The organism is Stieleria tagensis, assembly GCF_024129865.1.
Taxonomy (GTDB): Bacteria; Planctomycetota; Planctomycetia; order Pirellulales; family Pirellulaceae; genus Stieleria; species Stieleria tagensis.
Genome location: NZ_JAMYFE010000027.1, coordinates 1 through 57671, shown reverse-complemented (window position 1 = coordinate 57671; position 57671 = coordinate 1). Strand labels below are relative to the sequence as shown.

At 56.2% G+C, this 57671-nt stretch carries 39 protein-coding genes, 1 tRNA gene and 1 riboswitch (1 of these 41 running past the window's edge); of the genes, 15 read left to right on the top strand and 25 right to left on the bottom strand.

Annotation, left to right across the window (positions count from 1 at the left end; all coding sequences use genetic code 11):
- The 12 genes from cobN to NHH03_RS04810 all read right to left on the bottom strand — a co-directional run.
- Positions 1 to 2637: the 5' portion of a cobaltochelatase subunit CobN gene (gene cobN / locus NHH03_RS04865; protein WP_253154626.1), read on the bottom strand. The gene continues 1629 nt to the left of window position 1, outside the view; 2637 of the gene's 4266 nt are visible here — the first part of the coding sequence; the start codon lies at positions 2635 to 2637; its stop codon lies beyond the left edge, outside the window.
- Entirely contained in the window at positions 2634 to 2969 is a 336-nt protein-coding gene (locus NHH03_RS04860) for a DUF2149 domain-containing protein (protein ID WP_253154625.1), read from the bottom strand. The genes cobN and NHH03_RS04860 overlap by 4 nt, the downstream gene beginning before the upstream one ends.
- Positions 2966 to 3493 (bottom strand): MotA/TolQ/ExbB proton channel family protein, encoded by a 528-nt coding sequence (locus NHH03_RS04855; RefSeq protein WP_253154624.1) that lies wholly within the window; start codon positions 3491 to 3493, stop codon positions 2966 to 2968. The genes NHH03_RS04860 and NHH03_RS04855 overlap by 4 nt, the downstream gene beginning before the upstream one ends.
- Positions 3490 to 5268, bottom strand: a complete 1779-nt coding sequence (gene bluB, locus NHH03_RS04850; RefSeq protein WP_253154623.1) for a 5,6-dimethylbenzimidazole synthase — start codon at positions 5266 to 5268, stop codon at positions 3490 to 3492. Before bluB ends, NHH03_RS04855 begins: the two co-directional genes overlap by 4 nt.
- Complete coding sequence (gene cbiB / locus NHH03_RS04845; RefSeq protein WP_253154622.1) at positions 5268 to 6263, bottom strand: adenosylcobinamide-phosphate synthase CbiB; 996 nt, start codon at positions 6261 to 6263, stop codon at positions 5268 to 5270. Before cbiB ends, bluB begins: the two co-directional genes overlap by 1 nt.
- Entirely contained in the window at positions 6263 to 7078 is an 816-nt protein-coding gene (locus tag NHH03_RS04840) for an ABC transporter ATP-binding protein (RefSeq protein WP_253154621.1), read from the bottom strand. Before NHH03_RS04840 ends, cbiB begins: the two co-directional genes overlap by 1 nt.
- Positions 7075 to 8097 carry a FecCD family ABC transporter permease gene (locus NHH03_RS04835; RefSeq protein WP_253154620.1) on the bottom strand — a complete coding sequence of 341 codons (1023 nt, stop codon included), beginning with the start codon at positions 8095 to 8097 and terminating at the stop codon, positions 7075 to 7077. Before NHH03_RS04835 ends, NHH03_RS04840 begins: the two co-directional genes overlap by 4 nt.
- The gene (locus NHH03_RS04830; protein WP_253154619.1) at positions 8094 to 9074 is read right to left on the bottom strand and encodes an ABC transporter substrate-binding protein; all 981 of its coding nucleotides are present in this window, start codon (positions 9072 to 9074) and stop codon (positions 8094 to 8096) included. The genes NHH03_RS04835 and NHH03_RS04830 overlap by 4 nt, the downstream gene beginning before the upstream one ends.
- Positions 9075 to 9210: 136 nt before the next feature.
- Complete coding sequence (gene cobU, locus NHH03_RS04825) at positions 9211 to 9879, bottom strand: bifunctional adenosylcobinamide kinase/adenosylcobinamide-phosphate guanylyltransferase (RefSeq protein ID WP_253154618.1); 669 nt, start codon at positions 9877 to 9879, stop codon at positions 9211 to 9213.
- Positions 9876 to 10490 (bottom strand): cob(I)yrinic acid a,c-diamide adenosyltransferase, encoded by a 615-nt coding sequence (gene cobO / locus NHH03_RS04820; protein ID WP_253154617.1) that lies wholly within the window; start codon positions 10488 to 10490, stop codon positions 9876 to 9878. Before cobO ends, cobU begins: the two co-directional genes overlap by 4 nt.
- Positions 10480 to 12036, bottom strand: a complete 1557-nt coding sequence (locus tag NHH03_RS04815) for a cobyric acid synthase (RefSeq protein ID WP_253154616.1) — start codon at positions 12034 to 12036, stop codon at positions 10480 to 10482. Before NHH03_RS04815 ends, cobO begins: the two co-directional genes overlap by 11 nt.
- A gap of 27 nt (positions 12037 to 12063) precedes the next feature.
- Positions 12064 to 13086, bottom strand: a complete 1023-nt coding sequence (locus NHH03_RS04810) for a DUF1559 family PulG-like putative transporter (protein ID WP_253154615.1) — start codon at positions 13084 to 13086, stop codon at positions 12064 to 12066.
- Positions 13087 to 13240: 154 nt separating this feature from the next.
- Positions 13241 to 13471, bottom strand: a riboswitch (cobalamin riboswitch).
- Positions 13472 to 13645: 174 nt separating this feature from the next.
- Between NHH03_RS04810 and NHH03_RS04805 the strand changes: the two genes are divergently transcribed.
- The 4 genes from NHH03_RS04805 to NHH03_RS04790 all read left to right on the top strand — a co-directional run bounded on the left by NHH03_RS04805 (position 13646) and on the right by NHH03_RS04790 (position 20968).
- Positions 13646 to 15514, top strand: coding sequence for a carbon starvation CstA family protein (locus NHH03_RS04805; RefSeq protein WP_253154614.1), 1869 nt, complete (start codon positions 13646 to 13648; stop codon positions 15512 to 15514).
- A 96-nt stretch (positions 15515 to 15610) separates the two neighbouring features.
- Positions 15611 to 17437 carry a sigma 54-interacting transcriptional regulator gene (locus NHH03_RS04800; protein WP_253154613.1) on the top strand — a complete coding sequence of 609 codons (1827 nt, stop codon included), beginning with the start codon at positions 15611 to 15613 and terminating at the stop codon, positions 17435 to 17437.
- A complete protein-coding gene (locus NHH03_RS04795) occupies positions 17421 to 18674 on the top strand; it encodes a glycosyltransferase (RefSeq protein ID WP_253154612.1) in 1254 nt (417 codons plus the stop codon). Before NHH03_RS04800 ends, NHH03_RS04795 begins: the two co-directional genes overlap by 17 nt.
- Positions 18675 to 18853: 179 nt before the next feature.
- On the top strand, positions 18854 to 20968 hold the full coding sequence (locus tag NHH03_RS04790) for a TolC family protein (protein ID WP_253154611.1): 2115 nt from the start codon (positions 18854 to 18856) through the stop codon (positions 20966 to 20968).
- A gap of 72 nt (positions 20969 to 21040) precedes the next feature.
- Here NHH03_RS04790 and NHH03_RS04785 read toward each other — a convergent pair.
- From NHH03_RS04785 to NHH03_RS04765, 5 genes are all read right to left on the bottom strand, one after another.
- Positions 21041 to 21112 (bottom strand) — tRNA-Gln (locus tag NHH03_RS04785).
- Between the two features lie 446 nt (positions 21113 to 21558).
- On the bottom strand, positions 21559 to 24870 hold the full coding sequence (locus NHH03_RS04780) for an efflux RND transporter permease subunit (protein WP_253154610.1): 3312 nt from the start codon (positions 24868 to 24870) through the stop codon (positions 21559 to 21561).
- 58 nt (positions 24871 to 24928) lie between these two features.
- The gene (locus NHH03_RS04775) at positions 24929 to 26680 is read right to left on the bottom strand and encodes an efflux RND transporter periplasmic adaptor subunit (RefSeq protein WP_253154609.1); all 1752 of its coding nucleotides are present in this window, start codon (positions 26678 to 26680) and stop codon (positions 24929 to 24931) included.
- 613 nt (positions 26681 to 27293) lie between these two features.
- Entirely contained in the window at positions 27294 to 28901 is a 1608-nt protein-coding gene (locus NHH03_RS04770; protein ID WP_253154608.1) for an arylsulfatase, read from the bottom strand.
- A gap of 99 nt (positions 28902 to 29000) precedes the next feature.
- The gene (locus tag NHH03_RS04765; protein WP_253154607.1) at positions 29001 to 31349 is read right to left on the bottom strand and encodes a GMC family oxidoreductase N-terminal domain-containing protein; all 2349 of its coding nucleotides are present in this window, start codon (positions 31347 to 31349) and stop codon (positions 29001 to 29003) included.
- 312 nt (positions 31350 to 31661) lie between these two features.
- Here NHH03_RS04765 and uvrB point away from each other — a divergent pair, with 312 nt between their 5' ends.
- The 5 genes from uvrB to NHH03_RS04740 all read left to right on the top strand — a co-directional run bounded on the left by uvrB (position 31662) and on the right by NHH03_RS04740 (position 42967).
- Positions 31662 to 33815 (top strand): excinuclease ABC subunit UvrB, encoded by a 2154-nt coding sequence (uvrB, locus tag NHH03_RS04760; protein WP_253154606.1) that lies wholly within the window; start codon positions 31662 to 31664, stop codon positions 33813 to 33815.
- 374 nt (positions 33816 to 34189) lie between these two features.
- Positions 34190 to 35227 (top strand): hypothetical protein, encoded by a 1038-nt coding sequence (locus NHH03_RS04755; protein ID WP_253154605.1) that lies wholly within the window; start codon positions 34190 to 34192, stop codon positions 35225 to 35227.
- Positions 35228 to 35423: 196 nt separating this feature from the next.
- Complete coding sequence (mutS, locus tag NHH03_RS04750; RefSeq protein ID WP_253154604.1) at positions 35424 to 38063, top strand: DNA mismatch repair protein MutS; 2640 nt, start codon at positions 35424 to 35426, stop codon at positions 38061 to 38063.
- Between the two features lie 744 nt (positions 38064 to 38807).
- Complete coding sequence (locus NHH03_RS04745; RefSeq protein WP_253154603.1) at positions 38808 to 39653, top strand: hypothetical protein; 846 nt, start codon at positions 38808 to 38810, stop codon at positions 39651 to 39653.
- Between the two features lie 410 nt (positions 39654 to 40063).
- Complete coding sequence (locus NHH03_RS04740; RefSeq protein ID WP_253154602.1) at positions 40064 to 42967, top strand: hypothetical protein; 2904 nt, start codon at positions 40064 to 40066, stop codon at positions 42965 to 42967.
- Between the two features lie 30 nt (positions 42968 to 42997).
- Here the strand turns inward: NHH03_RS04740 and NHH03_RS28110 are convergent, their stop codons facing one another.
- Positions 42998 to 44251, bottom strand: coding sequence for a DUF3754 domain-containing protein (locus NHH03_RS28110; RefSeq protein WP_253154601.1), 1254 nt, complete (start codon positions 44249 to 44251; stop codon positions 42998 to 43000).
- Between the two features lie 31 nt (positions 44252 to 44282).
- On the opposite strand from NHH03_RS28110, the gene NHH03_RS04730 reads away from it, so the two are divergent.
- The gene (locus tag NHH03_RS04730; RefSeq protein WP_253154600.1) at positions 44283 to 44993 is read left to right on the top strand and encodes an HAD family hydrolase; all 711 of its coding nucleotides are present in this window, start codon (positions 44283 to 44285) and stop codon (positions 44991 to 44993) included.
- A 68-nt stretch (positions 44994 to 45061) separates the two neighbouring features.
- Here the strand turns inward: NHH03_RS04730 and NHH03_RS04725 are convergent, their stop codons facing one another.
- The 7 genes from NHH03_RS04725 to NHH03_RS04695 form a co-directional block, all read right to left on the bottom strand.
- On the bottom strand, positions 45062 to 46396 hold the full coding sequence (locus tag NHH03_RS04725) for an FAD:protein FMN transferase (protein ID WP_253154599.1): 1335 nt from the start codon (positions 46394 to 46396) through the stop codon (positions 45062 to 45064).
- A gap of 28 nt (positions 46397 to 46424) precedes the next feature.
- On the bottom strand, positions 46425 to 47645 hold the full coding sequence (nqrF, locus tag NHH03_RS04720) for an NADH:ubiquinone reductase (Na(+)-transporting) subunit F (protein WP_253154598.1): 1221 nt from the start codon (positions 47643 to 47645) through the stop codon (positions 46425 to 46427).
- A gap of 77 nt (positions 47646 to 47722) precedes the next feature.
- A complete protein-coding gene (gene nqrE / locus NHH03_RS04715; protein WP_253154704.1) occupies positions 47723 to 48361 on the bottom strand; it encodes an NADH:ubiquinone reductase (Na(+)-transporting) subunit E in 639 nt (212 codons plus the stop codon).
- Between the two features lie 18 nt (positions 48362 to 48379).
- The gene (locus NHH03_RS04710) at positions 48380 to 49006 is read right to left on the bottom strand and encodes an NADH:ubiquinone reductase (Na(+)-transporting) subunit D (protein ID WP_253154597.1); all 627 of its coding nucleotides are present in this window, start codon (positions 49004 to 49006) and stop codon (positions 48380 to 48382) included.
- A gap of 2 nt (positions 49007 to 49008) precedes the next feature.
- The gene (locus NHH03_RS04705; protein WP_253154596.1) at positions 49009 to 49845 is read right to left on the bottom strand and encodes a Na(+)-translocating NADH-quinone reductase subunit C; all 837 of its coding nucleotides are present in this window, start codon (positions 49843 to 49845) and stop codon (positions 49009 to 49011) included.
- A complete protein-coding gene (locus NHH03_RS04700; RefSeq protein ID WP_253154595.1) occupies positions 49832 to 51136 on the bottom strand; it encodes an NADH:ubiquinone reductase (Na(+)-transporting) subunit B in 1305 nt (434 codons plus the stop codon). Before NHH03_RS04700 ends, NHH03_RS04705 begins: the two co-directional genes overlap by 14 nt.
- A 67-nt stretch (positions 51137 to 51203) precedes the next feature.
- Positions 51204 to 52553 carry a Na(+)-translocating NADH-quinone reductase subunit A gene (locus NHH03_RS04695; RefSeq protein WP_253154594.1) on the bottom strand — a complete coding sequence of 450 codons (1350 nt, stop codon included), beginning with the start codon at positions 52551 to 52553 and terminating at the stop codon, positions 51204 to 51206.
- A 504-nt stretch (positions 52554 to 53057) separates the two neighbouring features.
- On the opposite strand from NHH03_RS04695, the gene typA reads away from it, so the two are divergent.
- From typA to NHH03_RS04670, 5 genes are all read left to right on the top strand, one after another.
- Positions 53058 to 54881, top strand: a complete 1824-nt coding sequence (gene typA / locus NHH03_RS04690) for a translational GTPase TypA (protein ID WP_253154593.1) — start codon at positions 53058 to 53060, stop codon at positions 54879 to 54881.
- 460 nt (positions 54882 to 55341) lie between these two features.
- Complete coding sequence (locus NHH03_RS04685) at positions 55342 to 55920, top strand: hypothetical protein (RefSeq protein WP_253154592.1); 579 nt, start codon at positions 55342 to 55344, stop codon at positions 55918 to 55920.
- Positions 55920 to 56489 (top strand): hypothetical protein, encoded by a 570-nt coding sequence (locus NHH03_RS04680; RefSeq protein ID WP_253154591.1) that lies wholly within the window; start codon positions 55920 to 55922, stop codon positions 56487 to 56489. Before NHH03_RS04685 ends, NHH03_RS04680 begins: the two co-directional genes overlap by 1 nt.
- 126 nt (positions 56490 to 56615) lie before the next feature.
- The gene (locus tag NHH03_RS04675) at positions 56616 to 56981 is read left to right on the top strand and encodes an STAS domain-containing protein (RefSeq protein WP_253154590.1); all 366 of its coding nucleotides are present in this window, start codon (positions 56616 to 56618) and stop codon (positions 56979 to 56981) included.
- Entirely contained in the window at positions 56978 to 57607 is a 630-nt protein-coding gene (locus NHH03_RS04670) for a sensor histidine kinase (RefSeq protein ID WP_253154589.1), read from the top strand. Before NHH03_RS04675 ends, NHH03_RS04670 begins: the two co-directional genes overlap by 4 nt.
- Positions 57608 to 57671 lie beyond the last annotated feature (64 nt).

The following is a 57671-nucleotide window of genomic DNA, read 5'->3' as shown; positions in this document are numbered from 1 at the left end:
GCCGCCGTAGCTGGACGGAACATGTCGTCCATTGAGCGCCTGCAGAATTGCATCGATCTCGTTGTTTTCGGCGAGCATCGAATCCAGCTGCTGAGCCCGTTTGGCGAGCGCCAACAACCGTTTCGGATCCAACGTTTTGTCACGGGCACGGTTGGGAACCGACGTGTGCTTGTTGGTATCCAATTGATCGATCAGACGCAAATCCAATTGACTCGCGGATTCAGCGTCGACCAGCGCCATCCTCAGCCACCGAGCCGGGCGAGAGTTGGTGACCTTTTCGGCGTCCAGTAAAAACACTTCGTCGATGTCTTCACCCAAAGCGTCGATCAGCGGTTTGCGCAGCATCTGCATCACCATTCCAAAGCGGCGATCTGGGGTGGGAACTTGGCCAAGAACAGCCAGCCCCTGTGGTTGAGCCGCTTGCGCGATGTCATCCAAAAATGGGTGCAGGACTTCCATGAATCCTTCGAAATCGGATTCGATCTGTTCGGCGGTCCAATCCAGATCACGATCCAAATGGTGGCTGACAAAACTTTCGACCAGCTGCTTTTCCATCTGGCGGCGAACCGGGCCGGGGCTGACGGTTTCCCAATCGTGCATCAGATCATGCATGTCATGCAGGCCCGGACGGAAACCAGATGGGGTGAACATCGGTGTCAAGTGACTGATCATTGTCGCCCGACCACGACGTTTGGCCGTGGTCGCTTCACCCAAGTTATCCATGATGTAGGGATAGATGTTCGGCAGATCACCGAGTGCCATCAGTGGGTCATCGTAGATCGACAGAGCACGCTGTTTGCCCGGAGCCCATTCGAGCGTTCCATGCGTCCCGAAATGCACCACTGCATCCGCCTGCCACTGCTCTCGCAGATACAGATAGGTCGCCAAATACGTATGACTTAGTGGAACGGTCGATTGATGATTGATGCGTTTCTTTCTCAGGTCGTCGTCGGTCGCCGTGGTGATCTCGTGTCGCAGCGGTTGTGGCAGCACCAACACGTTACCGAGTTGCACGCCGGGAATCACAAATCCGATTCCGTCGGATTTCTTTCCGTCGATTTCGAGCGCCATCGATTCCGGCGTTCCCCAGTAGTCGACGATCCGGTTCTGAGTTTCTTCCGGCAGTTGATCAAACCAAGTTTGATAACGCTCTAACGACAGGAACTCGGCGGCGCCGGAACGCTGTTGCTCGATCAACGCCAATGAATCGTACAGCCCCCGCAAAGCAGTCTGTGTCTTGGTCGTGATCGCATCGGCACCAATCGGCTCGGTCGTATAACCGGATTCCTGGAGCGCGACGACCAAACGGTCCAGACTCTTGGGAACGTTCAAAAACGAGGCGCCAAAGTTGTTCTCGCCTTGCGGATAGTTGTAAACGACCATTGCGATCCGTCGCTGATCCACAGGTTTGCGCTGTAATTGACAAATCGCTTGTGCCCGCGCCGCAACGGCTTCGATTTGCGCGGTGATCGGCTGCAATAGCTGAGTCTTCTGGTCGCGGGCGGAAATCAGCATCGGATCAACCATGCCAGCCAGCTCGCTGGACGCGTAGTAGTACGAGATGTCTTCCACCGCCAGCCCCTCGCGACTCGATTGCCATTGCTGTGCATCGACATTCAGCGCGGGCAACGTTTGCAAGACCGGCACACCGATCTGGTCCAATTCCAGTTTGCGTTGCTGAGGCCTGAAGACGAGCGCGCCGTTGATCATCAAATTGACGACCGGCTTGATTTCCGCATCGTCGATGCGGCATGTCATTTCGGTGTAGAGCTGACTGTTTTGACGTGGGCCATAAAACGCATAGCTATCTAGATCTCGGTCGGCCAGGGCAGCGATCATCGCATCAACCCACTCGGTGTCATCCGAGGAGATCAACACACGGTTGATCGCAATCGCCACGATCGGCTTTCCGCGACTCGCAAAGTTCGCGGTCACCGCTGAGAGTTCCGTTTCGATCCTGGGCCAATCCGGGTGATAAAACCCCTGCTCGGGAAACAGCACCGGATCGGGCATTGCGGTCACCGTGTCGGTGTCGTCAGCGGCCGGGATCTCGCCAGCCAACGCCTGTGCAAGATTCAAAGTGTTCGTCTTGCCACCGTAGCGATAATACTGTCGGACGCGTGACGCCCAATCCGGGGCAATGCCGCGTTGGCTAAGTAGTTCAGCCGGCTTGACCACAATCCCTTGGCGGATTTCCTTTTGATCACCGATCCACAAATAGGGTGTTTCACTGGACTGTAGAGCTTGACCAGCTGTCTTGATGATCGCATCGGCAACGCTGTGGTGAGGCACATCGATCAACACCAGTTTTGAATCAGCAATCGCTGAATTCAAGGTATCTGCGGCGGTCGATTCCATCGCCAAAAATTCGATCGGCTGTCCCGTCTGTTCGGCAGCCCGACGCAGTTTTTCGACGCGGGCCGGTGCGATTAGATAACTGTGTACGACGACAACAGCACTTGATTTTGGCGGGCCATCGACGACTGGTGCTGCCAGGTCCGCTTGGGCCAGCACCGTCTGGACCGGCAGCCAGCAAACCAACCCCATCATGAATCGGAACATCACGGTACGTTGTTTAGAACCAGTGCCGGCGTCTGTTTTCAAATTCACCTGTCGGACCTGCTTGTTTCGAATCATGGTTGGACCTCTGCGTCGTGCGGGACGTAGACCATTGACCCATCGTTCAAACGATAGGCCGTACCGGCTTTCATGCCATTGCCTTCCGACGAGACACCGGTCGACTGGAACCGGCTGAGTTTCTTTCCTTCCTTGACAACGATCTCCATCGTCGGCTTGCCGGCATCGCGAACCATCGTAAAGTCGCCTTGGGAGAGTTCGTTCATGGGATGATTCATCATCGCGATCATCAGGATCGCCATGGCGACCAGAAAAACGTCCACCAAGTTGATCGAGGACAGCATCGGATCGCTGTCATCATCGTCAAGAATATTCAATTTGCCTGGCATCATCGGACTTCACTCTCTCCCGTGATTGGCTGCAACGCCAACCATTGGTTCAGTTCCTGTAACAGCCAACGCCGGCGCACGGTGTAAATCAAAAAACAGATTGATGCGGCGACCAACGCAACGATCACCGCTGCAAAGGCTGTCCCCAACGCCTGCATCGTCAACTGGGTTTCGCCACTGGACACAGCGACCAAAGCTGGACCGAGCGGGATCATGGTTGCCACCAGCCCCAGCATCGGAGCGATCCGACTGCACAATCGCAATCCTTCCAGTTCTCGCAGCACCAGCAATTGCATCGATTCGATCGTCAACGATCCATTTTGCGGCAAGACCAAGATTTGATTCGGTCGCCGCTGACGGCTGATCGCTTCGACAACGAACCCCCCCAGCTTTAGGATGGCGTACAAAAACACCAACAACACCAGCACCGTGATCGGCCACTGAAATGCTTGTGCCAAATCGAACAGCAACGGTTCGATGGATCCAAAACTTCCGCCGGTCCAAACCGGAAACTCATTCACACTCATCGTTCAATCCAATGTTGATTGTCTTGACTCCGCTGCTGCCAACCACGTCGTTCCAATTCCGGTACCGATTCGTTGGCATCCTGGGGATAGCCGACGCACAAATAGGCAATCAATTGCCAATCCGACGGAACCTGTAATAGCTGCCCGATCTGCTGCGGGCGCAAGATCGATACCCAGCCGACTCCGACACCATCACATCGCGCTGCCAACCAAAAATTCTGTATCGCGGCGACGACCGAATAGGCAACCGTTTCTGGCATCGTTTGACGTCCCAAGCCACGCCCCTGTTGGGGATCGGATTGGACAAACACCGCCAGATGCTCAGGGGCCTGACGCAAACCGGCCAACTTTAACTGCTGGTATTGATCACGGGCGGAATCCTCGTAAACCTCCGCCGCAAGCTGATTCTGTGCCTCAAACTCCGCCGCCACCCTTTGACGCACCGCCGGATCATTGACCGACACGAATCGCCAGGGTTCGGACAAACCCACCGACGGCGCCAAACAGGCGGCATCAATCCAACGGGCCAGATCCGCATGCTCGATGGCTTGACTGGAAAACTGGCGCACATCCCGTCTCATTCGAAACAGTTCGTACAACTGTTCCCGGAACGCATCACTCCAACTCGAAATGCCGACTGGATTCACGGGATCGACGTCCTGCGTCAACTCGGGCTCGCGTCCAATAGCGACTGACTGATTCGATGGTGCATCCAGTGCAGCCAACAATCGATCGTTGGCATTGGTATCACCGACCGCGATTCGGACATAGTTTTCCAGCCCGAACGATTCACAATCTCGCACCAGAACGCCAGACTGCAGCAATCGCTCTACCAGTGCCGCCGAATCCTCCACCGGCAGCAAAAAGAATCCGGTTTCGGTTGGCAATGGATTGAAACCGCGATCCGTGAACTCATTGATCAGCCGCGTTCGCTGGACAATCATTCGTTTCATCGCGTCGTCATAGTGCGACTGTGACTCTAGCGCCGCCACAGCCACCGATTGAACGACGGAGTTGACGGACCAGGGAACCCGTCTGGCTTTTAGCGTCTGTAGACGCGATTCGCTCGTCGTCAGATACCCTAGCCGCAATCCGGCCAAGGCGTAGGACTTGGTCATCGAACGCAGCGTGACCAAATTGTCTCGATCATCAGCGACCAGCGAATCCAGTCCCTGGCAAAAATCGAGGTAAGACTCATCAACCACAAACAGGGTTTCTGGATAGCTGTCCAACCAACGGCGAACCAAACCAGGACTCGTTGTCGATCCAGTCGGATTGTTGGGGTTGCAAATCCAAATGACTTGGTGCGATCGACGATGGAGCATTTCCTGGATGGGCTGAATCGGAACAGCAAAACCATCCTCGGCAACCGCTTCGACCCGGTCGACCACTGCGCCACACAGCAGCGACGCGCGCTCGTATTCAGAGAACGTCGGCCCTACAACCAAACAGCGTGACGGATGATTTTGCTGAGGTGATAAAAACGCACCGGCGACCAAATGAATCAATTCGCAGCAACCGTTACCAGCAAGAATGCGGTTTGCATCCACATTCACCCGCTTTGCCAACGCAGCACGCAAGGCGTGGCAGTCACGATCCGGGTACGGTGCAACCGCCGCGTCTAGGATTGCATCACGGACGGATTTCGGTTGGTCGACAGACAGCAGATTGGAACTCAGATCGATCACCTCTGATGGATCAATTCCACGCACTTGTAACAATCCCCAATCCAGACCGCCATGATGCGCCTCTGCCTGTCGCTTTCGATTCTGCATCAAATCGTACCTCGCAGGACCAGCCAACCGATCAACGCTTTTGACACACAGGCAAGCAACACCGCCAGGGTCACCGTTCTTGCGAACAGCGCCAACATTGACGCGATGTCCATCGACAAGGGCTCGCGTAAACGGGCCCCCAAGCGATAGTGATCCGATTTCTGTAAACAGACGCCCAACGCACCCGCGGCGGCGCTCATCGGATGTCCGGCGTTGGGACTGGTCGTTCGCCGCGAATCTTGCCACCAGGTCCGCCAAGCACAGAGGGCGCTGGTCGGGCTGGCGATCATGATCAATCCCGCGGTGATCCGTGCGGGAATCCAATTCAATAGGTCATCGCAGCGCGCCGCACACTTGCCCAGCCATTCCAATTCGGTAGTTCGATACCCCAACATCGCGTCACAGGTGTTGACGTAGCGGTAGATCAAAGCGGCGGGCAGACCACCCAGAACATAAAAAAACAGCGGTGCCACGACAGAATCCGACGTGTTCTCGGAAACGGATTCGATGGTCGCCGCAGAGATTTCGGCAGCGGACAACAGATCGACTTGGCGACTGACAAGGTGGTATCCCAATTGCTGCCGCGCCGCCGCGTCGTCCTGGCGTTGCAAACACGACAGCACAGACCGCGCCGCACGATCCAACGAGCGAATCCCAAAACAACATTTCAACACGACCGCCTGACCACCCACCACCGCGATCCAAGTCACGACTTGCGTCACCTGACCGCGATTTCCAACCCATTCGCCCAAGATCCATTCGCCCAATGCATCCAACGCCCACCCGATGCCACCGACGATCACACAGCCGACGCCGACAATCGTGCCCCCCCACAAAAAACGCATCCACTCACCGCGTTTTGGACACACCCGTCTTGCCCAACCAATCACAGATCCCATCCAGGCGACAGGATGAAATCGATTCGGCGGTTCACCGACGACCAGATCGATTCCCACCGCGACAATGATGACAACGATTGTTGTAAACAGCCCCATCACGACCGCTCCGGACTAGCAAAATCGGGAACGGTCGGGCCAACAGGAACGACCAGCGGTGTGCCATGCACGGGATGCTCGACGATCGTGGCTTGAATGCCATAGGCTTGTTCAATTCGTTCGGCAGTCAACACCTGCCAACAGTCGCCGATGGCCATCACCTTTTGACCGGACAACAACGCGATTCGATCGGCAAACATCGCTGTTTGGTTTAGATCATGTAGCGCCAAAACGGCGATCAAATTTTTCTGTTTGACCAGATCACGAATCTGGCTCAAACAATCGTATTGGTGTTTCAAATCCAATCCATTGGTCGGTTCATCGAGCAACAGAATCGATGCCTGCTGGGCCAATGACCTCGCTAAAATCGATCGTCGCCATTGTCCACCCGACAAGGTCGTCAGGTTGCGATCGGCCAGTTTCTGCATCCCGGTCGCCGCCAATGCTTCTTCTACCGCTTGTTCGTCCTCGTCCGTCAGCGGCATCCACCAACCACGATGCGCGGCACGCCCGAGCCGGACCATCTCGCGGACCGTGAACGCGGTTTCACAGAGTTCGGACTGGGGCATCATTGCCAGTCGTTTTGCAATCTCACGACGGGAGAGTTGATCAATCGGCACATCATCCAAGACAACGTTGCCTGAATCGGGCGACAACTGACCAGCCAACATTCGCAACAAAGTCGTCTTTCCCGATCCGTTGCCGCCCAACAGCACCAACACTTCACCACGCCGCAAACTGAGCGATAGGTCGCGGAGGACGACATGGTTCGAATCGAATCCGAACGTCAATGATTTTGCCGATAACGTACTCATTGGCTGGCCCCTAACGTGGAATCGCTGCGGCGGTCCCGCAGCAACAGCCACAGAAAAAACGGGCATCCTAGGATCGCGGTCACTATCCCCACCGGCAATTCGGCAGGTGCGATCACCGTCCGAGCGATCGCGTCGGCAATCAACATCAGTGAACCGCCCACAAACACACTCATCGGAATCAAAACCGCATGCCGCGAACCAACGAACATCCGGGCGATATGAGGTGAGATCAAACCGACAAATCCGATCACTCCAGATGCGGCAACAGCCCCAGCGGTCGCAACACTCGCCGCCGCAATGATCAACCAGCGAAATGTGGACAGGTCCAGCCCCAATGATTGTGATGCGGTGTCGCCGAGTGCAAATGCGTCCAACGGTCGCGCGCACAACCCGATCAAGATCACTCCGCTACCACCGACGACGGCGGCGACCGATGCCGTCCCCCAGTGACTGTTGGCCACCGACCCCATCAGCCATGACAGAATCACAACGGCTTTTTGATCGTACAGAAACATCAGCGCCGATACGATCGCATTGACCATGCTGCTCATCACCACACCAGCCAATAACAATGACATCGTCGACGGGGAACGGGCCAACGATCCGATCACCAACACCATCATCACCACCGCAATCGCGCCGATCATTGCCAACAAGGTCGTCGCACCGATCGAAAAAAACGAGGCTCGCAGACCGCTGATGATCACCAGTGCCACGCCCAACGATGCGCCGCTTGAGGCACCGATCACATAGGGTTCCGCCAAAGGGTTGCGAAACAAACCTTGAAACCCGACACCGGCTGCCGCTAGCGAACCGCCGACCAAACCGGCCACCACCAATCGCGGCAGTCGCAATTGAAACAGGATCGTTCGGTCCGTTTCATCCAGCACCGATTCACCCAGCATCGACCAGAACAGATCGCTTGCTGAAATGGTGGTCGCACCGACTAAACTGCTAAGCACCGCAATGACAAACATCACCACCGCAGCGATCAGGATCCGAACAGGCATCGCTTTCATGGACGCTCCGTCAAATCAGTTTCGGGCAATTTCTCGCGGATCTGATCTGCGTCGGCCTGGGGGTAGGCCGCCAAGATGACTTCGGCGAGCGCATCCAAAACACGCGGTCCACAGCGGGAGATTTCATCGCCAGAAATTAAATGAATATTTCCTTGCTGTACCGCGGTAACGGAATCCCAACCCGGCCGCGCTCGTATTTCATCGATATCAACATCCAGAAAATGAGTCGTCGGTGCCAAGATCAGGTCCGGATCGCCACGCAGGACCGTTTCGGCGCTGATCCGCGGAAAGCGAATCGTAGTGTCCTGGATGATGTTTTCTAGCCCAGCCATGGACATGATTTCGTCAATGAATGAATCCGGACCGGCGGTCATCAACGGATCGTCCCAAACTTCATAAAACACCTTGACGGCCGGATCGGGGCGCAGCCGCTGGGCAATGCCGGTCAATTTTTGTCTGCGCGCCGTCATCGCAGCGACCAATGCATCGGCTTGTGATTCTCGCCCGGTCAGCTGACCGATCCACCCGGCTTCCTCAAACAATTCGTCCAAACTTTGTGGTCCGATCGCCAGCGCGGGAATCTGCATCCGCTCCAACGACTGCAACAAGGGCTGATGGGTGTCCCATTTACAAAGTACCAAATCCGGCTTCGCAGCCACGATCGCTTCCAGATTGATACTCTCCAGTGTGCCGCTGCCGACCCGCGGAATCGTCAGTGCGGCGGCAGGGAAATTACAGTGTTTGGTGGCGCCCACAACGGCTGGTCCCAGATCCAACGCAAACAACAATTCTGTCGTCGCCGGCGACAAACTAATGATCCGCGTTGCCGGCGACGCAATCCGCACTTGGCGATCCAATCGATCCGTCAAGATGACAACGTTCTTGTCTGACAACAATTGGTTCGCACCGCTAACGTTGTCCCCTTGCAGCGAATCAGACCGTCCACAGCCACTGGCAAACGCCAACACGATGCACACCAAAACAACCAGCCGCCGTGCGCTAGCACACGGTCCCCACGCGCATTCGCGACTAGACCGCCGCAACAAACTAGAAACCAGGGACCAGACGCTCACGCGTTGCGGCGGATGGGAAACAGTGCTCGCTGACGAATCGTTAGCTTTCATGTTGGTGTTCCTGACGTGATGGCGTTTGGGCTGCGGCCTCGGCGACACTTGTTGCTAACGTGGTCGCATTGATCGCTAGTCCGGCAACCATCCAGTAGGTCGCATCGGCAGATGCTGCCAGTCGCTGATTGGCCAACCCCAATAGATCACGAAACCGTCGTCCCAGCGGATGTTCTGGGACCACCCCTGAACCGACTTCGCCAGAAACGATCACCACATCGGTTTCAAAACAGTTCGCCAAATGAATCAAGGCATCGGATTCCTCTAGCACTTGTGATTCCAGGACATCCATCGACAACGATTCTGATTCCGGGCGACACAACAGGTTGCTGACCAGCAAGGTCAAACAGTCGATGATGACAACACCAGGCTCATGTTTTGATTCGTTGATCCACTGGGCAATCGCAATCGCCGTCTCCAGCGGTTGCTCAAGCGTTTTCCAGGTGGATGGTCGCGATCGCTGATGATGTTCGATACGGTGCTGCATCTCCCCATCATGTGATTCAGCCGTCGCAACGAACAAGACATCATCACCGGCCAATTTGGCGGCCAGATCTTGCGCAAAACGGCTTTTCCCACTGCGGACTCCGCCCAACACCAGTGTCAGCGCGCCGACACGGTCCGATGAACTCGAGAGGTGGATTGTTTCAGCGTTCAAAATTCGACGCCTCGTTGAGGCTGAATGCCGCGTGCGTACGGATGTTTGATCACTTTCATTTCAGAAACCAAATCGGCGATCTCGATGATTTCGGGACTGGCGTTGCGTCCAGTCAACACAACATGCAACATCTCGCGTTTGGCCAACAACTCCTCCACCACTGTCGCGGCGGGGATGTAATCGTATTTAGTGGCAATGTTCAACTCGTCCAGCACGACCAAGTCGATCGACGGGTCGCGCATCAATTCGACCGCTTTTTGCCAGCCGCGCATTGCGGTGGCGATATCACGTTCGCGATCCTGTGTCTTCCAAGTGAAACCTTCGCCCATCGTGTGCATTTCGATCGGCATTCCCGTCGCTGCAATTTGATCAACAAACGTTGCCTCGCCGGTTTGAATCGCGCCCTTGATGAACTGCACGATCGCGACTTTCATGCCTTGGCCGAGAGCCCGAAATGCCATCCCAAACGCAGCGGTCGATTTGCCTTTCCCCGCACCGGTGTGAACGATGATCAAGCCCTTTTTTTCTGTCTTACTGGCAAGCTGACGATCCTTGACCTCATTGATCCGAACCATCTTTTTACGGTGTTCTTCGTTAATGTCATCCGGCATCGTTTGCGGCCTGTGTGCTGTTTGGTTCAAAAGTGAGTTTCATCAGTCGATCAAAATCGACGTATTGCTCGAATGCGTCAGCGAGACGATCGAGAGAGAGTTGTAATTCGTCTTGCGAACTGATCGTTGATCCGGCGGTTTCAGAGACGCCCAAGCGGTTAAGCCAGGCGGCGCGGAAGGAATCATTGTGGAACAACCCATGCAGATAACAGCCCCAAATCTGTCCTTCCGCAGAATAGGAACCGTCCGCCGGTGCGAGATCTGATCCCGCCTCGGTGATTCGCTTCATCCAGGGTGTCGACGAACGCGTTTGTCCATGATGGATTTCGTAACCCGAGACCGATTGTCCGCGCGCTCCCGGTGCAATCGTGTCATCGGTCATCTCGAACTCGACTTGGCACGTCTGCTTGGTGGGGTGAAAGACCGTTTCAATTTCCAACAGCCCCAACCCTGCGGCATTGTGGACGCCGGATTCCACTCGGTCGGGATTGATGATTTGACGTCCCAACATTTGGTAACCGCCACAGATTCCGACCACTTCGGTTTGTTGTTTCGACAACCGCTCGATTTGCGCCGCCAACCCGGACTGGCGCAGCCATTGTAGATCGCCAAACGTATTCTTTGTGCCCGGCAAAATCACGACATCAGGTCGCCCCAATTCACTCGTCATGCGGACATAGCGGAGCCTGACACCGGGGTGAGCGGCGAGCGGATCGAAGTCGTCAAAGTTGGCGATGTGCGGCAAACGAATCACGACGATTTCAAGCTCGGGCGGCGCCGCGCCGGCGGTCAGTCGATCCAAGTCAACATCCGCTGGCGAATCGAGTGCCACAGCGTCTTCCTCGGGCAATCGCAACGCATTGATCCACGGCAAAACGCCCAGAACCGGCACGCCGCCGCGCTGTTGCAAAATGTCGACACCCGAATCAAACAGCGACAGATCACCACGAAACTTGTTGACGATCAATCCAACCACTAACTCGCGGTCTTCCGCGGGCAACAACCACAATGTGCCCAGCAATTGTGCGAACACACCGCCGCGTTCAATGTCACCGACCAACAACACCGGCGATCGGCAGTAGCGGGCGACCGACATGTTGACCATTTCCAGTTCCGTCAGATTCAATTCAGCGGGACTACCGGCGCCTTCGATCACGATCACGTCGTATTGATCGCGGATCCGATCCAGTGCCGCGGTGACGTGTGGCCACAACTGCGTACGACGTTGGAAATAGTCGGTCGCCTCCAGCGTCTGCAATGGCCGTCCGTTGACGATCACTTGCGATCGCGTGTCGCCTTCGGGTTTCAACAGGATCGGATTCATGTCCGAGACCGGAGGCACACCGGCCGCGACGGCTTGCAGAGCCTGGGACCGTCCAATTTCAGCGCCACCGGCACAGACCGCGGCGTTATTCGACATGTTCTGTGCCTTGAACGGTGCGGTGCGAAAACCACGCCTTGCAAAACAACGACACAGTGCCGTCGTCAACAGACTCTTGCCCGCGGACGAACTGGTGCCCATCACCATGATCGTTTTTGCCGTCATACGCTTTCTCGAAGGTGCATCTGGCGGTTACTCGATGTGAGCGATTTCGTGACCATTGCGACTGACAAGTGCCACCAGTTGCTCAATCGGCATCGAAGCGGTAACGAAACGTACCGCACCATCCGCCATCAAGACGTACGCGCCACCGACATGAAACGAGTAGACCTCGTTGTCGTTACTGCAATTGATCGAGCACGTGCCGGGGCGCAGCAGCGTGTTTCCATCGGGCTGAGCACCGTCAATTAAAAAGCCTTTGTTGTGGCTGGCCCAAACCCCTCCGGTCGGAAAGGGACGCGTCACGCTGGAGGAACCACTCCACGTTTTTGGCGTTGTGCCGTCACCGACCAGTCGTCCGTTTTGATACAACTGTGGCCGTCCGGCAGATTCGACCAATAGGATCGTGTTGGACAATCCGTCCAGGACATCCGCCAATTTGACGGCGGTCGTCTTCAAGATGCCACAGTTTCGCGGATCTGCGATTTGCGACGACCGCGGCAACGACGCGTTGAGCTGCGTTCCGATCCCACCGACATTGGCATAGTCCGTGGTTGCACCGTAGTAAAAATCGCGTGGCACATAGGTTGGTGACGTGGCCGTCGGACTGGGGTAGTCCACCAACACCGTCCATTCAAACCCGGGACGATCGGGGACCGACGGACAGCGCAGCACCGGGACCTCCGTCATCACCGCCGCTTCGTTTTCCGGATCGTGCCAGTGTTTGCTAGGGTCAAACGACTGGAACAATCCATCCTGTTCGTAAAATGGCAAAATCGCGGTGAACCAACTTCCCCGTCGGGCACAAAACTGAGCCCCCGGGCCCGGACCGGTGGATTGAGCCGGCCAGACGCGGAATGCGGATTCATAGTTATGAAGTGCCAGCCCGATCTGTTTGAGATGGTTGCTGCATTGCATCCGCCGCGCCGCTTCGCGCGCCGCTTGCACCGCCGGCAGCGTCAGCCCGACCAAAATGCCAATGATGGCGATCACCACCAGCAACTCAACCAGCGTAAAACCACAACGCAGCGTAAAAGGGGAAGGGGGTCTTTTCATGATGATTTGTCCACAGTGCTTGATTGCAACACGTGCCAGCGGCCGAATCAGAATTGCAATCGACGTCGAATGAGCGACGGCAGAGAATGGGAACCCGATCAGGCAACCTCCATGGTCGCGTGATCGCAATGACCGCCCCAATCCGAGAGGGCACGAAGTCACCTTGTTCCAGGTAGGTCTTCTGACTCACCACCGTTTCCGTCACTCACAGCCTTCTCGCCGGTGGATCACCAGCAATGGCTCTTCAATAGAAGGAGCGACGGATGCAACCCGATTAAGGTTGCCAGCGGAATACAGCGGCCGGACCGTCCCGGAATTTCACCGGAGTTCCCTGTTCGCGAGCCATTGAGACCAATCGCTCGTCACCTAGAACGCTGCCAATATCGTCGAACCAGCGTCAATCGTCAACGACTCTTTCGGTGCGTCTGATCCCCAGTTCGCTCGTTGAAACGACAACCGTGCGACAATCGAGTAGACTTCCAGGGCGGACGGACATATTCGCCCGCGATTTTCGCTCCCCCGATCCTCCCCGCCGTTTTGCTGCCCTGCTGCACTGCCCATGAGCACTCTTATCGTTGCCGTCCTGTCGATGGTCGGATTTCTGGTCGCTTACCACACCTATGGCCGCTGGTTGGCGCGGCGTTTGTTCTCGCTGACCGACGATGCGGTGATGCCCAGCGAAGAATGCCGTGACGATGTGGATTTCATCCCGACCAAAAAGTCGATCGTTTTTGGTCACCATTTCACCAGCATCGCGGGAACCGGACCGATCGTCGGACCGGCCTTGGCCGTCTTTTGGGGCTGGTTGCCGGCATTGCTGTGGGTGGTGTTTGGATCGATTTTGATCGGCGGCGTTCACGACTTGTCCGCGTTGGTGATCTCGATTCGAAATAAAGGGCAAACCATTGGACAATCCGCCGGCAGGTTGATTTCCCCTCGCGCCAAGGTGTTGTTCCTGATCGTGCTGGCACTGGCATTGTCGGTGGTGCTGGCCGTGTTTGGTCTAGTGATCGCCAGCATCTTTGCGATCTATCCGGAATCGGTGCTGAGCGTTTGGATTGCGATGCCGATCGCGGTCATGATCGGAGTGCGTTATCGCTACGGCGGTGGATTGGTACTGCCCAGTCTGATTGGTTTGGGGGCGTTGTACGTCGCGGTCTATGTCGGTGCCTACTACCTGCCACTGGATTTGGCGCCGTATTTGCCGACCGGCAGTTGGCTTTGGACACCGACCGTGGTCTGGACCATCCTGCTGTTGATCTACGCGTTTATCGCATCGGTGTTGCCGGTGTGGTTACTGCTGCAACCGCGAGATTACATCAACAGTTTGCAATTGTTTGTGGCGTTGGCATTGTTAATTGGTGGACTGGGACTGGCATCCTTGACCGGCCAGGCGGACTTGGCGACATCGGCACCGATGATCGCCAGTGAAGTCCCCGCCGACGCACCGAGTATGTTCCCGTTTCTGTTCATTACGATCGCGTGTGGTGCCTGTAGCGGTTTTCATTGCTTGGTCAGTAGTGGCACGACTAGCAAACAACTGGAGAAAGCGAGTGACGCACAGGCCGTCGGCTATGGCAGCATGTTGCTCGAAGGCATGTTGGCGGTGCTGGTCATCCTTGCCTGTTCGGCGGGGGTCGGCATGGGAGCGCTCAGCCGAACGACCAACATCGTCGGCGAAGGTGCGGCGGCTCGATCGGTCGTCAATATCCAGCGCGGTGATGTCGTCGGCCGGGATGCCTGGCGCGAGTATTACCGCACGGGCGCCGATGGTGATCCCGATGCCGGGTGGAAGCAACAGAATTTGGCGAAAAAGCTGCGCGCGTTCGTCGACGGCGGGGCAAACTTTCTGACCACGTTGGGGATTCCACTACGTTTGGCGATTGCCACCATGGCTGTATTGGTTGCCTGTTTTGCCGCCACCACCTTGGACACAGCCACGCGGCTTCAGCGCTACGTGATCAGCGAGTTAGCATTGTCGGCCAACATGCGTCCATTGGCCAATAAGTACGTCGCCTCGGGGATCGCAGTCGTGATCGCGCTTGCGATTGCAATTTTTGCCGGCGACAGCCCCGGCAAAGGCGGACTGGTGTTGTGGCCCTTATTCGGCGCTACCAATCAATTGTTGGCCGGGTTGGCTCTGATGGTCGCCGTGATTTTCTTGGCCCGCCGCAGCAAGCCGCTGGCGGCCGTGATGCTGCCGATGTTTGTCATGCTGCTGATGCCGGCTTGGGCGATCACTTACGACCTGTTCGAAAACTGGATCCCCGAGAGAAACATTGTGCTGATCGTGTTTGGATTTTCGATTCTGGCACTGCAGGTCTGGATGGTGGTCGAAGGCGCAATGGTTTGGAATCAGTGCCGTGGCGTGTTGGAACCGCCAATCGAATCGGAACGGGACCGACCGGACGCTGTGACAGCAAACTGACTAGTCTTAAAATGAGATTCGGCCTATCATAGGTGTTCTCAGGGCGACGAGCGCCCTGCCACCGACCGGTCCTTATTCCATCGACGTGAATGACTCATGCTCGCCTATTTAGCGGTCCAAACAGGGCCTGAACAGGGTCGGCATTTTCCGCTTGACCCCGAACGACCGATGCATGTCGGCCGCGGGGCTCGCTGCGACATCCTGCTGTCGGATCCGGTTTGCAGTCGCTTTCATGCGGTGGTGTTCTACGACGAGGGCGCCTGGCAGGTGCGGGACACGGGCAGTCGCAACGGCACCCTGGTCAATGGCCAAAAAATTGACACAGCCCAATTGGTTGACCAGACACTGATCACGATCGGTGGCACCGAAATCCGTTTTGTGACGCCATCGACAGACGGCGTGGAGCCTGAGTCGGCGTTTCAAACCGTCATCCAAGACGTCTCGATGGCAACCGAAGCCTTTGCCGAAGACCCGATGCAGGAGATCGCGCATGCGGGTTATCTGGTCGATTTGTATCTGCTGAGTCTGTCGCTATTGCGATTGGAAAATCCAGAAGACGTGATCGATTCGGTGTTGCAACTGTTGCGCGATCGCACCAGCGCCGACGCGGTTGGATTGTCTCTGGATCTTGGTGACGGGCGACAGCGACCGCACAAGGTGATCCCACAAGAACACGTCGACAAAGTTCATGTCAGCAAAGCGCTGTTGCGGCGGGTGGTCGGTGAAGGGGAAGCGATTTGGGTGAACGATCATCGCCCGGGTGACCTTGAGGTGTCGGATAAATTGCCGGCAAAATCAAAGTGGTCCGACGCGATTTTTGTGCCGCTGGATACCAACGAAACAAACCTGGGGATCCTGCACCTGTACCGTGATCGTCCCTCGTTCAATAAATTTGATTTTGAATTAGCCATCGCAGCGGCGCGGTTGTTGGCGGTCGGGTTGGACCGCGCGATGCAGCATGACTCGCTGCGTGTCGAGGCGCAGCAAATCGCCAAACGCAACGCTGACACCGACGAACTGATCGGGGAAAGCCCGGTGATGATCAAATTGAAAGAGCGAATCGGTCGCATCGCCAAAGCCAACGGCAGTGTGTTGATTCGTGGTGAAAGCGGATGTGGCAAGGAACTGGTGGCCCGAGCGGTGCACCGTCACAGCGCTCGATCCAAACGTCCAATGTTGACCGTCAATTGCGCCGCGATTCCCGCCGAACTGATCGAAAGCCAGTTGTTCGGTCACAAGAAAGGCTCGTTCACCGGTGCTGACAAAGACCACGAAGGCTGGTTCCAACAGGCCCATACCGGAACTTTGTTCCTGGACGAAATCGGTGAACTCACCTTGGAGGGCCAAGCCAAATTGTTGCGAATTTTGGAAGGCCACCCGTTCTTGCCCGTCGGGGGGACTCAAGAGGTCGATGTGGACGTACGTGTGATCGCGGCGACAAATCGCGATCTGGCTGAATTTGTTCGTGCCAAACGATTTCGCGAGGATCTGTTCTATCGGCTCAGCGTGTTCGAATTGTTTTTGCCTCCGCTGCGTGAGCGCGGCGACGATCTGGATCTGTTGATCGATCACTTTTTGGACCATTTCCGATTGCAACATGGACGTGCCAAATTGCGACTGTCCGATTCGGCTCGCAAACGGATGCACGATTACATGTGGCCTGGCAATGTCCGCCAATTGCGAAATGTGATCGACAGTGCCATCGTGATGGCCGACAATGAACAGATCATGCCCGACGATTTAGGATTGCGTGACGCAGGCGTTAGTCAATTGGATACCTTTCGCATCGACGAGTGGGAAAAACGATTGATCAGCAAAGCGCTCAAACGCACCAAGGGCAGTGTTCCCGAGGCGGCAAAGCTGCTGGGGATTAGTCGGGCGACGGCCTATCGCAAGATCAGCGAATATGAAATCGACCGATAGCCGGCCTTTGGCAATTCTGTCCGCGCCGGGTTCGCGCGGTGATGTCAATCCGATGATTGCTGTCGGTCGCGAATTGAAAGCGATTGGCTACGACGTTGCGATTTCATTGGCGGCGCCCTACACGGCCATCGCGCAGGCGGCCGGATTGGATCCCTATGCTTTGATCGACCAAGAACAGTTTGATCAAGTGATGGCCGACCCGGCAGTTTGGAAACCGGTTCGCGGAATGGCCAAAGTACTGCGCGGGGTCGCCGCACATTTTTTGTTGCCACATTTCGACTTGATTCGCAGCTTGCACCGCCCAGGCCGCACGGTGTTGGTATCGCATCCACTGGATTTTGCGTCACGTGTTTACCGGGATCTTGATCCGTCGACGCCGCTGGTCGATGTGCATTTGTCGCCAGTAATGTTACGAACGCCCAGCGAACCGGCGCGATTAACACCCTGGCGTCTTGAACCCACAGCGAATCGGTACACGTTTAGTTTGGCCTATTGGTTGGGCGATGCTGTGGTGCTCGACCGGCTGTTAGGGGGTTCGATTAATCGGCTCCGTCGTTCGCATGGTTTGCCGGCGATTCGTCGCATTCTGGATCATTGGTGGTTGTCGCCTGATCGAGTACTGGCGATGTACCCGGCCTGGTTTGCGCCGGCGACGCAAACCTTGCTGCCACAGCTACGACACGTCGGATTCCCGCTGGATGATGGCAGTGATTTACCAGTTGCCGCCCCAGCAAATCGGCCGATCGTGTTTACCGGCGGAACCGCGAATCAACATAGCCGTGAATTCTTCACCCGCGCCGCTAACGTTTGCCATGATTTGGGTCGGGCCGGATTGTTATTGAGTGGCCATCCGGAATGTTTTCCCAAATCACTTCCGGCGGGAGTGCAAACGCTGGGCTACGTGCCACTCGGAAAACTATTGCCGGAATGTTCGGCAATCGTTCATCATGGTGGCGTCGGCACAACGTCCCAATCCTTGCGCTGTGGGATCCCTCAAGTGGTACGCCCAATGGCATTTGATCAATTCGACAATGCGGCCAGAGTCGAGCGGTTGGGATGCGGCATCTGGTTGCGAAAGGACCGCGAATTGGCCAACGCGCTCGAGCGAGTTTTAGGCGATCCGAACTTTGCCGTTTCCGCCGGCCAGGTAGCCCAACGATTTGGTGGTCCAGCAGCAGCCCGACTCGCCGCGTCAGAAGTGGATGCAGTCAGGACCGTCAGAACCGCGCCAGTTTGACTGCGGATGGTTGACTTTGCCGGTTAGGTCAACTTCCAGGCCAGGAATCGACGGCCGGTTGTTCCAGTTTTGCCGGGTTGATGGTCGATAGGACTTACACCAATTCGACCCAATGGCAGGCTCGTGCGTTTCTTAGGGAATGCACCAGATCGGCCGGCCACCCATCGCGGCAGAGACTGATGAAGAAGCTGAACGAATCTTCCAAACAGATCAAACGTGGACGACTACGCGCCTTCATTGCAACGCTAGCGTTTGCGTCCACCGTGCCCGCAACCCTGGGGTGCAGCATTTTGGACCGAATCGGTCCCGGTCCACACGACACCACGACCTCGTATCACCAATCGGAAGGATTGTCGATCGAGTATCCCGAGGTGGCCGAATGTGCAACGCCAGTGACGATCGCTGCCCAAGCGACGACTCAACCACTGTCGCTAGAGGATCCGTCCAAGTTGCCGACATTGGATTTGCCGCTCGAAGAGGCGGTGGCGATGGCGATGCGGAACAGTCCCGTCATTCGTTCGCTGAACACGAGTGTGACGACGCCCCTGGCCACGTCAACGGTCTATGACCCCGGTGATATCGCATCGTCTCAGCAGGGTACCGAAGCGGCGTTGTCGGCATTTGATGCTCAGTACACCCAGGCGCTCAACTGGTCGCGTACCGATCGACCAAACGTCTTTCGCCCGGCATTTTCCGGTTTGCCCAATGCGTTCCCGTCGGCTTCCGATAGCAACAACGCTGCATTCACTGGCGAATTACAAAAACGGACCGCGCTCGGTTCGACGTTCTCGTTGCGGCACATCGTGAACTACTCGCACTACAACGTGAACGCCGAAAACCAGATCTTCCCCAGTACCTTCACCGGATGGGTCGAAGCGGAATGGCGTCAACCGATTTTGCGTGGCGCCGGACTGCAATACAACCGAATCGTCGGCAACGCGATTATTCCCGGTCAATACAATGGGGTGCTGATCGCCAGAATCAACGAAGACGTTGCCCTGGCCGACTTCGAGAACTCCGTGATCGGATTGGTGGCGGATGTCGAACAAGCGTATTGGGATTTGTTCATCGCCTACCGAGAACTGGAAGTTTTCGTCAAAGGACGCGAAGCGGCGCTGAAAACCTATCAATACCAAAAAGCACGTCTCGACGTGGGAGCCGGGCGTCAAGACGAAGAGGCGCAAGCCCGGTCACAGTACTTCCAGTTCCAGGCCAATGTTCAAGCACAGTTGGCCGGTCCGACCGGATTGTATGCCCAGGAACAGCGACTGCGCTATCTGTTGGGAATGCCCGCGACCGATGGCAAACTGATCAAACCGATCACCAATCCGATCGATTCCAAGGTTGTTTTTGACTGGGCATCGGCGCTCTCCCAAGCACTCGATCGACGGGTCGAAGTGCGTCGTCAGCGGTTCCAGGTTAAACAGCGAGAACTGGAATTGTATGCCGCTCGCTTAAACAAACGCCCGCAACTGGACTTTGTCGGTCTGTACCGCTTCCAAGGCCTCGGAGATCACCTGATTGGTGATGACAGTAATTTTTCAACCGACGGCTTGTACACCTCGATCAAAGACAAGCAGTTTCAAGAATGGCAGGCCGGAGTGGAGTTTGTGTTGCCGGTGGGACTTCGCAGAGCCGCCGTGGCGGTCGCCAATGCAAAACTGGGAGTGCAGCGTGACCGCGCGATCCTGGCCGAAACCGAACTGAAAATCAGCCATGATCTTTCGGATGCTGCCAGAAACATCGATGTCACCTACCAGCTATTGGAAACAAACTACAACCGATATGAATCCGACCGCGATCAAGTCAATGTGCTACGCAGTCGGTATGTAGAGGGCGAAGACAATATCAACTTCTTTCTTCAAGCACAGCGAGCGGTGGTTGAAAGCGAGATTCAGTTTTATCGCTCGCTCGCCAACTACAACCTTTCGATCCGCGACTTGCATCGCCAGAAAGGATCGCTATTGGCCTACAACCAGATCCAACTGGCCGAAGGCCCCTGGGAAGCCGGTGCGACACGCGATGCCTATGAAAAAGGCCTGTTCCTAACACCTCGACGTGACCCCTCCGACGTACAAATGTCTGCGCCGATCACCCGCCAAGCATTTGACCCATCGGCCATTCAGTCGACCGGAACGGCCATGCCCAACCAGTCACTAATTCCGATGGAAAATGAAGTTCCCATGGAAAACGACGAACCAACGGGAAATGACGAACGGCTATTCAATCCAGCCGATCCGACGACGGAGTTCACGCCGCCGCTGACATCCGTCGACACCGAGAACGCAGGCTAAAACGGTGAACGCAGGCTAAACGGCCAATAAAAAAGCCCTCTGTGTCACTGACACAAAGGGCTTTTTTTAAAGCTACCCCGCTAGGACTTGAACCTAGAATGGCTGGACCAAAACCAGCTGTGTTGCCAATTACACCACGGGGTAGTGACTCTCGTCTGAGCGGGAGTTTAGCAAGTCCTTTCGTTCTGCTGAATAGGACTCGGCAAGTTCTAGGCAGGTTCGCCAAGGAAATTTTGTCGCAGCCCGAATTGATAACCTTTTAGGTGGTCCGCGGAGGCCTAAATGAGCGGCGTTTTGTAGCTGGCAAGCCACCGAAACCGAAAAATCCGAGTTTGACGCGGGCATCACCGGCCCAGTGCACGTGCGTGATGAAATTGCGCTTTTGCGAGAGGGTTTGGTTTTCCTAACCCGAGGCGTGAGTTCTGAAGCCAGCGCTTTCGTGATTCACTCGCCCGCCCCGCGGGAGAGTGAAGAGACCGAAGTCGCGATTTGCCGATCCATTTGAGATGTCGTGATCTGGCGAATGCTGAACAACCTAAAGGTTGAACTCCAACGGTGCGTAGGTAGCGCCGAGCGGCCAGGTGGGGCGGTTACGCTTGTGGCGTGTTTGCTTTGCCGGCGGTCGCTGAGAAATCGTAGTTTTCGACATGGTCGACATCGCTGATTTTCAATCGAGCGGCCAGGTGGACCAAAGCGTTGATCCCACGCAGGTACAACGCGTAGAACACGGGGACCAGAAACAGCACCAATCCGGTGGCCAACATCAGCCCAAAGGCCAAAGAGGCAGCCATCGGGATCAGCAATTGAGCCTGAAAGGATCGTTCCAGCATCAGCGGTACCAGCCCCGCGATGGTGGTCATACTGGTCAATAGAATCGGCCGGAAACGACGTTGCCCGGATTCGGCGAGTGCTTCCATCGCTGGGGCGCCCTCGCGTACCCGAACGTTAATAAAATCGATCAGCACGATCGAGTCGTTGATGACGACTCCGGACAGCGCCACCAGTCCGAACATGCTGAACAAGGTCAGTGGTAACCCCAAAATCGCGTGCCCCCAAACGGCACCGATCATTCCAAAGGGGACGATCATCAAAATCAAGATCGGTTGCACATAGGAACGGAACTGAAGCACGAGCAAGACGTACATCGTGACAATGGCGATGCCAAACCCGGTCATCAGGCTGCCCACCGATTCACGACTCTGCTCCGCCTGGCCTTCCCAGCGGACATCGACACCCGGATACCTTTGTGCCAAATCTGGCATGTAGTTTTTTTGCAAATCGTCGATGATCAAATTGGCGTTGGCGGTTTTCCAATCCAGATCCGCGCTGATCGTGATCGATCGTCTCTGATCGACGCGATTGATTTCTGAAAAGCCTCGCTTGAGTGTGACTTCGGCAAGTTCTTCGATCGGGTGTTCATTTCCCTCTGGGTCGGACACTCGAATTTCGCGAAAATTGACCAGCGAGCGACGTTCGTCTTCTGGATAGCGCACCATCAATTTGACTTCGTGCCGCCCGCGTTGAAGCCGCATTGCTTCGGCGCCGAAATAGGTATTGCGAACCACATTGCCCAAATCGGTTGGCGTCACGCCGGTCGCCAACGCGTGGTCTTTGACCCGAAACTGAAACTCCCATTTCCCCGGCGTGTTGTCATCGGCGATATCAAACACACCGTTGTAACTGGCCAATTTCGTCTTCACGGCTTCGGTTGCCGCCAACAGATTGTCTTCGTTGTCACTGGACGCTAACAGTTTGAATTCGATAGCCTTGCCGCCCGGACCGACGCCGACGCTGCCATAGGTCACACTTTCGGCACCCGCAAAGTCCCCGGTTTCAGCACGCCACATCGCCAGCAAGTCTTTACTGTGAATGTTGCGAACGTTGGTGTCATGTAATTCGGCAAAGATCTGGCCGACGTTGCTGCCCGATCCGCCACCGCCGGCCGGGTTCTGTGTGTTGGTCGTGTTCCCGACCTCGCGATAGGTCAAGCGCACCGGGCCGGCAATCACGTCGTTGCTATTGGGATAGATCTGGGCAATGTCCGTTTTCTCTGCGGCCGCCCGCAGCGTCCCGATCTGTCGACTGACTCGTCGCAGCGACTGTTCCATGTGCCGCGTTGCACGATCGGATTCGATCGCCGGCGTACCGTCAGGAAAGACGATCACGGCCTGCAAAAAATTGTTGTCGGATTCGGGGAACAGCACCGAGGGAACAATGCCGCCACGGATCATGCCCACGGTACCGAGCGCCATCATCACGGCGGCTGCAATGGGGATCACCGGATAACGCAGACTGAATCGTAACGCCGGGACGTACAGTCGGTTGCAGATGAAATTCAATGCGTCGGCAAAGTGTTTACCCAACCAGGCCAGAATCAACCCGAGCGGACGAAGCGGGTAAACCAAGATCGCCAGGATGCGAAAGAATCCGGTGTGCGAGTGTGCCAGGTGACTTGGCAATACAAACAGGCTTTCCCAAAGTGAAATCACAAGCATCGCGATCACGGCGAACGGAATCACGGCCATGAATTTTCCCATCACGCCGGACACAAAAAACAGCGGCGCGAAGGCAATGATGGTGGTCATCACCGACGCGGTGACGGAAGGAAAAACTTCTAGTGCGCCGTCGATCGCCGCTTGTTGGCGACTCTTCCCCATCTGTCGGTGCGCGTAAATATTCTCACCGATCACGATCGCGTCATCGACGACAATTCCTAGTGCGACCAGGAAACTGAACAGCGAAAGCATATTCAGCGTTTGATCACCGAGCGCCAAAGCCGCACCAGCGCCCAAGATCGAGACAGGAATTCCCAGTGCGACCCAAAATGCCAGACGCATTTCCAAGAACAGCGTCAGCACTAAGAAAACGAGGCACAGCCCCTGGATCCCATTTCGGCGCAGCAGTTCCATCCGTCCACGGACTTCAGTACTGGTGTCGCTCCAGATTTCAAATCGGTACCCGGGCGGCAATTCCTTCTCTGCCACATAGTCGCGAACGTCGTCGACCATCGCCAACAAGTCTTCGCTTTTGGATCGTTCGACGTTAACGACCATCGCGGGTTCACCATTGATCTCGCCGACTTTGGTGGTGTCTTCAAATTCATCTCTGACCGACCCCAGATCATCGACCGTCAGCACCACACCGTCGCTGCGGGTGACCAGTGGGATGCGTTTGATTTCATCGCCCACGCGGCCCTTATTATTGGCTCGCAGTAAGATCTCCTGGCCTTCCGCCTTCAATTGCCCGCCGGGCAGCTCGACGTTCCGAGCGCGCAGAATATTGGCGACCTGCCCCAAGGTCAGGTTGTAGCTGCGCAGAGTCGATTCGGGAATTTCCACATCGATTTGGTAGGGACGTGTGCCCATGATCGAAGAAGACGACACCGTGGGCAGCATCAGAACATCATCACGTACATTCTCGGCGATGTTGCGTAATTTCAGTTCGGCTTCTTGCGAGCGATCGTTGGGCCCGATGATGCCAATTCGAATCGCTGCGTCGCGAAACGTGATCTGTTGAATCTGGGGGTCTTCCGCCAGGTCGGGGAAACTGGGGATTCGGTTGACCTCTCGATCAATTTCCGACATCACCTTTTGCACATTTGGCACACCCGATTGCAATTCAGCCAACACGTACGCGCCGCCTTCGCGGGCAATCGAAGTGACCTTTTTGATGCCGTTGATCGACCGAATGGCTTCTTCGATTTTTTGACAAACCGCTTCTTCGCTATCCTTGGGAGTGGCCCCTGGGTAGGCGACCGTGACCATGATCACTTCGAGTTCGAATTCTGGAAACACTTCGCGGCGCATCTGCATCAGCGAAACGCCACCGATGGCCATTAAAGCAACCATCAAGACGTTCATTCCGGGCGCGTTGGAGATGGCCCAGGCAATGGCTTGTTTCATAGTGCGGTGTCAGTCAACGTACAGGTATGCGAGGAAATCGGGCTAAACCACGTGGCGATCAAGGGAGTTCTGCTCGAGCCGAAATGCCTTCCGGAGGAATGCTTTCCAGCGGCGAAACCACGACATAGTCCCCGGCTTTCAAATCCAGTTGGTCGGCTTCACAGATCCAGTCGCGACCGACAGATTGCAACGACGGTGCGAGCAGCGGATCGAGTGCCTGCGGCGACGTTAATCGCAGTGATTCGACGGGATAGACCGAGGAGGAATAGGTGACTCGGCCGGCTGACCACGCCGCTGCATCAAACGCTGGTGGTGTCAACAATTGTTCGGTGTCCTCGGTCGGCGCTGGTGGAGAGTCATCCCCCGCGGATTCGGACGCATTGCGTTCGTCCTCCAGTTGCCTAGCTGCGACCATCTGCGTGACGATGGACGGATCGGGTTCAAATTTCCAAACCTTGTTCCCCGGCCGCAGAGCACGCCCGGGAATCACGATCAACGGGGTCTGCGGTTGCAGCTGCAGTCGAATGCTTACGAACATTCCGCGGACCAGAGTTCGCCCCCGATCGGCGACTTTTGGTTTGCCTTGGGCGTCGACAAAATGCCGTGGATCATCCACCACCAATCGCACCGGCACCGTGCGTGTACTGGGGTCGATTCCAATGCCGTCGTAAGAAACCAGTGTCCCGTTCCAGCGATTCACCGCTGATTCTCGCCCGGCGATTTCATATTCGATCACGGCCGGAGTGTTCGGCAGCGTGTATCCGGTTCGCTCGCGATCGGAATCTTGATCCAAGACCCAATGCAATTGGTCCATTCGCATGTTCGCCGCGATCTCCACGTGCGTGGTGTCTTCGATGGTCACCAATGCGGTCCCGCGGTTGACGAACGTGTTCACGTCCGCTTGCTCGCTGACGATCACACCATCGATCGGCGCGCGGATCACACAGCGTTCCAAATTGACCTCCGCCGACCGCAACTGAGTCGCCGCGAGCTGCTCGCTCGATTCCAAACGAGATCGACGTGTGCGGAGCAGCGACAACTGGTTTTCAAGGGTGACGAGTTGCTGAGTGGATTGCAGCAATTTCGATTTGGCATTGTCAACTTCGCTCTGGCTGGTCGCCGACTTCAATTTCAATTGACGTTTCAGCTGGTTGCTTTGCAATTCGACGTCTTGTTCTGCGACTTCGATCAGACGTTTCGCATTGACCATTTCTTGGTCCACTTCACCGATCGCCCGATATTCTTGCTCTCGTTGCCGTGTCAGCCGTTCCACATCCAACTGGTAATCGGTTGCATCGATCCGCATCAGCACGTCGCCCTGTTTGACGATCGACCCGGCTTCGCAGCTTTCGGATTTCGAAATCACTTTCCCAGCCACTTCGGAGGCGACTAATGCTTCGCGGAAGGGAACCACCGTTCCGTCAATCACCAATTCCAATTGCCGGCCGGTTTCTGCCAGGGATCGAATTTGTTCGACCCGTGTCGCCGGTAGGGTTTCGAGCAGTGCCGCAGCGGAACCATCGGTCGGCGGTGCTGACCCAGCAGTTGCCTGGCCCAAAATGCGGATGACCAGGAAGCCGGCCAACAGCAACAGGACTGGGATCGCAACGTTAAACAGGATGTACAGATCCCACCGCCGGGGCATTCGCGCCGCCTGTGGCGAGGCAGCCGAGGAAATGACATCGTAGCCGCTGGACGATTTGTCTGGTCCCGAGTTGCCGGCGCCACTGTCAGGATTCTGCGCCGAGTCGGCGGGTGCGTCAGCATCAGAGGTGGAATCGGTGGTCAGTGGCATAAAAGAACGTTCCATCCGGTTTAATTCAAAACATTGCGGGGAAAGTCGGATCGTGTGACGGACGCAATCGAATTCGATCGGGACAGAATTCGATCGGGACCGTGGCATTTCAGTTCGCAATGCCAGATAAGAAAAGCAGAACGACTGACAGTTTTACCAAAACCATTGAAAATTTCGCAGGGCTACAATTCGGGGTGTGACGATTTCACCCAGTGTCAAACCCCCTCGCTCACGCGTTTTGAAGTCGCGTTTTTGCGTCAGGCATTGGTTTTTGGTAACCCGACGCGTCAACGAGGGATCCCGTTAACACCCAAAATCCCTCGCTCACGGGTTTCGAAGCCAGCGCTAAACAGCCTCTTCAACTCAAATGGACCGGCAAATTGCCGCGTCGATCTCTTCACGCTCCCGCGGGGCGGGCGTGCAGCTTCGCTCACCGCTCAACAGGGTGGGTTTGCAGTTCACCCGGGGTTCCTGCCGTACCTGCCTGCAGCAGGTTCGGCAGTGACCGCGGGCTGAGCTATTGAACGCCGCTCGCGTAGAGATGGGAACGAGTGCATGCGACTCTTCCAATGGGTGGCACGCGAAGCTGCACAACCTCCACTGGGCGGATCACCTACCCTCAGTGCGACTACTGCTGAGTATCATAAATCTGCAGCGGAAAATTCGGCTCGGTCGTGCGATCGGCCAAAAACGCCTGTTCCAGCCGGGTCACAATTTCAGGGTGCTGCGCGGCGATGTCGGTCGTCTCATTGCGGTCGGTATCAAGGTTGTACAACTCCCAATCGGCTGGTTGCTTGCGATTGATTTCCCGACGAATCGCTTTCCACGGTCCGTCTCGCACCGCCACGATGCCACCGTATCCGGCGAAATTCCAGATCAAGGGCTTGTTGCGTTCGGCGGGTTCGCCTTTGACCAACCCCAGCAAACTGACCCCATCGAGCGTTTGACCAGGCGGCAGGGTACCGCCGGCGACTTCGGTTAATGTCGGGAACCAGTCCGGAAAATAGCTCGGGAAATTGGTTTCGCTGCCAGCGGTGACGTTGCCAGGCCAGCGAACGATACAGGGCACGCGGATGCCGCCTTCATAGCAACTTCCTTTGTATCCATTGAGACCACCGTTGGAATCAAAGAATTTGCAGCCTGCACCACCGATATGAAATTCTGGATTTCGACCTCCATGGGTGGGACCGTTGTCAGACGTGAACACGACGAGTGTGTTGTCGGTCAGGGCGTGTTTGTCCAACCGTTTCAAGATCGTGCCCACATGTTCATCCAAATCCGAAATCATCGCGGCGTAGGCGGCGCGGGGACGCGGGTGTGGCAGGTAACCGTTCTCGCCTCGATAGGGACCATGGTCGTCGTCCCATTCAGTCGGGTAGCGGTCGATCCATTCCTGCGGCGGTTGCATCGAAACATGGGGTTCAACGAATGGTAGATAGAGAAAGAACGGTTGATCCTTGTTGGCGTCCAAAAACTTGACGGCTTCGGCAAGGATCAGATCCGGGGCATAGTTTTCGGCTCGATAATCATCCGCCAGCACTTCGCCGGTTGGCTTTCGGTCGCTACCAGGAATCGGATATTTGTTGACTCGGACCTCGCGTTCGTCACTGTCCAAAAACGCCGGGTAAAAACTGTGTGCGTTGCGCTGGCAGTTGTAACCGTAATAGCGGTCGAATCCCTGTTTGATGGGTGAACCGCTGGTGTTGGACGGTCCAAGTCCCCATTTTCCAAAGGCACCGGTTTGATACCCGGCGTCTCGCAGGACCTCGGCGATGGTCACAATTTGTTCGGTGATCGGAAATTGGCCGGGAAAGATTCGCCCGTTGCCCGAATCACGATTGCTACGTATTTCGGCATGCCCGAGGTGCTGCCCGGTCATCAAGGTGCAACGCGCCGGAGCACACACCGGGGCACCGCTGTAGTGCTGCAAGAAACGCATCCCGTCGGCGGCCAAGCGGTCCAAATTCGGAGTGCGAATTTTCTGCTGCCCATAGCACCCCAGTTCGCCATAACCCAGGTCGTCGGCCAAGATGAACACGATGTTCGGACGATCTGTCGCCGCGGCGCAAACTGTCACCGGGGCGCAAACTGTCACCGGGGCAAACGATTGCGCGATCAGTGCCAGAAACACACTGCATCCAACTGCAGTCACTTGGGGTCGCGAGCGATGTCGCAATGATTGGCGGCAAGCTGTGAATCGAAAAACACGCATCGAGCGGGCAAGAAACTGAATCATGTTGTATCCCAAACCTGGAAATGCGAACGCGCGCCGTTCGCGACAACAGTTTCATCGTTCCCACTTCATAAGTCAAATTCCAGCAACCATCACAGGCCTTTAAACCGTTTCGGGCGAGGTGCGGGTCAGAATCTGTTCCGCAGCCAGCGTCGCAAGTGCTTTGAGAGTCAGTTGCGGGTTGATTTCGCAACCGGCCGGGAACAGCGACGCATCGCCAACGGTCAAATTGTTCACACGACCGCCACAATCGGTTTTCACCTGAAACGTTTGCGGATCAACCACTTCGCCCAACGTTGCGCCGCCCTGGCCGTGCGTGGTGACCAAATTCACAAACGCCGGGCCGCGGCGTCGAATTTCACACAGCGCCCATTCTAAATCGTCCATGTCTCGAATCACAGCTTGGCGACCGCCGCGCAACAACATGGCTTTGGTGGGCAAATGCAACGTGACGCCGTCGTCAGCGTCGGCCGAGGCAAAATAGATTCGCGCGATGCGGCGAATGCCACGCAGCAGTAGTTCAAATTCGTCGCAATCGACTTCGATATGAATGTCGCCACAGGCGTCGACGTAGTTGCTGTCGCGAACCTGTGTCGGGACCACAATGCCAGACATCGACAGGTGGTTGAATTTCCGCATTGTGCAGGCAAATTGCTTGAACCAGCCGGTCAGCGCCAAAGCCACGGTGCCGGGAAAGTGGAACCAGTTTTCCAAGGCGGGTTCTTCCAGCAGTTCGCCATCTTTTTCGACCATTCGCCGATCGACGATAAAGCACTGCGTCACGCCGGGTTCGGGACGCGAGGAACCGTTCGGCCAGATCGGTTTGTCGAACATCGCATAGACCGCGGTGCCGACGTTGGCGGAAAAACGTTTCCCCAGATCGCGATTGCCGCAACCAGCCGACTTCAAGCCTTGGGCGACCAACCGCGTGGTCGGTCCGATTCCCGCCGCAACCACGTACTCATCTGCCGTGACAGTCGCGTGAGCCCGGCAGCCGTTGTCTTCGACTCGACTAACATCCAATCCTGTGACGCTCATTTCGCCAGCAGCGTCGCGGCCGATGCGCAACTGTTTTGCTTCGGTTCGATACGAAACCCGCGCCGGTTCCGGATTGTGCATCGCTTGAACGAGAAAGCTGTTCGCACCGCCTGGCGCATAAGGATGCAGCCCGCCGATGTGGTCGCCGAAACTGTCGACCGAATTGTCACTGCCGCATCCGGAACACTCCACCCGCATCGCAACTGGCAACGGTTGAACTTCTTCGCCGAGCGCCTGACAGCCTTTGGCAAACCGCATGCTGCGATCGCTGATCTGGGTTTCGGTGACAAACGTGTTCACGCCCAGTTCGTTGCTGATGCCATTCATCAGCGCGGACAACTGTTCGTAGTCGACACCGGTGGGTTTTCGTTCGGCCCACTTGTTGTCGTAGACTTCCTGTGGAATCGGCAGGTGGATTGCGTTGTTCACGTACGGGCCGCCCCCAAACACCTGAGCTTGACAGATGTTGATGGTTTGTCGCACGGGGATTTTGCGCCGTCGGTGCGGCAGGACCAGATCAATTTTTGAGTTGACTTTGCCAAGGCCGCCGCTGATTTGACCGCCACCACCTTTGTACAGTTTGGCCAGCACTTCGTCACTTCGCGGGGGAGCCAGTTTGACACTTCCGTCGGGCTGCGGGATTTGCTGGATCAAGGCGTCCGGGCTGACAAAGTCACCGATATCCAAAATCAAGACTTTGCGGCCTTGAGCGGTCAAACGAGTCGCGATCGTCGCCCCGCCGGCGCCACTGCCGATCACAACGACGTCGTAGTGTTCCCGCAAATTTGCCAGCGGTGGCGCGGGCAGCGAGACCAGATTTTTTGCTTCTTCACAGGTCTCGCTCCAACCCAGTCCGATCAATTGGCGAGCCGGGTTGCGTGAATGGATGATCAAACGGCCTAACATGGCGATGCCGCTGACGGCCATGTGCAGCAAATGGTCTTCATCCCACAAAATCAGTGGCGGCGAACCCTTGTGACGAGGCGTTTCGCCTTGATTCAGGATGCTGCGGACACCTTCGTGGGTATGGTGATGCAGCTTTCGCGCGGTGTATTTGATGCTGTACAGATCCAACCAACACAGGGCGACTTTTAATCCCAATTGCATCCGGTAGGGCAGATGGCTGGCGTACCGCAGCAGATCGTTGGCGACGTGACAGGCATGGTCACCTTGACGTCCACACCATAATGAATCGATCTGGGCGCTCAGAATGGCGGTCAGCGTGTCGAATCGCTTTTCCCGGATCACCTGTAGCGGGCAATCGGGTTTCGAACCAAACAGTCCCTGCAACAACCCGAATGGGAAGACGCCTGCCGCCAAAGCCCCTTTTCCGAACTCTCGCCGACCGAGGGATTGCGATGAGACGACATCACCCAAATCCGACAGCGCGTCCAATGTTGACAGCTCGTCCATCAGGCCCCTTCCATGGTCCGACAAAAGCGTGACGACTGATTCAACCAGTCGCCGGGAAACAAATCCGTTTCCGCCGTCATCGTCGCCCGGCGCCCGGTATTCAAGGGAATCTCGCCAGCCGGTGGTGGTCGTACACGGTCCCCGCGCTGCGGTACCGGTCGTACCGGTTGTGATGGACCGGAGCACAGAATCTGAATTCGAACAAGGTAGGACAGTTGTCCCGGATCGGTTAAAAGTACCACTCGATCGGGCGTCCGATTGAAATCGTTCACACCACCCTGCCATGCCGCCAGCCGCCCCCGTTAGGGTTTTATGACCGCACCCCAAGAACCATCGGATGCTGCGACAACCGACGATGATGCGGCGCTCGAGCCAGCCGAATTCCACCTGAATCAGCCATTTGCACCGGCCGGGGACCAACCGCGAGCGATTGAGCAGTTGACCAAGGGCTTTCGTTCCGGTTCACCAGCGCAAGTGTTGTTGGGAGCTACCGGTACCGGCAAAACGTTCACGATGGCCAATGTGATCGCCAACATCGGTCGCCCGGCATTGGTACTAAGCCATAACAAGACGCTCGCCGCACAACTGTACAGCGAATTCAAGGAGTTTTTCCCTGAAAATGCGGTGCACTATTTCGTCAGTTATTACGACTATTACCAGCCCGAAGCCTACATCCCCCAGCGCGACGTCTATATCGAAAAAGACGCGTCGATCAACGAGGAGATCGACCGGCTGCGTTTGGCGACCACCAGCAGTTTGGTCAGCCGCCGTGACGTCGTGATCGTGGCCTCGGTCAGCAGTATCTACGGATTGGGATCGCCATCGGACTACAAACAGTTGGTGGTCGGCCTGACCTGTGGTGAATCGATTCGCCGCGACCACCTGCTACTAAAACTGGTCGATGTGCTGTACGAACGCAATGACATGGCGTTCGAGCGAGGCAAGTTTCGTGTGCGTGGTGACAGCATCGAATTGTGGCCCAGCTACGAAGAATTCGCCTATCGGATTGAGATGTGGGGCGACCAGATCGACAAGATTTCGATCATCAAACCAGTCTCCGGTGAAACCGTCAAAACGCTGAACCAAGTCTTTATCTATCCGGCCCGACACTTCGTCATGCCCGAGGATCGGATCAAGCGAGCGATCAGTGTGATTCGCGAGGAACTGAAACAACAACTCGAAACGTTCCAACAGCGCGGCAAACTGCTGGAAGCCCAACGGCTATCGGCGCGGACACGATTCGATCTGGAGATGATGGCCGAAGTCGGGCATTGTCCTGGTATCGAAAATTATTCACGGCCGCTCTCTGGCAAACCGCCGGGAGCATCGCCAGACACGCTGTACGAGTTCTTTCCCAAAGACTTTGTCACCTTTGTTGACGAATCGCACGTGACCGTGCCGCAAGTTCGCGCAATGTATGCCGGCGACCGCAGTCGGAAACTGACATTGGTCGATCACGGATTCCGGCTGCCAAGCGCACTGGACAATCGCCCCCTAAAATTCGAGGAATGGGAACAGCGTACCGGTCAAATTTGTTTCGTCAGCGCCACGCCCAGTGACTACGAACTGGAACGCACCGGTGGCGAAGTCGTTGAGCAAATCATTCGGCCGACCGGATTGTTGGATCCGGAAATCGAAGTGGTTTCGGCGCGGGGGCAAGTCAATCATTTGGTCAATGAAATTCGAATTCGCGCCGAACGCGACGAGCGCGTGCTGGTGACGGCGTTGACCAAGCGATTGGCCGAAGACCTGGCGACCTATTTTCAAGAACAGAATATTCGTTGTCGCTGGCTGCACAGCGAACTCAATGCGTTTGAACGCGTCGACCTGTTGCAAGAACTGCGTGCCGGACACTTTGATTGCCTGGTCGGTGTCAACCTGCTGCGAGAAGGACTGGATTTACCGGAAGTGTCCTTGGTCGCAATTTTGGATGCCGACAAAGAGGGATTCCTACGCAGTGAGACCAGTTTGATTCAGACGATCGGTCGCGCCGCACGCAACGCCAATAGCAAGGTGATTTTGTATGCCGACAAAGTGACCGATTCGATGCGCTCGGCGATCGACGAAACCGAGCGTCGCCGCGCGATCCAACAGGCCTACAACAAGAAACACGGAATCACACCCGAAACCGTCACTAAAAAGATCAAGGCAGGAATCGAAACGGACGCGGCCAAACGTCGAAAGACAAATGCCAAAGCCATGGAGGAGAGCGAGACGACCTACATCACGCTCGAGTTCGTCGAAGCCCTTGAGCAAGAGATGTTGTCGGCGGCCGAGAATCTAGAATTCGAGCGTGCCGCACAGCTGCGCGACCGAGTGTTACAGTTGCGTGAAAACATTGGTAAACCGTTAAGCGAGATCGAGATCAAAACGTCGACCACCGGAATGTCCGGACGCAACCAACGCAAGCGAAAGGGCACCAAGGGCGGCGGCCGCAGCAAAATCCCCCGCCCCAAACGTGGGTAGGCACGAGCCTTGGGCGATGCCAACAAGCGAATCGGAGTGTTGACTGTATGCCTGACTACCACGTTTTGTAGATGTGTTTTTATCACAACCCGACGCGTGAGTTTTGAAGCCAGCGGTTTTATTGCAACCCGACGCGTGGGCGAGGAATTTAGCCGGTTGACGGGATCCCTCGCTGACGCGTCGGGTTACCAAAAACCAATGCCTGACGCGAAAGCGCTGGCTTCAACGGCGCTGGTGTGGAGGATTTATCCGACTCGGGCGAGGGTTTTCTGCGAAGAATAAAGCCGGTCGGATAAATCCTCCACACCAACTTGCGACCGGCTAACTAAACCAACAACTTGTGCCCCTTCGTTCTATTGGCAAACTCTCGCGGCATGCACATCGATACTTTAGACCCCGCTCCGACTGCCGAATCAACGCAGCGAACCTCTCAAATCCCAGTGGCCCGTGTGGCTTGGTCCGCGGTGCTGGTGTTGGTGGTCGTGTTCATTGCACTGTTGACGCCGATTCCGTTTATGGGACGAGTGACCACGGCGATTGGCGATTTGGTACACGCGCCATTATTTGGCTCCTTGGCGCTGGCATCGTTGTGGGCATGGAGTGCTTTGGTCGACAAGCGCCACGGCAGTGGATCCGTTCAATCGGTGCGAACGATTTTTGGGCGTGGCATCGTGGTTTGGAGCACACTTAGCGTGTTCGGATTGTTCATGGAATGGTTGCAAAGCGGGATGGGACGCAGCGCGTCTTGGCATGATGCCCTTGCCAATGCGTTGGGGATCGCCGCGGCGGTCTGCGCCTACAGTGCGGTTGCCATCGCGACCACGGCGCGGCCACTGGCCGCGCGCTGCCTCGGTCTGTTGGCGGTGACCTTGTTTTCCATCGCTTGGTACCCGCCGGTCGAGTTACTGGCGGATGTCGTGCAAATGCACCGTCGGTTTCCCCTACTGGGCTCGTTCGAATCTGAAATCGAACTCACGCGTTGGTACAGTCGCCGCGCCACTGGACGAATCAGTTCTTTGAATGCCACCGAAGGAGACCACTCCTATGAAATTCAGTTCCAGCCGAACGGCTACCCGGCGGTTTCGCTGGTCGATCTAGTCCAGAACTGGACCGGCTACACGGCATTGGAGGTCGATGCGAGTCTGGCTGCGGATTCCTCAGCCGAGACGGTGACGCTTTTGATTCAGGTGATCGACAAAGCCCATCGCCAGGACTATTCCGGAACCCTGAAGAAGCGAGTCCGCCTGAGCCGCGGCCAGTCTCGGCGAATTCGGATTTCACTGACCGCAGCAGCGGATCAAACGACCGCGCCGAATTTAGATCTGACGCAAATCACGTTCGTCGATTTCACCTTAGAAAAACCAGCCGCCCCTACAACGCTTCGGCTGGACCGGCTGATTCTGTGTCGTTGATGGAAACGGCCTACTGATGCATCCACTTTAAAAAGTGGGGTAAACTTCCAGCTTGCCATCACCACAGCGGGCAAATCTGGCGGTGTCGGAATAAATTTCCTGATCGGCAACAACGACCGATCCCGGGGCAGAATCGTGGGTTTGGGACCAGCACGCAGGCTGTTAATCGGCCGCGACGGCGGTTAGGATTCTGCCCATGACACCGATGATGAAACAGTACCATGAAGCGAAGGCGGCGTGCGGTGACGCACTGTTGCTGTTTCGCATGGGCGATTTCTACGAACTGTTCTTAGACGACGCCAAACAAGCCGCCCGCGTACTGGGTTTGACGCTGACCAGTCGGGACAAGGACAGTGCCAATCCAACGGCGATGGCGGGATTTCCCTACCATCAGCTGGATTCGTACCTCCACAAGTTGATCCAAGCCGGCTATCGCGCCGCAGTTTGTGAACAGGTCGAAGATCCTAAAACAGCCAAGGGGCTCGTCAAACGCGAAATCACTCGCATGGTCAGTGCCGGCACGCTGACCGACGACGGCTTGTTGGATCCGCGCGAAGCCAACTATTTAGCGGCCGTTGTGATCCATGTGCCGCGGAAAGGAAAATCGCCCTCTGGCGAAACCATGGCCGGGATCGCCTGGGCAGAACTTTCCAGTGGTCGATTCTGTTCCGGTACGTTTCCGGTCTCACGTATCGAAGACGAATTGGCCCGGATTGGTCCTGCCGAAGTGATCTATCGCGAAGACGACGCGACATTTTCGCCGGACACCACCGCGCCTTGGTCGTGGACCGCCCGGCCGGCCTGGAGTTTCGCCGAAGACGCTTCGACCGAGCTGCTATGCAAACAGTTCGCCGTCGGATCGCTGGAAGGATTCGGTTTTCGCGACGACGACGCAGCGGCCATTCGCGCCGCCGGGGCGGCGCTGACGTACCTGCAAGAAACGCAGGTCGGTGGACTGGATCACTTTCAATCGATCACCGCGCATCACCGCAGTGGCGTTTTGGAAATCGATGCCTCGACACGACGCAGTCTCGAAATCACTCGCACGCTGCGTACATCGGCCCGGGAAGGATCGTTGGTTGATGCCATTGATCTGACGTGCACCTCAGCCGGTTCAAGATTGTTGGCTGATTGGATTGCAGCACCGCTGATCGATATCAATCCGATCGAAGCTCGGCATGACGCGATCGCAGAATTCATTGCCCACGCAAATCTACGTAGCGATGTCCGATCCACCTTAAAGCAAACCTTCGACATCACCCGCCTGTTGGCGCGGATTGCCACCGGACGCACCGGTCCACGTGATCTGCAACAGGTCGCGCGGACTTTGGCAGGCCTTCCCCAGTTAAAAGCCAAGCTGGCCGAACGGGCGCCCAAACGATTGGCGTATCTCGAGTCCCACCTGCATTTATGCCCCCAACTGCGTAGTGAATTGGAAGCCGCACTCGCCGACGAGTGCCCCTTGAACGCTGCCGACGGCAATTTTGTTCGCAGCGGATTTGATCCCGATCTTGATGCGCTGCGAGACCTGGCGGCCGGCGGTAAACAATGGATTTTGGAATACCAACATCGTCAGATGGACGAGACCGGGATTTCCCATTTGAAAGTCGGCTACAACAAAGTCTTCGGCTACTTTCTAGAAGTCACCAATTCCCAAAAAGACAAAATCCCTGCGGACTTTATTCGCAAACAAACACTCAAAAACTGTGAACGTTACATCACGCCAGAGTTGAAAGAGTATGAAGAGAAGGTGCTGGCAGCCGACGAGAAAGCGTCCGCCCGCGAGCAGCTGATCTTTCACAACTTGCGGACTCGCACGCACCAGCACTTGGCGACGCTGCAGGAAGTCGCCAGTGCGATGGCCGAACTGGACGTGTTGGCGTCGCTCGCGGAAATCGCCGCGCAGCGAAATTGGGTTCGCCCGGAACTGACCGACGACTCGGTGCTGCGGATCGATGCCGGACGTCACCCCGTGTTAGACGTCACCTTGCCGCAGGGCGAATTTGTTCCCAACGACTGCGTTCAGTCTCCAGAGAGCGGCATGATCCTGTTGATCACCGGTCCCAACATGGCTGGTAAGAGCACTTACATTCGCCAGGTCGCGTTGATCACCTTGTTGGCTCAAGCCGGATCCTATGTGCCCGCCGATTCAGCAACGATTGGAATTGCCGACCGAATTTTTGCCCGCGTCGGTGCCAGCGATGAACTGAGCCGCGGGCAGAGTACGTTTATGGTCGAGATGGTCGAAACGGCGCGGATCTTAAACACCGCGACCTCTCGATCACTGGTGATTCTGGATGAAATCGGACGTGGCACCAGTACCTACGATGGATTGTCGTTGGCCTGGGCGATCACCGAACACCTCCACGAACAGGTCGGATGTCGGACGCTGTTTGCGACGCACTATCACGAGCTCACCCAATTAGAAGAATCGTTGCCACGCGTGACGAATCTGAACGTTGCGGTCAAGGAATGGAACGATGAAGTCGTCTTCTTGCACCGTATTGTGCCTGGGGGAGCCGACAAAAGTTATGGCATTCATGTCGCCCGTTTGGCAGGCGTTCCGTCGGAGGTCAACGAGCGCGCCAAGGACGTGCTGGCGCAGTTGGAGATGGACCACCGCGACGCGCTCGATCGCCCCACCATTTCCCCACCCCAAGGTCATCGCAACGACCCCAATGGGAAATATCAATTGACCTTATTCGGATTTTCCGATCACCCAATCTTGAGCCAGGTACAGCGTTTGAATCTGGACACGATGACGCCGATCGAAGCGATGCAGTTTCTGCAACGTGCGCAGCAGGAACTGCAACAGAATCCAGTGCTGAAGCCCTAACCCCCGCCGCCCGCTGAACCGTTGGAGTTCACGCTTTAGCGTGCCGGATACCCCATCCGCGCTGCCACACGCCGCAACCTAAAGGTTGAACTCCAACGGTGCGGCACCATTCCAAACCGTTGGAGTTCACGCTTTAGCGTGCCGGGTCCCCCATCCACGCTGCCACACGCCGCAACCTGAAGGTTGAACTCCAACGGTGCGGCACCATTCCAAACCGTTGGAGTTCACGCTTTAGCGTGCCGGGTCCCCCCATCCACGCTGCCACACGCCGCAACCTGAAGGTTGAACTCCAACGGTGCGGCACCATTCCAAACCGTTGGAGTTCACGCTTTAGCGTGCCGGGTCTCCCAACCACGCTGCCACACGCCACAACCTAAAGGTTGAATTCCAACGGTGCGGCACCATTCCAAACCGTTGGAGTTCACGCTTTAGCGTGCCGGGGCCCCCATCCACGCTGCCACACGCCACAACCTAAAGGTTGAACTCCAACGGTGCGGCCGAACCGGACATTAAGAACTGCGGATAAGTTAAGATTTTTCTGTCAATCCGTTCGTAATGCTGCGGTTTTTGCAGTTTCTTTTGCAAAAAAACTGATCTTTCGTGAAACCCTGGCCATACCGCGTGGTTTCAACTGCAGGTAGCCAGGGTCGCGGATCGATCTCCGTCGACTGCAATTGAGATGGCGCCACGGTCAACTACCGTTCAATACTTTTCTGTTCGAAACTTCCCTGGGAATCTAATTCGATGAAGATTTCACGTGGCCCGATGGGTCTGGTGTTTGCTGCAATTTTGGCGTTTAGCGCGACGGACGTGATGGCCCAACGCGGCGGCCGTCCTGGCGGCGGTGGCTTTGGAGGTCCCGGCGGTGGCTTTGGCGGACCTGGTGGTGGCGTCAGTGTCGTGGGCCTGTTACGCATCGATGAAGTCCGTAAAGAAATCGATTTGGAGCCCGCTCAAGAAGAAGCTCTGAAGAAGATTGCCGAAGACCAGCCACGCCCAGAGCGTCCTGATTTCGACTTCCGCGATCGCAGCGACGAAAATCGCGCCAAGATGGAAGCCTGGATGGAGAAAATGCGTAAAGAGCGCGCCGAAGCAGAAAAGAAAACACTCGAGCAACTCGAAGAAGTTCTGGCGCCTGCTCAAATGGAACGCCTGCAAGAGATCGAAGTTCAAAACATGGGCGTTGCCGCTTTGATGAACGAACGCGTCGCTGAGGAGTTGAAACTGACGGACACTCAGAAAGCGGAACTGAAAACCAAAAGCGACGAAGCCCGTGAAGAGATGGGCAGCAAGATTCGTGAAATCTTCCAGAGCGGCGATCGCGAAAAAGCTCGTGAGGCAATGGAAGAATCGCAAAAAGAAGTCGAAAAGACCCTGATGGCCGTTTTGACTCCCGAGCAAACCAAGAAGCTCGAAACACTCAAAGGCAAGCCCTTTGAGATGCCCGAACGACGTGGATTTGGTGGCGGTGGACGCGGCGGACCAGGTGGTGCCGACCGCGGCGGACGTGGCGGCGATCGCGGTGGCCGTGGCGGCGACCGTGGTGGACGCGGCGGTGACCGTGGCGGACGCCCCGCAGCTGAAGAGTGAAATTGATTGACTGAACGTTCGCTGCAGAACGATGATACGTCGACTGCAGCGAAGCGCTCCGCTGCAACGACTAGGGACAGATTCTCCATGTGGGATTCTGTCCCGTTTTTTTTGCGCTCAGCCTTGCCTGATCCCCAAGACGCACCATTGGACCCTGCAATACGATCCAACCTGATGGGTTCAAGGTTCACGGCACACCAGCGGATTTGCTGAGATCCGGCCGTGAGAAGGGAGCAATGGCTTCATGACCGGCGCGTCCGTTTCAACCCGCACACTCTCGTTGCCTTTCCACATCATTCCATGTTGACTTTTTGCATCATACCCCCGACCAGCGTGCTACGTTTCCTCGGACCAGGTCTCCAACACAGGAGACTGATGACGACTCTATTGCACGTGGCCGACTCGAACCGATGTTCGCTTTCTTCAACCCAACCGACGTACCAGCACAGGCACATCGTGCCGGCGCTCATCGCATCGGCGGGGGGCTGCGCCGATCGTTGCTTGGTCCGTGGGTTTGGTTGCTACTGATCGGACTGGCGTTGCCGACTTTATCCGGTTGCTCTCATCTGCGATTGCCAGCGATTGACTCTAGCGGCCGCTGTATCTTCACACCGCTGCCGACCACGACCACCATTGCATTGCCGGGTTCTGCCGGTGAAGGCAAGTTTTCCAAGTGCCTGAAGTGTTTGGGTGACCCGTTCAAGTTCTGCCACAGCTGCCTGCACAAACATCACACCCCAGGCGGCGGGATCTTTCCCCAGTCGGCGTTTCCGGAACCGGCAGCGCCACCAAAATGCATCACACCCGCGCCGGTTGTTCCTGGTCCGCCGACACCAAAACTCGGTTGCCAGCCGAACCAACCCTGCGTTCCCGGCGGAGCCTGCCCCGGCGACTGCAAAGACGGACCGCCGGCGGTGCTGTTAGGCAACGAATGCCATATGACGGACCTGATGCATCTACCCAAACGTGGAAAACGGGGATGCATTCTGTTGTCACCGCAAAAGATCGTCGCGCCGGTTGGCGGCGAGGTCATGTTGCTGTCTGGGATTTGCGGTGACGACGGCTACCTTCAAGTGGCTGAACCGCTCGAGTGGATGTTGACTCCGGACAGTGTGGGCACGTTCATCCAAGTCGGCGACGATGATCCCGGGCTGTTACACAAATTTGCACGGGTCAAAAAGGCGAGTAAGCATGATCCATCGTACGCGTTTGGTGTCACCAGTACCAAACGGACAAAAATCACGCGAGGCAACCTGAATTCGGGCGACGACGTGCAACTGGAAAAGGGACAGACCTGGTTGACGATCAGCAGCCCTAGCGAGGGGACCAGTCGAGTCACGGTGTTGGCACCGGAGAGTGAATGCTGGGATCAACGCAAAGCCACTTCGACGATTTATTGGGTCGACGCACGCTGGCAATACCCAGGCACCGAAATTGTGCCCGCCGGGACCCCCGTTTCGTTGACGACCCGCGTGACTCGCGCCGAAGGCACCTTGCCGGCTCGTGGATGGAAGGTCCGTTACGAAATCATGCAGCCCGGGTTGGCATCGTTCGCCGGTACCAATGGATCGTCGTTCGTTGAATCCACCGTCGATGAAGTTGGCAATGCGACCGTGCAACTGATCCCGACACCGGGAACCGCTGGCACCGCAACGGTTCAAATGCAAATCATTCGTCCCGGTGGCGAATCAGACAATATCCCAACGTTGACGCTTAGCCGCGGCCAGACCTTTGTCACTTGGAGCGCGCCGCAACTGGCGATTCGTGCCGGTGCACCACAAATTGCATCCTTTGGTGTCCCTTTTCAAGCGGTCGCGAACGTTTCCAACCCCGGTGACCAATCCGCTCGCAATGTCCGAGTGACATTGCAGGTTCCCGCCGGTGTTCGCGCCTCAAGCACCGATTCGTTTGCAACCAACCTGCCCAACGCGGTCGTCTGGGAATTCCAGGAACTGCCGCCACGCACTGAATTGGATTTGTTCGTTGACATGGTCACGGAATCCTCCCTGCCATTGACCTTTGAAGCGCGGGCTGACGGCGGACTAGTCGCATCGGACACCGTCACGGTCGATGTGTACCGCCCCTCGCTGGTAATGAGTATCGCGCCGGAACAAGAACGCTACGAGGTCGGCCAATCGGTGACGTTCAATATCGACGTTCGCAACACCGGTGAGCGTCCGCTGCAGAACTTGCAGTTGTTCGCCCAAGGCGATTCCGGGATGTTGCATGAGAGCAACGAACGAAGTGTACGCAAGCCGAAAGAAAATGGGCCCTTGCAACCGGGCCAAACCTGGCCGGTCGCAGTCACGTTTATTCCCACGGATGCGGGGCGACGGTGCATCACCGTCGAAGCAACCGCCGATGCGGGCCAACGTACCAGCAGCGAATCGTGCGTGATTGTCATCAATAAACCCGTCCCAACGCCTTCGGTTACCGCGACCTTGACCGGGCGGCAACAGACCGCGGTTGGCGATTCAACTTTGTTCCGTGGCATCGTCATCAATGATGGGCAGATTCCACTGGATAATGTCAAAGTCACAATGGCCTACGATCCGCAAATGCGCCCTCTCGGTGCCACCAATAAACATTTGGCGACTCCGCGTCCGGGTCAGTATTTGATCGAATGGTTGATTCCACGATTGGAACCTGACTCCAGTGAAATCCTTGAAACAGAATTCCAAGCGATTGGGATCAATCAACGCAGCACCATTGTGATGACCGTCGATTCGCAACAGGGCGCCCGTGACAATCAACGGGTTGAGTTTCAAATTTTGCCACCAGCGTCGGCACCCGTTACCCCCCCCAGCGATCCTCGACCGAATTTGCCACCGGCAAGTGCGCCGCCGCAGATTCCCGCTGGCCCCGCACCGATCCCGACCCCCGGTCCACCACCGAGCGGCCCACCGCCCCAAGCACCTCCACCGCAGGTCCAACCCCAGGCACTCGGATTGAGCCTGGCCGGGCCGACCACTCCGGTCGCAGTCAACACGCCGATTCGTTACCAGTTGCGGGTGACCAACCCCGGTTCACAACCCGACGGCAACGTTCGCATCGTGTTTAACAAACCGCTGGGCGTACAGATTCAGTCGGTCACCCAACCCCTGGCACCATCACTGGGAAAATTCCAGATCGCCGGCGACCAGGTCTATCTGGCTGAAATTGGGACGATGCGTCCAGGCGAATCGATCGACTATCAAATTGTGTTGATCAGCAATCAACCACAGCAGTTCACGATCACCGCCCAGGCGTTGAGCGCGGGAAAACCGAAAGGGGCCCAATCGCAGGTCACCACCCAAGTCGTGTTGCAACTGTAGCGTCCCTGATCAAGCGGCACCGCAAAACGATCACGTTCCGAACAGCTTTTGGTCGTCGGTTTCGTGAACCAGCCCCAGTTCACGCAGCGGTTCGATCGCGCGGTCAATTCGAAAGTCAATTTCGACATCAATGGCCTCGCGAATCAGCCGCTCACATTTTCGCCGCAGACGACGTCGACTGATCGGTTCAGTCTCGGTGGCGAGTGCAAAGTAGCACAACACGGCTTCATTGCTGGTCTGACGTCGCGATTGCTGGATGATTTGGAACGCGGCCCCCGCATTGGTGTCCAGTTTTTGAAAATAGAGATTGCGGGTCAGATCCAGCAAGTAACGGTTCTTGGTCTGGAAATAACTGAAGAAGCTTTTCACGACGTAGCCGATCGCCGCCAAAATCAATCCGATCACCAAAGCGGTTGAGTAGTAGGCGGCAAGTGCCAAGGTCACCAAGACGAACTTGGATATTTTTTGCAACGACAACAGCCAGCCGCCCAAACTGGGCACAATCACCTTGGCTCGATCCAGTTTGCTAAGCCGCACGGAAGTGCCGGGCAACAGCATGTCGACATCTTGTTTGGGGATGTTCTTAAAAATCCGGATGTGAAAATCGCCGGCCGACAGGGTTTCGCCCCGATCGTGATCGTCATTCAATTGGAACAGCACAACCAGACGCTGGTAGATCGCCACGTCGACCATCTGCATGCGATAGAAACTCCGCAGCCCACGTTTGCAGCGGCGGCCGATGATGTCGCCTCGGGTGTAAACGGCCAGATTGCGAAACAGAGTGAAGTTCGCAGTCATCGCCACACCCCAGTGGCTGGAAACCCCAACGCACTTTTCAATGTCATCTTGTGTCAGCTTGCTGTACGCCGCATCGATCAGGATCCGGTCACATAGCTGCATCAGGTCATCGCCCTTATTTTCCGCCGGATCCGACTCCACCGATGCCGGTGTCTTGCAATCGCTATCGGGATCGACACCTTGGTAGCGGTCGGAAAACTGTGAATGGTGCTGGGAAATCTGACCATCGATATGTGCGATGATTCGCTCGATCGCCGGCTGGAAATCGAGCTCCCAAGGTCTCGATTGATCCCCCGTCCGGCCGTATCGCTGTTTCAGATAGCCAATCAAGGTGTGTGTTTCGATCGGCAAATAGGCTTCGATGTTCCAATGTGCGGCGTCGGGATCGATCCATCCCGACGTACTGACCTCGCTGATGCCTCGCGTCAGTGGGCCTGTTCCATCGATGGACCAGTTGGTAAGAATTCGGTCGACCGATTCGGACACTGCGAGTACACAAACGCGAAAGAGACAGGAAATGACAACTTTGCCGGAACAGTCATTGGAACCGATTCACCAGCGCCACGACAGCGAACCGAGCCTGCCGATCGCCGGTGTCGCACTGGACATGGATGGTTTACTGTTCGATACCGAACGGATTTATTGGCAGGTGGGCGATACCATTCTACAGCGCCGTGGACATCGCTATTGCGCCGCGCTACAGGCACGGATGATGGGGCGGATCGGCACGGCGGCCGTTGAGCAGATGATCGCGTTTCACAAATTGAATGATCAGCCCGCGGACCTGCTTCAAGAATCCGATCAGCTGTATGGTGAACTATTGCCCCAACTATTGCGACCTATGCCCGGTTTAGAGCAGTGGATCGGACATCTACAGCAATCTTCCGTGCCGTTTGCGCTGACGACCAGCAGCCGACGTGTTTGGGTCGACGTGATTTTTGCCGAACTGGACTGGCGGAATTCACTGCAGTTCGTCTTGACCGGCGACGACGTGACTCATGGTAAACCCCACCCGGAAATGTATTTAACCGCCGCCCAGCGTTTTGGATTCGAACCAAATCGAATGCTGGTTTTGGAAGACAGCGGCAACGGATGCGCAGCGGGAGTCGCCGCAGGGGCCCAGGTCGTCGCCATCCCCAACGAACACACTCGCACGCAAGAGTTCAGTGGCGCCCTCTTGGTCGCCGATTCGTTATTGGATCAGCGACTTTGGAAACTCGTCAGCTAGCCCGGCTGGTTCATCAGCCGTTGAGCGCTCGCTCACGGTTCATCACGACAAACATTCCATCGTCCGGACTAGTGCTTCGATTCAGCCATCTTGTCTCGTAATTCTTTGCAGGCGTCCGAGGGATTGCTGCACAACGAACAACTGGTGCTGCCGTCTTCGTTGGTCTTGCTGGCGAGTCCGCCACAGGAACCACTGATCGATTTGCGGCCGAACAACACACCGATCGCCATCGAAAACAGGATGATCGCAAAAACAACGAAACTGAGCAGCACGACGGGCAACAAAGTTGACACCCAGTTTTTTGAAGTGGCGTCTGCTGCAGCGGCAGCGGTTTGAGCGTACTGCGCTAAAACTCCTGTTCCGGCCATTTCATATTGCTCCGGCTGGCTGCGTGAAACCAGCAATGTGTTCAGTTGGTTTTGTTCTGCGAGCGCCAACGCTGGACCGGGGCCGACGACGTTCAATGCGGTCGCCCATGCATCCGCTTCCATACACGTTTTGGCAACAACCGTGACGGACGCCAAATCGTGATTGACCGGCGATCCGGTACGGGGATCGATGGTATGCGAATACCGTTTCCCGTCGACCGTGAAAAAGTTTCGGTAGTCGCCCGAAGTCGCCATGGCGTTGCCGGCTGGATCGGTCGGCTGCATGGCATGCGCCACCATCACCGACTCTCCAACCGCATCAGGCAACTGGATTCCGACTCGCCAAGCCCCCGACGGTTTCTGCCCGTGCGTGCGAACTTCGCCACCGATTTCAACAAATACGTTCTCTGCGCCTAGTTCCTGCAAAACTTGCACGACCCGATCCACGCCGTGCCCTTTGGCGATCGACGACAGATCAATTTGCAGCTGTGGGATCGACTTTCGCAGCGCGGGCGGCTGCTGTCGAACTTCCAATTTGCTGTAGCCAATCGATTCGAGCAAGGTCTTGATCTGAGCCGCATCAGGCACCGTGTTGGAACGCTCGTCCGGACCAAAACTCCAGGCATTGACCAATGGTTCGACCGTCACATCAAAGGCACCCTCGGTTTTCACGGCAATCTCTTGTGCCACGGAAACCACATGTGCAAACTCGGGACTGACATTGTACCAATCCGTGCTCGTTGATTCGTTAAACCCCGTGATCTCCGACGATTTCAGATAGGTGGACATTTGGTCGCTGACCGATCGAAGCTCGCCATCAATCGTTAACCGCAACGTGTCGTCGTCGACCGAGTCGGCACCAGCCACTTTGACCATGTAAGTGGTGCCCATCGTACGGCCGCTGAACTGCCGCGGCGCTGCCGGGGGCGACTGTTGGGCGCTACAACGGCCGGCGCTGTCAAACGGCAACAGCGAAGTGAGACAAACGCAAAACGCGACGAACTGCATCGCTCGCCGCGTTTGTGAAATCATCATGGGGATAACCATCTGGACTTGGGTTGGATCAGCCGCCAAAGTCATCGTAGGCGATGTTTTCTGGTTCAACGCCCAGATCATCTAACATACGGAACACGGCCTGGTTCATCATCGGCGGACCACAGATGTAATACTCGATGTCCTCCGGCGCCGGGTGAGTGCTTAGGTAGTTGTCCAGCAACACCTGGTGAATGAATCCTTTGTATCCGTCCCAGTTGTCTTCGGGCAACGGATCGGACAACGCGATGTTGAATTTAAAGTTCGGGAAGTCCTTTTCGATTTCACGGAAGTGATCGATGTAGAACAACTCACGCAGGCTTCGACCGCCGTACCAGTAACTGACTTTACGATCGGTCTTTTGGCGTTTGAACAATTCAAAGATGTGACTTCGCAGCGGTGCCATACCCGCACCACCACCGATGTAAACCATTTCCGCATCGGTGTCTTTGATAAAGAATTCGCCGTAGGGGCCACTGATGGTCGCTTTGTCGCCTGGTTTCAGGCTGAAGATCCAGCTACTCATCTTGCCCGGTGGCAATTCCGGATTGCGCGGCGGCGGGGAAGCCACGCGGATGTTCAGCATGATGATGCCTTTTTCACCCGGATAGTTGGCCATCGAGTAGGCACGGATCACGGGTTCATCGACCTTGGAAACGAATCGCCAAATATCGTATTTGTCCCAATCCTCGTGATACTCTTCGTCGATATCAAAGTCTTTGTAGTTGACGACGTGAGGGGGGCATTCAATTTGAATGTAGCCACCGGCACGGAAATTGACGTCTTCGCCTTCCGGCAACTCGAGCACAAACTCTTTGATGAATGTGGCCACGTTGTCGTTGCTTTTGACCGTGCAATTCCATTTCTTGGTATCAAACGCTTCGGCGGGGACTTCGACGACCATGTCTTGTTTGACAGCCACTTGGCAAGACAGACGCTCGCCCTCGGCGGCTTCTTTCTTGTTGATGTGGTCCTTTTCAGTCGCCAGGATCTCGCCGCCGCCCTCGGTCACTTTGACCTTGCACTGGGCACAGGTGCCGCCGCCACCGCAGGCACTGGAGACAAACACGCCGGCATCGGCCAGTGCGCCCAGCAGCTTGCCGCCGGCGGGGATCTCGATCTCTTTTTGATCGTTGATCATGATTTTGACGGGGCCGGACGCGACAAGTTGTGCTTTCGCGCCCAGGATCAAGACCACCAATGCCACGACGACAACGGTGAACATCGTGATGCCTAGGAGAACGGTTACCATTTCAGATCGGTAGTGTTGTGAGGATTAAGGCTCGTTGTGCGTCCGACCGTAGTCGGACGAAAAGATCGGCATCGCTATTACAGCTGAATTCCGCTGAACGACATGAACGCTAGGGCCATCAGACCCACGGTGATGAACGTGATTCCCAGTCCGCGGAGCGGTGGTGGGACGTCGCTGTATTTCAATTTTTCTCGAATACCAGCCAAGGCGACGATGGCCAGTGCCCATCCGATTCCACATCCCAATCCGTACGTGCACGATTCGGCAAACGAATAGTTTCGTTCTTGCATGAACAGCGACGCGCCAAGAATGGCACAGTTAACGGTGATCAGCGGCAAAAAGATGCCGAGTGTGTTGTAGAGCGAAGGAACAAATTTATCCAAGAACATTTCCAGGATTTGAACCATTGCGGCGATCACGCCGATGAAACTGATGAATCCCAAGAACGAGAGATCGACCGTCGAAAAGTCAATCGTTTCGGTCGAGATCATCGGATTCAGCCACGACATGGCACCCTTTTTCAGGAACCATGAATAGATGACTTGGTTGGCCGGAACGGTGATCGCTTCGATGGCGATCACGGCGATGCCCAGACCAAGCGCGGTTTTGACGTTCTTGCTGATCGCCAGAAACGTGCACATTCCCAAGAAGAATGCGAGCGCCAGGTTTTCGACGAAGACCGCTTTCAGCAAAATGCTGAGGTGAGTTTCAATGATTTCAGACATCGTATTTCCTTAGGCTTCTTCGATTTGTTCCGGTTTGATAGCTCGGATCAACCAAATCAACAGGCCGATCAAGAAGAATGCACTTGGTGGTAACAGCATCAGGTTGTTCGGAGCGTACCAACCACCGTTTCGGTCCAGCGGCAGGATGACGTAACCCATCAGCGTGCCACTGCCGAGCAGTTCACGGAAGAACGCCACAAACAGCAGCACCATGCCGTATCCGAGACCGTTGCCGACACCGTCCAAGAAACTTAGGCCGGGTTTGTTTTTCATCGCAAATCCTTCGGCACGTCCCATCACGATGCAATTGGTGATGATCAGTCCGACGAAGACCGAAAGTTGCTTGCTGATGTCAAAGAAATAAGCTTTAAGGATCTGGTCCACCACGATCACCAGCGATGCGATCACGGTCATCTGTGCGATGATCCGAATGCTGCTGGGGATGTAGTTGCGGATCGCACTGACGGCCAAGTTACTGAATGCGGTGACCGCAATCACCGCGATGGCCATCACGATCGACGTTTCCATCTTGGTCGTCACCGCCAACGCACTACAAATCCCTAGGATTTGCAACGCGATCGGGTTGTTGCTGACCAATGGGTCGAAGAGTACTGATTTTGATTTGGAGTCGGCCATGGTTAGATTCCTGCCGTCTGGGATGAAGTGTTCGTGTCGTTCTTCAAAGCTTTGAGAAACGGTCCGTACCCGTTGTCGCCGGCCCAGTAACGCAACAAATTGGTCACGCCGCGACTGGTGATCGTCGCTCCGGACAGACCATCAACTGCATAGGGGTTATCGCTGGGCGCGGATCCTTTGTAGACCAACGCCGCCGGATTGCCGTCTGCGTCATAAAGCGATTTGTCTTCCCACTGGGACTTCCAAGCCGGGTTGTCGACTTCGCCACCCAATCCGGGTGTTTCGGCATGCTCGTAGAACGTCAAACCTTGGATGGTTTTCAAGTCCTGTTTGAGGGCCAAGTAACCGTACAGTGTTGACCACAGGCCTTTGCCGTAAACCGGCAACACGATCTGTTGGTAATTCTCCAGGGTGGGTTCTTCCCCCTGTTTGCCGACCAGATAGATCTTGGCAATCTTCTCGCGACGTTTGACACCTGGATCGAATTCAGGATTGGTGATTTCGATGCTGGAGTCTTTCTTTTCGGCAGCTTCACGCGGATCGTAATCGGCCACATTCATGTCCGTCACGACTTTGCCGGTTTCCAAATCCACCAGCTGCTCGCTGACCCGTTTGTATAGGTCATCGATTTGATCTTTGCTGAGCTCACTGGACGGCTTACCGAACTCACCGACGGCCAAACCGGCCGCGTCCAAAATGTTCTTTTGGCGGTCCAGGGTTTTGTTCTGTTCCTGTTTGTCCTTGAGCCCAACGGCTGCGACACTGACGACCAGTGAGCAGACGACGCACAGGACGGTGGCCGTCAACAGGGTTCCGACTACTGAATCACGTTGCGGCATAGCGCGACATCCTCCGACGAACGTTCAACGAAACAACGAAGTAATCGATCAGCGGCGCGAATACGTTGCCGAACAAGATCGCCAGCATGATTCCCTCGGGGAATGCTGGGTTAATACATCGAATCAAAACAGTCATAAAACCGATCAGCCCGCCGTAGATCCATTTTCCTTTTTCGGTCATGGATGCACTGACAGGGTCGGTCGCCATGAACACCAATCCAAATGCCAAACCGCCAATGACGTAGTGCCAATAAAACGGCACGTCCATCATCGGATTGGTGTGCGTGCTGACGCCGTTCAAGAACAGCGCGGTCAGGGTCACACCACCGACGACGCCCGCCATGATTTTCCAGGATCCGATGCCGGCACCGATCAAGATCGCGGCTCCGATCAAACACATCAGCGTGCTGGTTTCGCCCACACAACCTTGGATGGTTCCTAGAAAGGCAGCGGTCCAAGTGATCGGTTCGCTCCAGGTGACCGGATCGGCCGCACCCAGTGCGTAATCAACGTTACTGAGCGATGCGATCGCGGCGTTGGTTTCGCCTGACACATCGGCTTGGGCCGTCGCCATTTGGCCGAGTGCGGTGGCACCGCTGTAACCATCAACCGCCGTCCAAACTTTATCGCCACTGATTTCGCCGGCGTGAGCAAAATACAGGAACGCCCGGCTGGTCAGTGCCACGTTCAAGAAGTTACGCCCGGTCCCACCGAACACCTCCTTGGCCACGATCACCCCAAAGGCAATGCCCACGGCAACCTGCCACAACGGAATCGACGGCGGCAAGGTCAACGGAAACAGCAGTCCCGTGACCAAAAAGCCTTCGTTGATCTCGTGTCCTCGCAGCACACTGAAAACCATTTCAATGTGGCCACCGACAAACATGCACACGATGTACATCGGTAGAAAGAAGATTGCGCCGAGCACGAAATTATCGGCGATACTATTCGGGTCATTTGTGAACCCGAGGGCATGGTGAACGGTGTAGTGCCAATCGCCGACGTATCGTTCGCCGGCTTCGACGGCACGTTGGATGGTGGTGTTGGCTTGATAGCCCACGTTCCACATCCCGAACAGTGTTGCCGGCACGAGTGCCATGACAACGGTGATCATCATTCGCTTTAGATCGATGCTGTCACGCACGTGCGTTTGCCCGTGGGTGACTTCGCCCGGCGTGTACAAAAACGTGTCTAACGCTTCGTACACCGGGTACGCGATCTGCAGCGGGCCGCCTTGTTTCTTGTCAAACAGCGGGTGGACTTTGTCCAGAGCAGCGCGGAGTGCTTTCATTGGTCAATGTTGTCCGAAAACGGATGGTTTTGAGTGTGTGTTATTAGCGGCAGAGGACATCGATCCGTTAGCCTTCGCGTTCGATCGTGCTCAAGTTTTCACGGAGCAGCGAACCGTATTCGTATTTGCCTGGGCAGACGAAGGTGCACAGCGCCAAATCTTCCTCTTCCAATTCCAACGCGCCCAATTGCTGTGCTTGGTCAGTGTCGCGAACGATCAACGCCCGCAACAACTGCGTCGGCAGAATGTCCAGTGGCATCACTCGCTCATAAGTCCCCAGTGGAACCATGGCACGCTCGCTGCCGCCGGTGGTGGTGGTGAAGGCGTATTTTTGGTTCGGCAGCATCGCCGAAGCATAGACGCGGGTGGTGCTGAATTTGTCGAAGCCCGGCATTTGCCAGCCCAGGAATTCTCGGTCGTCGCCTTCTTGAATCACCGAAATCTGGGTGTGGTAGCGACCCAAGAAATTGTGCGGCGCGGTTGCCGTGCGACCGCACAACACCGATCCAGAAATCTGACGCACTTTCACGTCTTGGCTGATTTCACCGTCAACCAGTTGGCTGATGTCGGCGCCGATTCGCGTCTCCAATAGCCGCGGTTTGTCGATCACCGGGCCGGCCAACGAAATCACGCGTCGCACGTCCAGTTTCCCCGTCATCAACAAGGCACCGATTGCGATCACATCTTGATAACCCAGGTACCACACCGATTTTGTCGGTCCGACCGGGTCCAATTCGTGAATGTGCGTGCCAACCAGACCGGCCGGATGCGGACCGCCAAATTCGGTCACCGTGACGCCGTCAACGGTCTCGCCAGGAATCTCGGTCCCCGGGGCTTTGCAAACATGAACTTGCCCGGACGTCAGCCGCGTGATTGCGTTGAGTCCCAACAGAAACTGGTCTTTGCGGTCCGCCATCGCGGTGGCCGGACAAGCTGCCAGTGGATTGGTGTCGATCGCTTGGACAAAGATCGAACTGGGCATCGTTCCCGGCACCGGAACTTTGCCGTAGGGCCGGGTGCGAAACGCAGTCCACAAACCGCTGGCGGTCAACAATTCGGTCAGCCCCGCGGCGTCCAGACTCGACGCATCGCCAACGTCAAAACTGACGCTGTCGGCTTCCGAGGGCGACGGATCAACGTCAACCACGACCGCTTCGAATTTTCGCTTCTCGCCGCGAATCACATCCGCCACCGTGCCGGCGGCAGGCGACGTGTAGGTCACACTGGGATTCTTTTTGTCGGTGAACAGGGCTTGACCCAATTTCACCTTGTCACCGGGCGACACCAACATCGTTGGCTTCATGCCGATGTAATCATCGCCAAGGAGCGCCACCTGGGTGACGGCTTTGGCAACTTCAATATGCTGGGCGGGATTGCCTAGGATCGGAAGATCCAATCCCTCTTTGATCGTGATCATGTGGTTCGAAACAAGCGTGAGCGTGCGCTGAAGCCGGGTGCAGACACCAGGGACTTTGTGATATTTTTCACAAGCAAGTGGCGAGCAAATGCCCGCTACTACTAGCGGGCCGTCGAAATCATGCAAAGTCGTCTTGCTTGGAATATTACATAGCTGACCCGAACTCGCAACGGCAGACAACAAGAGTCGAGCAACTGTCTGAGGCAGCTGACATTAGGGGCCAGAGAACGCCTGTGCGAGCGGTTACCGGCGCCCGCAGGCGCAAGCGACGAAAGGTCTAGCGAAAAACCGTTCAACCGGATTCACTATCAGCCGACCGTGGATGCAAAAAAAGTTTTGCCCGCGGTTCGGCTTGGCGCAGATCTTCATTTCGTAGCGGCACTTTGCACGGTTCCGCAGGGGCTGAACTGCGTTGTTGGCACTGCATTTCCGGTTGGCTTTTGAGTCTTTCCGGCGTGTGGACCATCTGATTACCCCACCGCATCACTTACAAACGCCACCTTCGTGTCCAACATTCTCACCGATCGCCGTTCCGACATTCGCAACGTCGTCATCATTGCCCACGTCGACCACGGAAAAACCACCTTGGTCGATTGCTTGCTGCGTCAGAGCGGCCAGTTTCGCGACACGGAACTCAAAGGCGAACGGATCCTCGATTCGAATGACCTGGAACGAGAACGTGGGATCACGATTTTGTCAAAGAACATCGCGATCCCGTACCGCGATGCCAAAATCAATCTGATCGACACCCCCGGGCACGCGGATTTCGGTGGCGAAGTCGAACGAGTCGTCACCATGGCCGACGGTTGTTTGGTGCTGGTCGACGCAGCCGAAGGCCCGATGCCACAGACGCGCTACGTGTTGGAGAAAGCGCTGGCCGCGGGTGTCAAACCAATCATTGTGATTAACAAAATCGATCGCCCCGACGCCCGCTCGCTCGAAGCGCTCGACGAGGCTTTGGAATTGTTGGCGGATCTGGGGGGCGAAGACCAGCTGGATTCAGTGGCCTATGTTTTTGCCAGCGCGAAAGCCGGCTATGCGACCACCGACCCGGCGGTTGTCAACGACGACATGCGCCCCTTGCTGGATCTGCTGGTGGACCATTTGCCAGGCCCCGAAATTGAAGTCGACGCGCCGCTGCGGATGCTGGTGACCACACTGGACTGGAGCGAGTACGTGGGCCGGATCGCGGTCGGACGTATCGAAGGTGGAACGATCCGCGAAGGCCAGACGATCGATTTGCACCAAAAAGACGGTGTCGTCAAGCAAAAGATTGCGGGTCTGTATGTGTTTGACAATCTCGGCCGCGCGAAAACCCAAACCGCTCGCGCCGGCGACATTGTTGCAATCGAAGGATTGGCAAGCGTCGAAATCGGCGACACCATTTCGGCTGTCGACGCCAACAACCCAATCGAGCGTCTGGCGGTCGACGAGCCGACACTGGAAATGGTGTTCGCGGTAAACTCCTCGCCGATGGCGGGTCGTGAAGGCAAATACGTCACGACGCGACAAATCAAAGGTCGCCTGGAAAAAGAACTCGAGCGAAACGTTGCCCTGCGAGTGGAAATGATCCCGGGGACAGAGTCCTATGCGGTCAAAGGCCGAGGCGTCCTGCACTTGGCGATCCTGATCGAAACGATGCGTCGCGAAGGCTTTGAATTGAGTGTCGGCAAGCCCCGGGTGATCAACCGTGAGATCGACGGCAAGCCACACGAGCCGTTCGAATCATTGCGAGTCGAAGTGCCGACCGAAGCGATGGGACCGGTGATGGAATTGGTCGGACTACGACGCGGTGCCTTGGAAGAAATGAAGCAGCGTGGCGAATACAGCCTGTTGAAATTCCTGATTCCTTCGCGTGGTTTGATCGGATTGCGGACCCGTTTGTTGAACGCGACACGCGGAACCGCTGTGATTCACCACCGTTTTGACAGCTATCGCCCGGTGGAACCCGAAGTCCCCCGTCGCGCCAACGGTGTCTTGATTTCGATGCTAAGTGGGAAAACCATGCCCTTCGCATTGTTTGCACTGCAAGATCGCAGCGAGTTGTTTGTGCCCCCCGGTGTGGAAGTTTATGAGGGCATGATCGTGGGCGAAAATGTTCGCGACAACGACATGAACGTGAACCCTTGCCGGGAGAAGAAACTGACCAACATGCGGGCTTCCGGTAGCGACGAAAATGTGATCTTGAAACCGCCACGCGACATGTCTCTCGAAACCGCCCTGGAGTACATCGAAGACGACGAATTGGTCGAGGTCACGCCGGAGAATATTCGCCTGCGCAAGATCTTGCTGAAAGAGTCGGATCGACGCCGAAATAGCCGCAAATAAGAACTGCGCAACAGAATTTTTTGTAGCCGACCCCACCAGGGTTGGCGATTACCCACAGATGGCAACCCGGCGCGTCAGTTTTGAGGCCAACGCTTTACGGTAACCCGAAGTGTGAGCGAGGGATTTAGGGTGTTAACGGGATCCCTCGCTCACGCGTCGGGTTACCAAAAACCAATGCTCCACGCAAATGCGCAACTTCGAAACGCGCCAGCGAGGGATTTAGCGGGTGATCAAACCAAACTTGTGGGAAATCGCCGTCCCACCAGGGTTCAGTCGGTCAGAACGGCGGTGGGATCCGCTACCGGCGACAACACAGAACAGGTTCCAACGATCCCTGGCCAGCGGGCTGAACCGAATGGCAATTCGAACGTAGAACGTGGTAATCTGTAGACTGACATCGTCTGCACCACTGCCTCAAACGTTTTCTACCTGTCTCTTTCCCCAACCGGACCTTGGTTCCATGTTGCTTCAGTCATCGATCGTAAAATCATTCTCGTTGCCCGCCGGACTGTTGGCGGCTGCATTTGGATTGGCAGTGCTGCCAGGTTGTGGCAAGCAGGCAACGACCACTGTCAGCGAAGTCAGTGAAAGTGCAGATCACGACCACGATGACCATGGCGATCATGCAGGTCACGATCATGACAAAGCGGGCGACCATAGCCATGACGATCACGGCGGGCATGACCACGGCGACCACGACCACGATTTCGAATCGCTGGCCGAAGCAGTCGAAGAAATCACGTCATTGCGCGACGAGATTCGTGACGGCTTCGCCGCAGGGGATGCCGAAGCAGCACACGGACCGCTGCACCACATCGGCACCGTCCTGATTGCAACGCAAACGCTGGTGGAAAAACAAGATCCGTCAGAGCAAAAAGACCAAACCGTCGCAGCCGTCAAATCTCTGATGGATGACTACTCGGCGGTCGATTTAGGACTGCATGGCAGCGACGAATCGAAAAGCAAAGGCAAGTCGTACGATGACGTTAGCGCGTCGATCGATGCGGCGGTTGAAACGTTGACCAAAGCGAGCAAGTGATGTTTGTTAATCGAATCACCGGGGTTGGTTCGCTGCGAGCCGTCAGCGGGGTAATCCTGCTAGCGGTTGTGGGTGGCTGTGATTCCGCCAGCCCGACGGCCGACCATTCGGCGTCCAGCCCGGCCACAGCGACCCGGGCAATCACAACGACTCCGATGGTGTCTGCCGAGCAACCGGACGGCCCAACGATGACACCAACCGAAATCAAAGATTCCGGCACCGACGCGATTGCAACCGTGTTGGCCGGCCGCATCGACGCCGGCGACATGGACCCGTTCCAACCTGGTGAAATGGCGTTCATGTTGTCCGAAATGCCCGACGAGGGGCATGCCGCCGACGACCCCGATCACGCCGACAACTGCCCGTTCTGTGCCCATCGTTTGAAGAACGCCCCGAAAGCGATCGTTCAGTTTCGTGGCGACGACGGGAAGGTTCTGGCCGGTGATCCGCGACAGACGCTGGGATTGCAGAAAGGTGACGTCGTCTATGTCACCGGATCCGCGCAATATAACCCCGCGGTGAACACGGTGATCGTGGACGCGGCAAGTGTTTTTCGCAAGTCCGACTGATCAAGGCCTCGGGCGAATTGCTATCGGTGACCAACGGTGGTAATCTATCGAAGTTCGATTGAGGGTGCGTATCGCATTGAACGACTTAACGCACTCGCTAGTCACCCCTCATTCCAAACTGCGTAAATGTCGGCCACCACAACGGAAACAAACGGTGAGATACTGGTTGTCGGTTTCTTGGATAGCAAGATTCTCGATAGCCAGCGGATCGAATTAGTCGGCCGCGAACTGCAAGAAGCGGTCCCGCAAGCGATCCACAAAAAGATGCTGATCAACTTTCGCGGCGTCTCCTTCATGTCGTCCGCGATGATCACCAAGTTGGTGATGTTGAACAAAGGCTGCAAGGCGCAGGGAGTCGCACTGAAATTTTGCGATGTTTCTCCCAACGTGCTGGAAGTGTTCAAGATCACTCGCCTGAACAAGTTGTTTGATATTCAAGCGACCGAGGAGAAGGCGATTTCCAGCTTTGACAAGAAGGGCTGGTTCGGTTGAACAACGCCGATGGTGGCGTGCGAGTTCAGACGCCGGCACAAATCATTGACGCCGAACGGGCGCAGATCGGACACGATCTGCACGACCGCCTGTTACCGTTGATCTTTGCCGCATCGGCTAAATTGCAATCCGTCTCGGCTGCTAGTGACGACGACGCCCAGCGAATCACGCAGGCACAGCAGTGGCTGCAAGAGGCGCTGGTGCTCGGTCGTAACCTGCTGACAGAAATCTATCCGCCCGAATTAGATCAACTGACTTGGTTGGCCGCCGCGAAAGACACCGTGGCCAGAATCTGTGGCGACCAAGCAGAAACCGTCTGGACCGTGGCAGCAACCAGCCCCGTCTGCGACCCCCATTGGGAACGCGATGTGGCCACATCAGCCTATCGAGTGCTGATCGAAGCGGTTCGCAATGCGCTGCGACATGGCAAGTCGGATTCGATTTCGATCCGCTGTCAGGAGGACGCGATTTTGATCGTAGACGATGGCGAAGGCTTTGATCCGCTACAAGTGCCGACCAGCCGGTTCGGAATTCGATCCATGAAAGGCCGCGCCGCATTGGTCGGCAAACGAGTCAGCGTGGATTCCCAGCCCGGCGGCCCAACCACCGTGCGGTTTGATCTCTAGGACGCAGCCCCGCTGGTTCGTTTTGAAGCCAGCGCTTTTTATCACAACCCGACGCGTGAGTTTT

What these genes read in the sequence shown, in the direction of transcription:
- cbiB (WP_253154622.1), bottom strand. Translation starts at nt 6,263, where the DNA reads ATGGGGCTGTTTACAACAATCGTTGTCATCATTGTCGCGGTGGGAATC.
- nqrF (WP_253154598.1), bottom strand. Translation starts at nt 47,645, where the DNA reads ATGGTAACCGTTCTCCTAGGCATCACGATGTTCACCGTTGTCGTCGTG.
- NHH03_RS04725 (WP_253154599.1), bottom strand. Translation starts at nt 46,396, where the DNA reads ATGATGATTTCACAAACGCGGCGAGCGATGCAGTTCGTCGCGTTTTGC.
- NHH03_RS04780 (WP_253154610.1), bottom strand. Translation starts at nt 24,870, where the DNA reads ATGAAACAAGCCATTGCCTGGGCCATCTCCAACGCGCCCGGAATGAAC.
- uvrB (WP_253154606.1), top strand. Translation starts at nt 31,662, where the DNA reads ATGACCGCACCCCAAGAACCATCGGATGCTGCGACAACCGACGATGAT.
- NHH03_RS04710 (WP_253154597.1), bottom strand. Translation starts at nt 49,006, where the DNA reads ATGGCCGACTCCAAATCAAAATCAGTACTCTTCGACCCATTGGTCAGC.
- NHH03_RS04730 (WP_253154600.1), top strand. Translation starts at nt 44,283, where the DNA reads ATGACAACTTTGCCGGAACAGTCATTGGAACCGATTCACCAGCGCCAC.
- NHH03_RS04675 (WP_253154590.1), top strand. Translation starts at nt 56,616, where the DNA reads ATGTCGGCCACCACAACGGAAACAAACGGTGAGATACTGGTTGTCGGT.
- mutS (WP_253154604.1), top strand. Translation starts at nt 35,424, where the DNA reads ATGACACCGATGATGAAACAGTACCATGAAGCGAAGGCGGCGTGCGGT.
- NHH03_RS04790 (WP_253154611.1), top strand. Translation starts at nt 18,854, where the DNA reads ATGAAGAAGCTGAACGAATCTTCCAAACAGATCAAACGTGGACGACTA.
- NHH03_RS04800 (WP_253154613.1), top strand. Translation starts at nt 15,611, where the DNA reads ATGCTCGCCTATTTAGCGGTCCAAACAGGGCCTGAACAGGGTCGGCAT.
- NHH03_RS04700 (WP_253154595.1), bottom strand. Translation starts at nt 51,136, where the DNA reads ATGAAAGCACTCCGCGCTGCTCTGGACAAAGTCCACCCGCTGTTTGAC.
- NHH03_RS04755 (WP_253154605.1), top strand. Translation starts at nt 34,190, where the DNA reads ATGCACATCGATACTTTAGACCCCGCTCCGACTGCCGAATCAACGCAG.
- NHH03_RS04695 (WP_253154594.1), bottom strand. Translation starts at nt 52,553, where the DNA reads ATGATCACGATCAAAGAGGGATTGGATCTTCCGATCCTAGGCAATCCC.
- NHH03_RS04815 (WP_253154616.1), bottom strand. Translation starts at nt 12,036, where the DNA reads ATGACGGCAAAAACGATCATGGTGATGGGCACCAGTTCGTCCGCGGGC.
- NHH03_RS04810 (WP_253154615.1), bottom strand. Translation starts at nt 13,086, where the DNA reads ATGAAAAGACCCCCTTCCCCTTTTACGCTGCGTTGTGGTTTTACGCTG.
- NHH03_RS04855 (WP_253154624.1), bottom strand. Translation starts at nt 3,493, where the DNA reads ATGAGTGTGAATGAGTTTCCGGTTTGGACCGGCGGAAGTTTTGGATCC.
- cobO (WP_253154617.1), bottom strand. Translation starts at nt 10,490, where the DNA reads ATGCCGGATGACATTAACGAAGAACACCGTAAAAAGATGGTTCGGATC.
- NHH03_RS04740 (WP_253154602.1), top strand. Translation starts at nt 40,064, where the DNA reads ATGTTCGCTTTCTTCAACCCAACCGACGTACCAGCACAGGCACATCGT.
- NHH03_RS04705 (WP_253154596.1), bottom strand. Translation starts at nt 49,845, where the DNA reads ATGCCGCAACGTGATTCAGTAGTCGGAACCCTGTTGACGGCCACCGTC.
- NHH03_RS04775 (WP_253154609.1), bottom strand. Translation starts at nt 26,680, where the DNA reads ATGGAACGTTCTTTTATGCCACTGACCACCGATTCCACCTCTGATGCT.
- NHH03_RS04685 (WP_253154592.1), top strand. Translation starts at nt 55,342, where the DNA reads ATGTTGCTTCAGTCATCGATCGTAAAATCATTCTCGTTGCCCGCCGGA.
- NHH03_RS04805 (WP_253154614.1), top strand. Translation starts at nt 13,646, where the DNA reads ATGAGCACTCTTATCGTTGCCGTCCTGTCGATGGTCGGATTTCTGGTC.
- bluB (WP_253154623.1), bottom strand. Translation starts at nt 5,268, where the DNA reads ATGCAGAATCGAAAGCGACAGGCAGAGGCGCATCATGGCGGTCTGGAT.
- NHH03_RS04770 (WP_253154608.1), bottom strand. Translation starts at nt 28,901, where the DNA reads ATGATTCAGTTTCTTGCCCGCTCGATGCGTGTTTTTCGATTCACAGCT.
- NHH03_RS04860 (WP_253154625.1), bottom strand. Translation starts at nt 2,969, where the DNA reads ATGATGCCAGGCAAATTGAATATTCTTGACGATGATGACAGCGATCCG.
- NHH03_RS04840 (WP_253154621.1), bottom strand. Translation starts at nt 7,078, where the DNA reads ATGAGTACGTTATCGGCAAAATCATTGACGTTCGGATTCGATTCGAAC.
- NHH03_RS04795 (WP_253154612.1), top strand. Translation starts at nt 17,421, where the DNA reads ATGAAATCGACCGATAGCCGGCCTTTGGCAATTCTGTCCGCGCCGGGT.
- NHH03_RS04835 (WP_253154620.1), bottom strand. Translation starts at nt 8,097, where the DNA reads ATGAAAGCGATGCCTGTTCGGATCCTGATCGCTGCGGTGGTGATGTTT.
- NHH03_RS04680 (WP_253154591.1), top strand. Translation starts at nt 55,920, where the DNA reads ATGTTTGTTAATCGAATCACCGGGGTTGGTTCGCTGCGAGCCGTCAGC.
- NHH03_RS04765 (WP_253154607.1), bottom strand. Translation starts at nt 31,349, where the DNA reads ATGGACGAGCTGTCAACATTGGACGCGCTGTCGGATTTGGGTGATGTC.
- NHH03_RS04745 (WP_253154603.1), top strand. Translation starts at nt 38,808, where the DNA reads ATGAAGATTTCACGTGGCCCGATGGGTCTGGTGTTTGCTGCAATTTTG.